At 46.3% G+C, this 57,671-nt stretch carries 55 protein-coding genes and 1 riboswitch (1 of these 56 running past the window's edge); of the genes, 29 read left to right on the top strand and 26 right to left on the bottom strand.

What is annotated here, in order from left to right; all coding sequences use genetic code 11:
- The 4 genes from leuB to BIW15_RS12280 form a co-directional block, all read left to right on the top strand.
- Positions 1 to 1,039, top strand: the 3' portion of a protein-coding gene (gene leuB, locus BIW15_RS12295) for a 3-isopropylmalate dehydrogenase (RefSeq protein ID WP_015296196.1). 53 nt of this gene lie to the left of the window's left edge; 1,039 of the gene's 1,092 nt are visible here — the last part of the coding sequence; its start codon lies beyond the left edge, outside the window; it ends in the stop codon at positions 1,037 to 1,039.
- A gap of 90 nt (positions 1,040 to 1,129) precedes the next feature.
- Complete coding sequence (gene leuC, locus BIW15_RS12290) at positions 1,130 to 2,545, top strand: 3-isopropylmalate dehydratase large subunit (RefSeq protein ID WP_005459505.1); 1,416 nt, start codon at positions 1,130 to 1,132, stop codon at positions 2,543 to 2,545.
- An 11-nt stretch (positions 2,546 to 2,556) separates the two neighbouring features.
- The gene (gene leuD / locus BIW15_RS12285) at positions 2,557 to 3,159 is read left to right on the top strand and encodes a 3-isopropylmalate dehydratase small subunit (RefSeq protein ID WP_005480538.1); all 603 of its coding nucleotides are present in this window, start codon (positions 2,557 to 2,559) and stop codon (positions 3,157 to 3,159) included.
- A gap of 132 nt (positions 3,160 to 3,291) precedes the next feature.
- A complete protein-coding gene (locus tag BIW15_RS12280) occupies positions 3,292 to 4,074 on the top strand; it encodes a DUF547 domain-containing protein (RefSeq protein WP_077281116.1) in 783 nt (260 codons plus the stop codon).
- A 110-nt stretch (positions 4,075 to 4,184) separates the two neighbouring features.
- Here BIW15_RS12280 and djlA read toward each other — a convergent pair whose 3' ends face one another.
- The gene (gene djlA / locus BIW15_RS12275) at positions 4,185 to 5,039 is read right to left on the bottom strand and encodes a co-chaperone DjlA (protein WP_077281115.1); all 855 of its coding nucleotides are present in this window, start codon (positions 5,037 to 5,039) and stop codon (positions 4,185 to 4,187) included.
- Positions 5,040 to 5,306: 267 nt separating this feature from the next.
- Between djlA and lptD the strand changes: the two genes are divergently transcribed.
- From lptD to apaH, 6 genes are all read left to right on the top strand, one after another.
- Positions 5,307 to 7,652 carry an LPS assembly protein LptD gene (lptD, locus tag BIW15_RS12270; protein ID WP_005459627.1) on the top strand — a complete coding sequence of 782 codons (2,346 nt, stop codon included), beginning with the start codon at positions 5,307 to 5,309 and terminating at the stop codon, positions 7,650 to 7,652.
- Between the two features lie 61 nt (positions 7,653 to 7,713).
- Positions 7,714 to 8,997 (top strand): peptidylprolyl isomerase SurA, encoded by a 1,284-nt coding sequence (gene surA, locus BIW15_RS12265; protein ID WP_005459625.1) that lies wholly within the window; start codon positions 7,714 to 7,716, stop codon positions 8,995 to 8,997.
- Positions 8,987 to 9,985: a 4-hydroxythreonine-4-phosphate dehydrogenase PdxA gene (gene pdxA / locus BIW15_RS12260; protein ID WP_005488414.1), complete on the top strand. Its 999-nt coding sequence runs from the start codon at positions 8,987 to 8,989 to the stop codon at positions 9,983 to 9,985. The genes surA and pdxA overlap by 11 nt, the downstream gene beginning before the upstream one ends.
- Positions 9,982 to 10,791 (top strand): 16S rRNA (adenine(1518)-N(6)/adenine(1519)-N(6))-dimethyltransferase RsmA, encoded by an 810-nt coding sequence (gene rsmA, locus BIW15_RS12255; protein ID WP_005459622.1) that lies wholly within the window; start codon positions 9,982 to 9,984, stop codon positions 10,789 to 10,791. Before pdxA ends, rsmA begins: the two co-directional genes overlap by 4 nt.
- A 65-nt stretch (positions 10,792 to 10,856) precedes the next feature.
- A complete protein-coding gene (gene apaG, locus BIW15_RS12250) occupies positions 10,857 to 11,237 on the top strand; it encodes a Co2+/Mg2+ efflux protein ApaG (protein WP_005459620.1) in 381 nt (126 codons plus the stop codon).
- 16 nt (positions 11,238 to 11,253) lie between these two features.
- On the top strand, positions 11,254 to 12,060 hold the full coding sequence (gene apaH / locus BIW15_RS12245) for a bis(5'-nucleosyl)-tetraphosphatase (symmetrical) ApaH (protein ID WP_017449023.1): 807 nt from the start codon (positions 11,254 to 11,256) through the stop codon (positions 12,058 to 12,060).
- An 80-nt stretch (positions 12,061 to 12,140) separates the two neighbouring features.
- Here the strand turns inward: apaH and folA are convergent, their stop codons facing one another.
- The 6 genes from folA to rplU all read right to left on the bottom strand — a co-directional run bounded on the left by folA (position 12,141) and on the right by rplU (position 16,071).
- Positions 12,141 to 12,623, bottom strand: coding sequence for a type 3 dihydrofolate reductase (gene folA / locus BIW15_RS12240; RefSeq protein WP_005459612.1), 483 nt, complete (start codon positions 12,621 to 12,623; stop codon positions 12,141 to 12,143).
- A 9-nt stretch (positions 12,624 to 12,632) separates the two neighbouring features.
- Positions 12,633 to 13,106: a threonine/serine exporter family protein gene (locus BIW15_RS12235; RefSeq protein WP_005459611.1), complete on the bottom strand. Its 474-nt coding sequence runs from the start codon at positions 13,104 to 13,106 to the stop codon at positions 12,633 to 12,635.
- Positions 13,106 to 13,906 (bottom strand): threonine/serine exporter family protein, encoded by an 801-nt coding sequence (locus tag BIW15_RS12230; RefSeq protein WP_005459610.1) that lies wholly within the window; start codon positions 13,904 to 13,906, stop codon positions 13,106 to 13,108. The genes BIW15_RS12235 and BIW15_RS12230 overlap by 1 nt, the downstream gene beginning before the upstream one ends.
- Positions 13,907 to 14,098: 192 nt before the next feature.
- Positions 14,099 to 15,271, bottom strand: coding sequence for an Obg family GTPase CgtA (gene cgtA / locus BIW15_RS12225; RefSeq protein ID WP_005489537.1), 1,173 nt, complete (start codon positions 15,269 to 15,271; stop codon positions 14,099 to 14,101).
- A gap of 210 nt (positions 15,272 to 15,481) precedes the next feature.
- Positions 15,482 to 15,739 carry a 50S ribosomal protein L27 gene (rpmA, locus tag BIW15_RS12220; RefSeq protein ID WP_005383095.1) on the bottom strand — a complete coding sequence of 86 codons (258 nt, stop codon included), beginning with the start codon at positions 15,737 to 15,739 and terminating at the stop codon, positions 15,482 to 15,484.
- A 20-nt stretch (positions 15,740 to 15,759) separates the two neighbouring features.
- Complete coding sequence (gene rplU, locus BIW15_RS12215; protein WP_005383096.1) at positions 15,760 to 16,071, bottom strand: 50S ribosomal protein L21; 312 nt, start codon at positions 16,069 to 16,071, stop codon at positions 15,760 to 15,762.
- Between the two features lie 257 nt (positions 16,072 to 16,328).
- On the opposite strand from rplU, the gene ispB reads away from it, so the two are divergent.
- Entirely contained in the window at positions 16,329 to 17,300 is a 972-nt protein-coding gene (gene ispB / locus BIW15_RS12210; RefSeq protein ID WP_025627606.1) for an octaprenyl diphosphate synthase, read from the top strand.
- Between the two features lie 121 nt (positions 17,301 to 17,421).
- Here the strand turns inward: ispB and BIW15_RS12205 are convergent, their stop codons facing one another.
- Both BIW15_RS12205 and mdh read right to left on the bottom strand, forming a co-directional pair.
- Entirely contained in the window at positions 17,422 to 17,613 is a 192-nt protein-coding gene (locus tag BIW15_RS12205) for a hypothetical protein (protein WP_005479653.1), read from the bottom strand.
- A 113-nt stretch (positions 17,614 to 17,726) separates the two neighbouring features.
- Complete coding sequence (mdh, locus tag BIW15_RS12200; protein WP_005454639.1) at positions 17,727 to 18,662, bottom strand: malate dehydrogenase; 936 nt, start codon at positions 18,660 to 18,662, stop codon at positions 17,727 to 17,729.
- 358 nt (positions 18,663 to 19,020) lie between these two features.
- On the opposite strand from mdh, the gene argR reads away from it, so the two are divergent.
- From argR to BIW15_RS12170, 4 genes are all read left to right on the top strand, one after another.
- Positions 19,021 to 19,491, top strand: coding sequence for a transcriptional regulator ArgR (argR, locus tag BIW15_RS12195; RefSeq protein WP_005430583.1), 471 nt, complete (start codon positions 19,021 to 19,023; stop codon positions 19,489 to 19,491).
- 405 nt (positions 19,492 to 19,896) lie between these two features.
- Positions 19,897 to 20,865 (top strand): TAXI family TRAP transporter solute-binding subunit, encoded by a 969-nt coding sequence (locus tag BIW15_RS12185; RefSeq protein WP_005489477.1) that lies wholly within the window; start codon positions 19,897 to 19,899, stop codon positions 20,863 to 20,865.
- 297 nt (positions 20,866 to 21,162) lie between these two features.
- On the top strand, positions 21,163 to 23,742 hold the full coding sequence (locus BIW15_RS12175; protein WP_005496973.1) for a TRAP transporter permease: 2,580 nt from the start codon (positions 21,163 to 21,165) through the stop codon (positions 23,740 to 23,742).
- A 44-nt stretch (positions 23,743 to 23,786) separates the two neighbouring features.
- On the top strand, positions 23,787 to 24,224 hold the full coding sequence (locus BIW15_RS12170) for a universal stress protein (protein ID WP_005454686.1): 438 nt from the start codon (positions 23,787 to 23,789) through the stop codon (positions 24,222 to 24,224).
- A gap of 63 nt (positions 24,225 to 24,287) precedes the next feature.
- Here BIW15_RS12170 and thiQ read toward each other — a convergent pair whose 3' ends face one another.
- The 5 genes from thiQ to mpl all read right to left on the bottom strand — a co-directional run bounded on the left by thiQ (position 24,288) and on the right by mpl (position 29,861).
- Positions 24,288 to 24,992, bottom strand: a complete 705-nt coding sequence (gene thiQ, locus BIW15_RS12165; RefSeq protein WP_023584999.1) for a thiamine ABC transporter ATP-binding protein — start codon at positions 24,990 to 24,992, stop codon at positions 24,288 to 24,290.
- Positions 24,992 to 26,578, bottom strand: a complete 1,587-nt coding sequence (gene thiP, locus BIW15_RS12160; RefSeq protein ID WP_077281114.1) for a thiamine/thiamine pyrophosphate ABC transporter permease ThiP — start codon at positions 26,576 to 26,578, stop codon at positions 24,992 to 24,994. Before thiP ends, thiQ begins: the two co-directional genes overlap by 1 nt.
- 41 nt (positions 26,579 to 26,619) lie before the next feature.
- Positions 26,620 to 27,612, bottom strand: a complete 993-nt coding sequence (thiB, locus tag BIW15_RS12155) for a thiamine ABC transporter substrate binding subunit (protein ID WP_017449020.1) — start codon at positions 27,610 to 27,612, stop codon at positions 26,620 to 26,622.
- A gap of 72 nt (positions 27,613 to 27,684) precedes the next feature.
- Positions 27,685 to 27,821, bottom strand: a riboswitch (TPP riboswitch).
- Positions 27,822 to 27,858: 37 nt separating this feature from the next.
- Positions 27,859 to 28,497 (bottom strand): flavin prenyltransferase UbiX, encoded by a 639-nt coding sequence (locus BIW15_RS12150; RefSeq protein WP_005489583.1) that lies wholly within the window; start codon positions 28,495 to 28,497, stop codon positions 27,859 to 27,861.
- A 5-nt stretch (positions 28,498 to 28,502) separates the two neighbouring features.
- Positions 28,503 to 29,861 (bottom strand): UDP-N-acetylmuramate:L-alanyl-gamma-D-glutamyl-meso-diaminopimelate ligase, encoded by a 1,359-nt coding sequence (mpl, locus tag BIW15_RS12145; RefSeq protein WP_077281113.1) that lies wholly within the window; start codon positions 29,859 to 29,861, stop codon positions 28,503 to 28,505.
- 312 nt (positions 29,862 to 30,173) lie between these two features.
- Here mpl and fbp point away from each other — a divergent pair, with 312 nt between their 5' ends.
- Positions 30,174 to 31,190, top strand: coding sequence for a class 1 fructose-bisphosphatase (gene fbp, locus BIW15_RS12140; RefSeq protein ID WP_005454699.1), 1,017 nt, complete (start codon positions 30,174 to 30,176; stop codon positions 31,188 to 31,190).
- A gap of 127 nt (positions 31,191 to 31,317) precedes the next feature.
- Positions 31,318 to 31,848 carry an inorganic diphosphatase gene (gene ppa / locus BIW15_RS12135; RefSeq protein WP_005454643.1) on the top strand — a complete coding sequence of 177 codons (531 nt, stop codon included), beginning with the start codon at positions 31,318 to 31,320 and terminating at the stop codon, positions 31,846 to 31,848.
- Between the two features lie 74 nt (positions 31,849 to 31,922).
- On the opposite strand, the gene BIW15_RS12130 is transcribed toward ppa, so the two are convergent.
- The 4 genes from BIW15_RS12130 to BIW15_RS12115 all read right to left on the bottom strand — a co-directional run bounded on the left by BIW15_RS12130 (position 31,923) and on the right by BIW15_RS12115 (position 38,250).
- Entirely contained in the window at positions 31,923 to 32,285 is a 363-nt protein-coding gene (locus tag BIW15_RS12130) for a DUF2799 domain-containing protein (protein ID WP_015296185.1), read from the bottom strand.
- A gap of 96 nt (positions 32,286 to 32,381) precedes the next feature.
- A complete protein-coding gene (locus tag BIW15_RS12125; RefSeq protein ID WP_005454676.1) occupies positions 32,382 to 32,729 on the bottom strand; it encodes a gamma-glutamylcyclotransferase in 348 nt (115 codons plus the stop codon).
- Positions 32,730 to 32,773: 44 nt separating this feature from the next.
- A complete protein-coding gene (locus BIW15_RS12120; protein WP_077281112.1) occupies positions 32,774 to 36,541 on the bottom strand; it encodes a translocation/assembly module TamB domain-containing protein in 3,768 nt (1,255 codons plus the stop codon).
- On the bottom strand, positions 36,538 to 38,250 hold the full coding sequence (locus BIW15_RS12115) for an autotransporter assembly complex family protein (protein WP_077281111.1): 1,713 nt from the start codon (positions 38,248 to 38,250) through the stop codon (positions 36,538 to 36,540). The genes BIW15_RS12120 and BIW15_RS12115 overlap by 4 nt, the downstream gene beginning before the upstream one ends.
- 167 nt (positions 38,251 to 38,417) lie before the next feature.
- On the opposite strand from BIW15_RS12115, the gene msrA reads away from it, so the two are divergent.
- Positions 38,418 to 39,056: a peptide-methionine (S)-S-oxide reductase MsrA gene (gene msrA, locus BIW15_RS12110; RefSeq protein ID WP_005454656.1), complete on the top strand. Its 639-nt coding sequence runs from the start codon at positions 38,418 to 38,420 to the stop codon at positions 39,054 to 39,056.
- Positions 39,057 to 39,139: 83 nt separating this feature from the next.
- On the opposite strand, the gene BIW15_RS12105 is transcribed toward msrA, so the two are convergent.
- Positions 39,140 to 39,340, bottom strand: a complete 201-nt coding sequence (locus BIW15_RS12105; RefSeq protein WP_005454667.1) for a DUF1107 domain-containing protein — start codon at positions 39,338 to 39,340, stop codon at positions 39,140 to 39,142.
- Between the two features lie 212 nt (positions 39,341 to 39,552).
- Between BIW15_RS12105 and BIW15_RS12100 the strand changes: the two genes are divergently transcribed.
- From BIW15_RS12100 to BIW15_RS12070, 7 genes are all read left to right on the top strand, one after another.
- Positions 39,553 to 40,104, top strand: a complete 552-nt coding sequence (locus BIW15_RS12100; RefSeq protein ID WP_005454650.1) for a YtfJ family protein — start codon at positions 39,553 to 39,555, stop codon at positions 40,102 to 40,104.
- 159 nt (positions 40,105 to 40,263) lie between these two features.
- The gene (locus tag BIW15_RS12095) at positions 40,264 to 40,563 is read left to right on the top strand and encodes a DUF2607 domain-containing protein (RefSeq protein ID WP_005454649.1); all 300 of its coding nucleotides are present in this window, start codon (positions 40,264 to 40,266) and stop codon (positions 40,561 to 40,563) included.
- A 128-nt stretch (positions 40,564 to 40,691) separates the two neighbouring features.
- Positions 40,692 to 41,315, top strand: a complete 624-nt coding sequence (locus BIW15_RS12090) for a DUF2796 domain-containing protein (protein WP_025517587.1) — start codon at positions 40,692 to 40,694, stop codon at positions 41,313 to 41,315.
- 64 nt (positions 41,316 to 41,379) lie between these two features.
- On the top strand, positions 41,380 to 42,108 hold the full coding sequence (locus tag BIW15_RS12085) for an ABC transporter ATP-binding protein (RefSeq protein WP_025554261.1): 729 nt from the start codon (positions 41,380 to 41,382) through the stop codon (positions 42,106 to 42,108).
- A complete protein-coding gene (locus tag BIW15_RS12080) occupies positions 42,105 to 43,364 on the top strand; it encodes an ABC transporter permease (RefSeq protein WP_077281110.1) in 1,260 nt (419 codons plus the stop codon). Before BIW15_RS12085 ends, BIW15_RS12080 begins: the two co-directional genes overlap by 4 nt.
- A 2-nt stretch (positions 43,365 to 43,366) precedes the next feature.
- On the top strand, positions 43,367 to 43,861 hold the full coding sequence (locus BIW15_RS12075) for a DUF3299 domain-containing protein (protein ID WP_005479671.1): 495 nt from the start codon (positions 43,367 to 43,369) through the stop codon (positions 43,859 to 43,861).
- A 317-nt stretch (positions 43,862 to 44,178) separates the two neighbouring features.
- Positions 44,179 to 45,084, top strand: coding sequence for a TIGR03899 family protein (locus BIW15_RS12070; RefSeq protein WP_005454670.1), 906 nt, complete (start codon positions 44,179 to 44,181; stop codon positions 45,082 to 45,084).
- A gap of 90 nt (positions 45,085 to 45,174) precedes the next feature.
- Here the strand turns inward: BIW15_RS12070 and cysC are convergent, their stop codons facing one another.
- The 5 genes from cysC to cobA form a co-directional block, all read right to left on the bottom strand.
- Complete coding sequence (gene cysC / locus BIW15_RS12065) at positions 45,175 to 45,792, bottom strand: adenylyl-sulfate kinase (protein ID WP_005454655.1); 618 nt, start codon at positions 45,790 to 45,792, stop codon at positions 45,175 to 45,177.
- A 24-nt stretch (positions 45,793 to 45,816) separates the two neighbouring features.
- A complete protein-coding gene (locus tag BIW15_RS12060; protein WP_005454668.1) occupies positions 45,817 to 47,541 on the bottom strand; it encodes an SLC13 family permease in 1,725 nt (574 codons plus the stop codon).
- Positions 47,542 to 47,772: 231 nt separating this feature from the next.
- Positions 47,773 to 49,203, bottom strand: a complete 1,431-nt coding sequence (cysN, locus tag BIW15_RS12055; RefSeq protein WP_077281109.1) for a sulfate adenylyltransferase subunit CysN — start codon at positions 49,201 to 49,203, stop codon at positions 47,773 to 47,775.
- Positions 49,204 to 49,221: 18 nt separating this feature from the next.
- Complete coding sequence (cysD, locus tag BIW15_RS12050) at positions 49,222 to 50,130, bottom strand: sulfate adenylyltransferase subunit CysD (RefSeq protein ID WP_005454659.1); 909 nt, start codon at positions 50,128 to 50,130, stop codon at positions 49,222 to 49,224.
- 59 nt (positions 50,131 to 50,189) lie between these two features.
- Positions 50,190 to 51,065: a uroporphyrinogen-III C-methyltransferase gene (cobA, locus tag BIW15_RS12045; protein WP_031858198.1), complete on the bottom strand. Its 876-nt coding sequence runs from the start codon at positions 51,063 to 51,065 to the stop codon at positions 50,190 to 50,192.
- 266 nt (positions 51,066 to 51,331) lie between these two features.
- Between cobA and cpdB the strand changes: the two genes are divergently transcribed.
- Positions 51,332 to 53,293 (top strand): 2',3'-cyclic-nucleotide 2'-phosphodiesterase, encoded by a 1,962-nt coding sequence (gene cpdB / locus BIW15_RS12040; protein ID WP_179115281.1) that lies wholly within the window; start codon positions 51,332 to 51,334, stop codon positions 53,291 to 53,293.
- A gap of 108 nt (positions 53,294 to 53,401) precedes the next feature.
- Positions 53,402 to 53,974 (top strand): Crp/Fnr family transcriptional regulator, encoded by a 573-nt coding sequence (locus BIW15_RS12035; RefSeq protein WP_077281107.1) that lies wholly within the window; start codon positions 53,402 to 53,404, stop codon positions 53,972 to 53,974.
- A 57-nt stretch (positions 53,975 to 54,031) separates the two neighbouring features.
- Here BIW15_RS12035 and dbpA read toward each other — a convergent pair whose 3' ends face one another.
- Positions 54,032 to 55,411, bottom strand: coding sequence for an ATP-dependent RNA helicase DbpA (gene dbpA, locus BIW15_RS12030; RefSeq protein WP_077281106.1), 1,380 nt, complete (start codon positions 55,409 to 55,411; stop codon positions 54,032 to 54,034).
- 146 nt (positions 55,412 to 55,557) lie between these two features.
- On the opposite strand from dbpA, the gene BIW15_RS12025 reads away from it, so the two are divergent.
- Positions 55,558 to 56,019 (top strand): GNAT family N-acetyltransferase, encoded by a 462-nt coding sequence (locus BIW15_RS12025; RefSeq protein ID WP_017449007.1) that lies wholly within the window; start codon positions 55,558 to 55,560, stop codon positions 56,017 to 56,019.
- Positions 56,020 to 56,085: 66 nt separating this feature from the next.
- Here the strand turns inward: BIW15_RS12025 and BIW15_RS12020 are convergent, their stop codons facing one another.
- On the bottom strand, positions 56,086 to 56,685 hold the full coding sequence (locus BIW15_RS12020; protein WP_005496937.1) for a LysM-like peptidoglycan-binding domain-containing protein: 600 nt from the start codon (positions 56,683 to 56,685) through the stop codon (positions 56,086 to 56,088).
- 232 nt (positions 56,686 to 56,917) lie between these two features.
- On the opposite strand from BIW15_RS12020, the gene BIW15_RS12015 reads away from it, so the two are divergent.
- Positions 56,918 to 57,538: an FKBP-type peptidyl-prolyl cis-trans isomerase gene (locus tag BIW15_RS12015; RefSeq protein WP_005496936.1), complete on the top strand. Its 621-nt coding sequence runs from the start codon at positions 56,918 to 56,920 to the stop codon at positions 57,536 to 57,538.
- Positions 57,539 to 57,671: the final 133 nt, after the last annotated feature.

The raw sequence follows: 57,671 nt of genomic DNA, 5'->3' as shown, positions 1-57,671 counted from the left end.
AGAAGTGATGGCTCAAGCGCATAAAGTTCTGAATGCTATCGAGCAAAAACATGGCATCTCATTTGAGCGCGAAGAACATGATGTTGGTGGTATTGCTATCGATAATCATGGTTGCCCACTTCCAGAAAGTACGGTAACAGCGTGTGAAGAGTCTGACGCAGTTCTATTTGGTTCGGTTGGTGGCCCTAAGTGGGAACATTTGCCACCAAACGACCAGCCAGAGCGCGGTGCATTGCTGCCACTACGTAAGCACTTCCAACTGTTTTGTAACCTTCGTCCAGCGCAAATCCACGCTGGTCTAGAAGCTTTCTCACCGCTACGTGCAGACATCTCAGGTCGCGGCTTTGATATTGTCGTCGTACGCGAATTAACTGGTGGCATCTACTTCGGCCAGCCGAAAGGCCGTGAGGGTGAAGGCGCTAACGAAAAAGCGTTTGATACCGAGGTGTACCACCGCTACGAAATCGAACGTATTGCAAAAATCGCGTTTGAATCGGCTCGTCTACGTCGCAAGAAAGTGTGCTCAATTGACAAAGCAAACGTTCTGCAGAGTTCTATCTTATGGCGTGAAGTTGTGGAAGAGATTGCCAAAGACTACCCAGATGTCGAGTTGTCTCACATGTACATCGACAACGCGACCATGCAGTTAATCAAAGACCCAGCCCAGTTTGACGTCATGTTATGTTCAAACATCTTTGGCGACATCATCTCTGATGAGTGTGCAATGATCACGGGCTCTATGGGCATGTTGCCTTCAGCAAGTCTTAACGAAAGCAAGTTCGGCCTATACGAGCCTGCCGGTGGCAGCGCACCAGATATCGCAGGCAAAAACATTGCTAACCCAGTTGCGCAGATCCTTTCTGCAGCACTGATGCTGCGTTACAGCCTTGGCGAAGAAGCCGCGGCGCAAGATATCGAATCCGCAGTATCTAAAGCACTTTCGGCAGGTGAGCTTACCGCAGACCTAGCAAGCGACAAGCCTGCACTGACGACATCAGAAATGGGTGACAAGATCGCTGAGTACATTTTGAACTCATAAACAGACTGACATTATAAATATAACTGTCGTTTGCCATCACCGCAGCGGATCATCCCGTTGCGGTGACAAGGACGACGAGGAAAGGAAGCAATGGGCAAAACACTATACGAAAAAGTCTACGACGCACACGTTGCCGTCGCGGCAGAAGGGGAAACCCCTATTCTTTATATTGATCGTCACTTGGTACACGAAGTGACCTCTCCACAAGCCTTTGATGGCTTGCGTGAAAAAGGTCGTAAAGTTCGTCAGGTTAGCAAAACGTTCGCCACGATGGATCACAACGTTTCGACCACAACCAAAGACATCAACGCCTCTGGCGAGATGGCGCGTATCCAAATGGAAACGCTATCGAAAAACTGCGAAGAGTTCGGTGTTACCCTTTACGACCTAAACCACAAATATCAGGGCATCGTCCATGTTATGGGCCCAGAGCTAGGCATTACTCTACCGGGTATGACCATCGTTTGTGGTGACTCTCATACCGCAACACACGGGGCATTTGGCTCACTGGCTTTCGGTATCGGTACCTCTGAAGTTGAACACGTACTAGCGACTCAAACGCTAAAACAAGCACGTGCGAAAACAATGAAAATCGAAGTGAAAGGTAAAGTCGCACCGGGTATTACCGCGAAAGATATCGTTCTAGCGATCATCGGCAAAACAACGGCTGCGGGCGGTACTGGTTATGTGGTTGAATTCTGCGGTGAAGCGATTACTGACCTTTCTATGGAAGGCCGCATGACGGTATGTAACATGGCCATTGAATTGGGCGCAAAAGCAGGCCTAATTGCACCAGATGAAACCACGTTTGAATACATCAAAGGTCGTAAGTTCTCACCGCAAGGCGCAGATTTTGATGCTGCAGTAGAGTACTGGAAGACGTTAAAAACTGACGCAGATGCCGAATTTGATGCCGTAGTAACGCTAAATGCTGCTGACATCAAACCACAAGTAACTTGGGGCACAAACCCAGGTCAGGTCATTGCCGTTGACCAACCGATTCCAGCACCAGAAAGCTTCACTGATCCAATCGAAAAAGCGTCTGCTGAAAAAGCATTGGCTTACATGGGCCTAGAAGCAGGTAAATCATTGTCTGACTACCAAGTAGATAAAGTGTTTGTTGGCTCTTGTACGAACTCTCGCATCGAAGACATGCGCGCTGCCGCCGTCGTGGCGAAAGGCCGTAAGGTCGCATCGCACGTTCAAGCATTGATTGTCCCGGGCTCAGAACAGGTGAAAGCACAAGCAGAAGCCGAAGGCTTGGATGTCATATTTAAAGAAGCGGGCTTTGAATGGCGTCTACCAGGTTGTTCAATGTGTTTAGCAATGAACAATGACCGTTTGGGACCTCACGAGCGTTGTGCATCCACATCAAACCGTAACTTTGAAGGCCGTCAGGGCCGTGATGGTCGCACTCACTTGGTTAGCCCTGCAATGGCAGCCGCGGCAGCTATCGCGGGTCACTTTGTTGACATTCGTGAATTAACTTTTGATAAACAGGATTAGGGAGAACAATCATGTCAGGTTTTAAACAACATACTGGTTTGGTTGTGCCTCTAGATGCCGCCAACGTTGACACGGATGCCATTATTCCAAAGCAGTTTTTACAAAAAGTTTCTCGCCTAGGTTTCGGTAAGCATCTTTTCCATGACTGGCGCTTCCTTGATGATGCAGGCGAGCGACCAAACCCTGAGTTTGTAATGAATGCGCCACGTTACCAAGGCGCTTCTATCCTACTTGCGCGTGAAAACTTCGGCTGTGGCTCATCTCGTGAACACGCACCTTGGGCTTTGGCTGATTACGGCATTAAAGCGATGATCGCACCTAGTTTTGCGGACATTTTCTACGGCAACTCCATCAACAACCAAATGGTTCCGGTTCGTCTGACTGAGCAAGAAGTGGATGAACTGTTCCAATTCGTTGAAGCCAATGAAGGTGCGCAAATTGAAGTAGATCTGGAAGCCCTAAAAGTGCGCGCAAACGGCAAGGAGTATGACTTTGAAATCGACGAGTTCCGTCGTCACTGCCTGCTTAATGGCTTAGATAACATCGGTTTGACGCTTCAGCACGAAGACAAAATCGCTGAGTATGAAGCCAATATCCCAAGCTTCCTGCGTTAAAACGCTTCTTTGAATAGACAAATAACAGGCTGACCATTGTCAGCCTGTTTTGTTTTTATGCATAGATTAAAGAAAGAAAACAACAACTAGACGGGTCTACACTAACAATTAAGTCTCACTAAAGGTCTCTCTATGAAGCGTTTCTTATTGCTACTGTGTGCCCTACTCTCCTTTTCCGCTCTGGCCGCACCAAAAGCCGACTTATGGCCTTATTGGCAGCAGTCCAACGGGGTCAACCAAACCTCAATCTCTCATCTGGAGTGGCAACAGTTACTCGACAGCTATCTAGTTACCCGAGGTGACAACACTCTATTTCGTTACAACCAAGTCTCGGTCGCCGATAAAACAAAGTTAAAGCAGTACATTCAACGTCTTGCTAGTTTAAATCCATTGCAACACCGCCAAGCCGAGCAATACGCATATTGGGTGAACCTGTACAACGCGTTGACGGTTGACCTAATTTTGGATAACTACCCGATAACGTCGATCACCAAGTTAGGCGGGCTGTTTAGCTTTGGCCCATGGGATCAAGATGTCATCATCATTAACGGAAAAAGCCTGACCTTGAATGATATTGAGCACCGAATTTTACGACCAATCTGGCAAGATCCAAGAACGCACTACGCTGTCAATTGTGCAAGCCTAGGCTGCCCGAATCTTCAAACTCAAGCTTTTACCGCTGAGAATACTCAAACCTTGTTAGAGAGTGCCGCAAAGACCTTTATCAACAGCAAAAAAGGCGTCTCTATTGAAGGTGACACGGCGAAAATATCTTCAATTTATGAGTGGTTTGCCGTTGATTTTGGTGATGAGAAAGAGGTGTTTAACCACATCAGAAAGTACGCGCCACAATACAACCATTTTTCAGGTCGGGTGAAGTACGACTACGATTGGAGCTTGAACCAAGCCGACTGATTTATCCATCCTTGTTCAGCTTGAGATGCTTTTAGCCACCGATAACCCAAAAGCTAAAAAAGGGCACCAAGTGCCCTTTTTACTTTCTAGTTTGCTTGTTAGATTTTGGCTTACTTAAAGCCTTTTACCTTTTTAATTAAATCGTATGCGTTTTGAATTTCTTGCGATTTTTCTTTTGCGACGTTCATCATTTCTGGCGGTAAACCTTTGGCCATCAATTTATCAGGGTGATGCTCATTCATTAACTTACGGTAAGCTCGTTTAACGGTTTTACCGTCCGCCTCTGGTGACACATCCAAAATTTTGTACGCATCGGCCAATTGATCCGCCTGTGAGGCTTGCTGCCAACCTGACGACTGGTATTGGCCTTGTTGCTGACCATGGAAACCACCTTGATGTTGGAAACGGAACGCCGCTTCTTGCATTTGCAGGCGACGCTCTAGTTGCTCAGATGAGAAACCTAAACCACGAGCAATTTTGTGCAACACATTACGTTCACTTGGATGGATAGCTCCATCAGCAAAAGCAGCGGAAATTTGCAGTTCAAGGAAGAATTGCAGCAAATCAAAACGGCCAGCGGTCGAGATTTTTACACGCACCAGCACATCTTCTAATGGGAAATCACTCTCTTTCCCTTCGCGGAACGCATCTTGCGCCGCACGGCGTTGTTCGCCATGCAAATTCATACGAGCCATCATGGCAGTCGCAAGTTGGATCTCTTCTTTAGTGACCTGCCCTTTGGCTTTTGCCACGTGTCCCATTACTGCAAACGCCGCTTTAAAGAATTCTTCCTGACGCTGAGCCTGACTCGGTCCTTTTCCAAAGCCACCTGTAGAGAACCCAGCTTGACTTAAACGTCGGGCTTTATCGAATTGGTGACCAATAAATAAACCAAACAGCAAACCGAATGGACCACCCAGTAACAAGCCAAAAAAGGCACCCAGAATTTTGCCAAAAATATGCATTATGTGTTCTCTATCAATGAATTTTTATCGACGACGACGGTCTTATAGTGCCGGATGGAACGATTTCCTTTATGATAATGGAATTAGTTTTATTTCGGCTAGGCCATTTCGCCTGCTTATCTTTGCAGCTATTTTTGTCGTCATTATGCCATAGCAAATCAATACGCTGGGACAATTGCGACTATAGTTGATTCATTTGGCTATGACGCTAGGGTACAACAAGCCCTATAGCCATCGAGTAGTAGTGACACAGGAAAGTTCAATTCAATGCAACATTTCTCCCGCACATTTATAGCGGCCTCTATCAGCACCGCCTTGTTTGTACCCACCACTCAAGCTGAAGCGAATATAAATGATAGTGTGCAGGAAATGCCCGCCACAGATCAATGTTTGGTCGAAACAAGTGGCGAGGAGGACGCTCTTAATACCCCAGTAGTGGTAGAAGCGGACAACCTGCAAGCCATTAATGGTGACAAAGCACAATACTCTGGAAACGTCCAAGTAACGCAAGGTCCGAAGAAAATCACCGCAGATAGCGTAACCCTGCACCAACAAGACAACGTGGTGGTGGCAGAAGGCAACGTGACCTTCAATGACGGACAAGTTAAAGCCCGCTCAGATCGTGTTACCAACGACATCAACCAAGATACCTTCTCGCTTGAAAACACCGAATACCAATTTCTTTGCCAACAAGGTCGTGGTACTGCTGCTTACATTGCGCGTACAGGTCAGTCTGTCTATGAACTAGAAGATGGCTCAATCACATCATGTCCTGAAGGCGATAATTCATGGCGTTTGGTTGCGTCTGGTATTGACGTAGACCAAGACGAAGAGACCGCCACGCTGCACCACCCTCGTTTTGAGATCATGGATGTGCCCGTGTTTTACGTGCCATACATGACTATGCCTATTGGTAATACGCGTAAAACCGGTTTCCTATTCCCTTCTCTTTCTTACGGTTCTAGTGACGGTATGGAAGTGGAAGTGCCATTTTACTGGAACATCGCACCTCAATACGACATGACACTCACTGCACTCTACATGCAGCAACGTGGCACCAAACTCGACACCGATTTCCGTTACCTAACCGATGGCTGGGGTGAAGGTAAACTGAAAGGCGAATACCTCAACAGCGATAAAAAATATCAAGATGATTCTCGCTGGGGTTACCAAGTTAAGCACGATGGTATTATCAATAAACAGTGGATTGTGAAAGTTGATTACTCACAAGTCAGTGACATTGATTACTTCCTAGATTTGGACTCTGACATCGGTAACCGTGAAGACGGTCAGTTAGTCCAAGAAGGACATGTGCAGTACCGTTCAGATTTCTGGGATGCGTCTTTAACCGTTCGAGATTTCCAAATCCTCTTGAAAGAAGAAAACCGTCCATATCGTTTACTTCCTCAATTAGATTTGAACTACTACACGCCGTTGTGGGGTGATCACCTTAACTTCGACGTAAAAAGCCAAGTCAGCCGTTTTGACACTAGTGATACCGCTCGACCAAATGCGACTCGCGTTCACATAGAGCCGGGACTAACCATGCCGCTGTCAAACTCTTGGGCCACTTGGACAACGGAAGCGCGCGTACTTTCCACTTACTACTCTCAAGACCTTACTGGCTTGACAGACGTGGACTTGAAAAACCAGCTTGATGAACAAGTTTCTCGTGTTATTCCTGAGTTTCGTACCCATGCTCAGATTTACTTAGAGCGTGACACCAGTTGGATCAAAGGCTACACACAAACGCTAGAACCACAGCTTCAGTACCTTTACGTACCAGAAGAAGATCAAACCAACATCTACAACTACGATACAACGCTGCTGCAAACTGACTACTACGGTCTATTCCGCAGTCGTAAGTACAGTGGTATTGATAAGATCGCATCGGCTAACCAGCTGAGCTACGGTGCAAGTACGCGCTTCTTTGATGATGACTACAAAGAACGTTTGAACGTGTCGTTTGGTCAGATCTACTACTTCGATAAGAAGACGAAAATCAGCAATAGCCCGAACATTCCAGACGAGACAACCAACTACTCTTCATGGGCAGTTGAAGCTGATTTCAACTACAACGACTACCTGTTCTATCACGGTGGCGTTCAGTACGACATCGACTTAAGCTCAATGCAGCTTGCCAACAGTACGTTGGAATATCAGTTTAACGGCGGCTTTATTCAAGGTAACTACCGCTATGTCACTCGCGAATACATCGAAGATACGATCATTCTCGAAAACCTCGACACTATTACTCGTAAAGGTATTTCACAAGCAGGTATCGTAGCGGCATACGAGTTCAACCGTAACTGGTCTGCAAGCGGTCAGTACTACTATGACCTAAATGAAAATACCGATATGGAATGGCTAGCAAGCCTGCGTTACCAATCTGATTGTTGGTACATTGGTTTGACATACTCTAACCAATTACTCGGTTGGGAAAATCAAGCCATCGGCAGTACGGGCTCCTCTCCTGAATACGAAAACAACTTTAGTGTTAACTTCGGTATTCAAGGCTTTGCGACAAATCAAAGCACCGGTACAGCAGTCAAAGAACTGGATGGTTCCGACAACGCGATTAAATACGGTCGCCCATTCTATTTGAACAATTAATCGAATTAAGCGTCTTACTCTAAATAAGACGCTTCTTCAAAAAATACTGACGGAATTTTAAATGAAAATTTGGAAATCAATCTTATTCACGACCCTACTCTCTTGTGGAGCAGTAGCAGCACCGGTAGAGCTTGATAAGGTTGCTGTCATCGTTAACGACGGTGTCATTCTACAAAGCGACATCAATACTGCGATGAAAACCCTACAAGCCAATGCTCGTCAAAGCGGAAAAAGTCTACCTTCGGCAAGCGTGCTCAAAGAGCAAGTGGTAGAAAAACTGATCATCGATACGCTGCAAGGCCAAGAAGCTGACCGTATTGGTGTACGCATCGACGATAACCGTCTAAACCAAGCCATCGCAGAAATCGCACGCAACAATAACCAAAGCGTGGAAGAACTGGCAGCATCAGTGCAAGCAGAAGGCCTAAGCTACCCAGAGTTCCGCGAGCAAATCCGTAAAGAAATTGCAGCGTCAGAAGCTCGTAATGCGCTAGTTCGTCGCCGAATCAATATCCTTCCAGCAGAAGTTGATAGCCTTGCAGACCAGCTAGCGAAAGAAACCAACGCAACCGTGCAATACAAAATCGGTCATATCCAACTGCGTTTCACCGACGGTCAAGATAAATCAGAAGTAGAAGCACAAGCGAAAGCCCTGGTTAAAAAACTGAACGACGGCGCAGACTTCACCGAAATGGCTTACACCTACTCTAAAGGTCCGAAAGCTCTCCAAGGTGGTGATTGGGGTTGGATGCGTAAAGAAGAAATGCCAACCATCTTTGCTGATCAAATCAAGATGCAGAACAAAGGCAGCATCATTGGTCCATTCCGTAGTGGTGTTGGTTTCCACATCCTAAAAATTGAAGATGTGAAGGGTCTAGAAACCGTTGCGGTGACGGAAGTTAACGCTCGCCATATTCTGATCAAACCAACCGTGATTCTTAGTGATGAAGGCGCTAAAAAGCAGTTGAATGAATTCGTTCGTCGCATCAAAGCTGGCGAAGCGACCTTTGCTCAATTGGCCTCACAATACAGCCAAGACCCAGGCTCTGCGGCTCAAGATGGTGAACTTGGTTACCAAACACCGGATCTTTATGTTCCTGAATTTAAACACCAAGTTGAAACGCTACCAGTTGGCTCAATCAGTGAACCATTCAAAACGGTTCATGGCTGGCACATTGTTGAAGTGTTAGACCGACGCCAAGTCGACCGCACAGATTCAGCAATGAAGAATAAAGCTTACCGCATTCTATTCAATCGTAAGTTTAATGAAGAAGCAGGCGCATGGATGCAAGAGCTGCGTGCAAGTGCGTTTGTTGAAATCGTGGATGACAACAATGACAACTAATTCAATTCGCAGAATTGTCGTAACCGCAGGGGAACCTGCGGGCATCGGCCCTGACTTAGTGCTGGCTCTATCAAAAGAAGATTGGGCACACCAGATTGTCGTCTGCGCAGATAAAAACATGTTGCTGGAACGTGCCAAAATGCTTGGCATTGATGTCCAACTCTTTGATTACAATCCTGAAGAAGCACCTAAGGCGCAAAAAGCGGGCACACTTATCGTTGACCACGTTGAAATTTCGGAAAACGCGATTGCTGGTCAACTTAATGAAGCCAACGGCCACTACGTATTAAAAACGCTAGAAAGAGCCGCTTTGGGCTGTATGAATGATGAATTTGATGCTATTGTCACCGGCCCTGTTCACAAGGGGGTGATCAATCGCGCAGGTGTTGCATTCAGTGGTCATACTGAATTCTTTGCCGAGAAATCAAATACACCGTTAGTGGTGATGATGTTGGCAACAGAAGGACTGCGTGTCGCATTGGTTACCACACATATTCCATTGGCGTATGTGTCAAAAGCGGTCACCGAAGAGCGACTAGAGAAGATCATCGATATTCTTCATAAAGACCTCGTAGAAAAATTTGCCATCGCAGAGCCAAACATCTATGTTTGCGGGCTTAATCCTCATGCAGGTGAAGATGGCTGTTTAGGTCGTGAAGAGATCGAAACCATCACTCCGACACTGGAAAAGATTCAAAAAGAAAAAGGTATCAAGCTGATCGGCCCACTGCCGGCAGATACCATTTTCAATGAAAAATATTTAAACGATGCAGATGCTGTTTTAGGCATGTACCACGACCAAGTATTGCCAGTATTAAAATACAAAGGCTTTGGGCGTTCAGTAAACATTACTCTTGGTCTACCTTTTATTAGAACCTCGGTAGATCACGGTACTGCATTAGAACTGGCAGGGACAGGTCAAGCGGATACAGGGAGCTTCCGAACAGCGCTCACGCATGCGATAGAATTGGTAGAGAAGAAACAATGAGAAATGATGTCCATTTAGGACACAAAGCGCGTAAACGTTTTGGTCAAAACTTCCTGAACGATCCATACATTATTGATGGCATCGTATCAGCAATTAACCCAAAGCCAGGTCAAAATCTGGTTGAGATCGGCCCGGGTCTTGGTGCAATCACAGAACCCGTTGGCCGTGAAGTAGATAAGTTCACCGTTATTGAACTGGACCGTGACCTTGCCGAGCGTTTACGTAACCACCCTGATTTGGCAGACAAGCTAACGATTCATGAAGGCGACGCAATGCGCTTTGACTTCACTCAGTTAGTGAAGCCAAACAACAAGCTGCGTATCTTCGGTAACTTGCCGTACAACATCTCTACACCTTTGATGTTCCACCTGTTTGAATTCCATAAAGACATTCAAGACATGCACTTTATGCTTCAAAAAGAAGTGGTGAATCGCTTGGCAGCAGGCCCGGGTAGTAAAGCTTACGGTCGTCTAACGGTAATGGCGCAGTACTACTGTAAAGTTGTACCTGTACTAGAAGTGCCACCAACCGCATTTGTTCCGCCACCGAAAGTAGACTCCGCTGTTGTTCGCCTAGTACCTTATGAAGAGCTACCATGCCCAGCGAAAGATCTACGTTTACTCGATCGCGTTTGTCGTGAAGGCTTTAACCAACGCCGTAAAACCGTGCGTAACTGCTACAAATCTCTGTTGAGCGCAGAAGTTCTGGAAGAGCTAGGTGTAAACCCAAGCATGCGTCCAGAAAACCTAACGCTACAACAATTCGTCGCGATGGCGAACTGGCTAGCGGACAACCCGCAGCACTAATAACTCAAACAATAAGCCAAACCCTTGCCGGTTTGGCTTATTATTAAGTTTATCAAGGAGTGCACATGGACGTCATTCAACCCTGCATCAAGATTCAAGTTCACACCAAATACATCGAAGAACAATCCAATCCAGAGCTACAACGCTTTGTTTTCGCCTACGTCATTACCATTAAAAACCTCAGCCAGCAGACAGTGCAGCTCATAAGTCGCCGATGGTTGATTACCGATTCCAACGGTAAACAAATGACGGTAGAGGGAGAAGGTGTTGTTGGGCAGCAGCCGTTTATTCCAAGCAACGATGAATACACTTACAGCAGTGGTACCGCGTTAGAAACGCCTGTTGGTGTCATGCAAGGACACTACAAAATGCTGGATGAAAAAGGCCAGGAATTCATCACTGAAATTGAGCCATTTCGTTTAGCGATTCCGAACGTTTTAAATTAATAAGATTGGAGATTCAGTGGCTACCTATATCGTTGGTGACATCCAAGGCTGTTTTGACGAACTACAGCAGCTACTCAAGCGCGTCAACTTTTCCACTCAACATGACCAACTTTGGCTCGCAGGAGATTTGGTGGCTCGCGGCCCGAAATCACTCGAAACACTGCGCTTCGTAAAGTCACTCGGTGACAGCGCAAAAGTCGTACTCGGCAATCATGACTTGCATTTACTGGCAGTATCCTACGGCCTGAAAAAGCGAAAAGACAAAGATAAAACGACCCCTATTTTCCTCGCTAAAGACCGCGAAGAACTGCTCTCTTGGCTAGCTAAACAACCTCTTCTGGCAGAGCACGACGAGTTTGTGATGTGTCATGCGGGTATCTCACCGCAATGGGATTTAGAAACAGCCAGACAATGCGCTCGCGAAGTAGAACATATTATCCAAGGCGAAGAGTTGCCGTGGTTGCTAAAAAACATGTACAGCAACTTACCAGATCTTTGGGATGACTCACTGGAAGGGCTGGATCGCTATCGCTATATCATCAATGCCTTTACAAGAATGCGTTTCTGCTTTTCTGATGGTCGTTTAGATATGGACTGCAAACTGCCTCCGCAAGAAGTCACAGGTGACCAATTGGTACCTTGGTTTGAACTGCCGCACCGCATACCGTTAGAAAAAACAGTGTTATTCGGCCACTGGGCAGCATTGCAGGGCTATATCGATGAAAAAGTCATTGGACTCGATACAGGTTGTGTCTGGGGTGGTTCGCTGACGATGATCCGTTGGGAAGACAAACAACTCTTTACCCAAGACGCTCTCGATTAATCACTAGATCGTTACTCCAAAAACAAAAAGCACCGTGGTTACGGTGCTTTTTTCTATTCTGCTTCGAGAGACTTTTCTAACTATTGCTTTTCTAAAATCGTAAAACGCATGTTGTAAGCGTTTTTCTCATCCGCTTGGTAGGTTTCAGAATATGTCTCTTTGAACTCATTACCCCAGTCTGGGAACTGGGTGTCACCTTCAACTACAGCATCAATATGTGTGACGTACAGTTTATTTGCCATCGCTAAACAAGAAGCATAGATAGCACCGCCACCAATGATCATTACTTCTTCAACATCACCTGCAGCCTCTAACGCTTTTTCAACTGAAGTCACCGTCGTAACGCCTTCAATACTCAATGATTCATCTCGGCTAATGACAATATTCAAACGTCCTGGCAAAGGGCGACCAATTGAATCGTAAGTCTTTCTTCCCATTACGACGGGCTTCCCCATCGTACAACGTTTAAACCAAGCAAAATCCGCAGGAAGATGCCAAGGCATTTGATTATCTTTGCCAATAACGCGGTTGTCTGCCATCGCGGCAATCATACTAATGATCATGTCGGGTCCTTATACTATCGGTCTGCGGCGGTAGAATAACAGCCCAGGAACTGCGAGGCCAACTGCTAGACCAGCAATAATAAACATGGCTTTAAGAAAGTTCTCCATGCAGGTCGCAATTAACTCTGGCGAGTAACCCAAATGGTTAATCTCCACCATCGCAATCATCGCTTTGTAAGCAAAAACGCCCGGCACCATAGGTATCAATGCAGCGACAGTAAACACTTTTGGATGAGCCAAAAAGCGGTGAGACCAATGAACCCCTATCATGCCAACCAAGGTGGCAGCGAAGAAGGTCGCCCACTCAATCGGTACTCCAAACTGCATCATCAAGTAACGGCTTCCGTGACCAATCGCACCACCTACCGCGCAATAGATCAAAGCTCGCTGTGGCACATTAAACACCAACGCAAAGCCGACTGCAGGGATGGCTGCAAAAAACATGTCATTGAGCAAACCGAGCGTTAAATCAAAAATATTCATTAAATTGCCCACCCCCAAATACCAGTTACACTCATTGCCGCCACAATGCCCAAACACGTTGCTAACGTCAGCAAACTGGCCATTACAAACCGAGCAATACCCATATTAATGTGACCTTTTAGCATGTCTGCTACCGAATTAATCAGTGGAAAACCAGGCACCAACATCAATACCGACGATGCCATCGCTACGGTTGGTAAATTACCAATTTGGTAAATTTCAGCTTGAGCAGAAATCAACGTAGTTACAAATGCGGTAGCAGCAAAGTTAAGTAATGGATTGAAGTGACGATGGCCAATCTCTTGGCGCACGATCATGCCACCAGCCGAGGCCAAGAAGGTCATAATAAATACGCCCCAATCGCCACCTGCTAAATGGCTGAATGCCGCGCATGATAAGCCAATCATAAGCACCACTAGCCAGCGATTGTACCGTTCTGGGCTGATGGTATTCAGTTTTTTCTGCGCCATGGCTGCATCGAGTAACCCGCGCTCCATCATGATACAGATGCGTTGAATTTGCGTAATAACGCGCATGTTGATGCCACGATCGGCACAGCTTCGAGTAGTGGTGATGCAGTGTCCATCCATTACGGTCGTGACAACCAAGGCATTGGCTGAGAGGGCTACAGCCACTTCATGCACGCCACAAGCTAAGCCAATACGACGCATGATATCGCACACAAGCGTACTTTCTGCGCCATGGGCCAACAGCATTTGTCCGGCTTGAGCGACAAGTCGAGAAATGGAGCGTTGGTTAGATACCGTCAACTCTCCAGACGGTATGGTTTCTAGATTCATAGATAGGTCTAAGTCCTTTTAGGGTGTTGCTTACTCTCACGTGAAGGAACCCAAACAGTCCCGAATTATCACGCGAAGCCACTATTGTGCCGCAAATCACATCATCTAAATATGATTTAGATACAAAAAAAGCCGCAATAGATTTTGCGGCTTTATTAAATTTTCTAGCAAGACATCGCTTGGAGAGAACAATTAGTCACGAACGTAGACAACGTGACCGTCATCTTCTTCGTCATCCCAATCATCCCAGTCATCGTCATCTTCAGTAACAACGTCTTTTCCTGCCATTGCATCTTTATGGTAATCATCCCACATGAAGTTAACTTTATCTTCTTCAGCCACTTCTTCCTCTTCGCGAGGTAGGTTTTCCATAAAGTCAGCCAGCTTGTAACAAAGCTCTTTGGTGCCAGAACGGTTGATCGCAGAGATCTTGAAGTACTCGTCTTCCCAACCTAGCGCATCCAAGATCTCTTGGATCTTCTCATTCGCTTCTTCTTCAGGCATCAAATCAACTTTGTTGAACACCAACCAGCGAGGTTTGCTTGCCAGTTTTTCACTGTATTGCTCTAGCTCATCAATGATGGTTAGTGCATTTTGTACAGGATCAGACTGATCAATCGGCATGATATCAATCATGTGCAGCAACACTCGGCAACGTTCTAGGTGTTTCAAGAAACGAATACCTAAACCCGCACCATCAGCAGCCCCTTCGATAAGCCCCGGGATGTCAGCAACCACAAAGCTCTTTTCAGGAACAACACTCACCACACCCAAGCTTGGGATTAACGTGGTAAACGGGTAGTCTGCTACTTTTGGTTTTGCCGCTGATACCGCGCGAATAAACGTCGATTTACCTGCGTTTGGCAAGCCAAGCATACCAACGTCCGCCAACAGCAGTAGCTCAAGACGGATTTCACGAATTTCACCTTTCGTACCTAGCGTTCTTTGACGAGGCGCTCGGTTTACTGAAGATTTGAAACGCGTGTTACCAAGACCGTGCCAACCGCCTTTCGCGACCATCACTTTCTTACCGTGCTCAGCAACTTCTGCAACAATTTCGTTAGTGTGGATATCCACTGCGCGAGTACCCACTGGTACACGAAGAACAATGTCTTTACCACGTTTACCAGTACAGTTACCACCGCGACCGTTTTCACCACGCTCCGCTTCGTAGAAGCGCTGGAAACGGTAATCAATTAGGGTATTTAGGTTTTCATCAGCTTGGATGTAAACATCACCGCCGTCACCACCATCACCGCCGTCAGGGCCACCTTTAGTGATGAATTTTTCACGCCAGAAACTGACAACGCCGCTACCGCCATCACCAGCCTGAACTTTTACTACCGCTTCATCTACGAACTTCATCTTTTACTCCGACTACTTCGTGCGTGGATTAAATCTACTGTGTCATCCGACAATTTTAGCAGATGACAGATCTAAGCTCCCAGATTCAAATCGCCTCGGATTCTAACGAGAAACTTCGATATATCGACTGCCATAAATAAAAAACCCCGCCGATTCGGCAGGGCTTTTGAATTCAGCTTAAAGCTATTAAGTAACTTGGTAAAAACCTAATTACTCAGCTTCGATGCTTACAAACTTACGGTTCTTAGGACCTTTCACTTCGAACTTCACTTTACCTTCAGTAAGAGCGAATAGAGTGTGGTCTTTACCGATACCTACGTTGTTACCAGCGTGGAACTTAGTACCACGTTGACGAACGATGATGTTACCTGCAAGTACAGATTCACCACCGAAACGCTTAACACCTAGACGTTTGCTTTCTGAATCGCGGCCGTTACGAGTAGAACCACCAGCTTTTTTGTGTGCCATTGTTAAACTCTCCTAATAGATTAAGCGTTGATACCAGTGATCTTCACTTCAGTGAACCACTGACGGTGACCCTGTTGCTTACGAGAGTGCTTACGACGACGGAACTTAACGATTTTAACTTTATCGCCACGACCGTGTTGTACAACTTCAGCAACAATTTTGCCGCCCTCTACAAGAGGAGCACCAACTTTGATGTCTTCGCCGTTAGCAACAAGAAGAACTTTATCAAATTCTACAGTTGCACCAGTTTCAACGTCTAATTTCTCTAAACGAAGAGTTTGACCTTCGCTTACACGGTGTTGTTTACCACCAGATTGGAAAACAGCGTACATATTTTACTCCGCTTTTTCCGCACAGCCTTTTCATGAGGGTGTGCGCTAAACTAATCATCAATAGGGCGCAGATTCTACAGAAGAGATGCCCCTATGACAAGCCATATTTTGAAAAAATTGGCGAAAAGCTAATCGCCAAAGAAAAGTGCGGCAATCATGCCCTTTAGTAATGTATTAATCAACGTTTTTTAGTGTATTATTCGACAATTATATAAATCGAATAAGCCTTGCAGGGTCTAACTTCAGCCGGATATACGATGGATTTTAAAACTATCCAAGCGCTTACTGCCGATGACATGGCAAAAGTGAATGAAACAATTCAAGCCCAACTAAATTCTGATGTCTCTTTAATCAACCAGCTCGGTTTCTATATCGTGAGTGGTGGAGGCAAACGTCTACGACCGTTACTGGCAATATTGTCAGCACGTGCATTGGGGTACCAAGGCACTGGCCATACGATGGCAGCGGCGTTTATCGAGTTCATCCATACAGCAACTTTGCTGCACGATGATGTCGTGGACGAATCAGATATGCGCCGTGGAAAAGCGACAGCGAATGCTGCGTTTGGTAATGCCGCGAGCGTACTTGTTGGGGACTTTATTTACACTCGCTCATTTCAGATGATGACTGAGCTAGGATCCATGAAGATCCTTCAACTAATGAGTAATGCAGTAAATGTGATCGCCGAAGGTGAAGTTCAACAGTTGATGAACTGTAACGATCCTGACACGACCGAAGAAAGCTACATGCAAGTCATCTACTCAAAGACTGCACGCTTGTTCGAGTCTGCAACGCAAATTGGCGCGATCTTAAATGATGCTCCAGAGCACGTTGAATTGGCTCTGCAGAATTATGGTAAATACCTAGGCACTGCATTCCAGCTTATTGATGATGTGATGGACTACACATCCGATGGCGAAGACATGGGCAAAAACGTTGGTGATGATTTGGCTGAAGGAAAACCGACTCTGCCTCTGTTGCATGCAATGCGTAATACGACGCCAGAAAATGCGCTGATGATTCGCGAAGCGATTGAAAAAGCCAATGGCATGGAACGCTTAGATGAAATCCTAACCGTTATGAAAGAGGCTGGTTCGTTAGAATACACTACGCAGAAAGCGTTAGAAGAAGCAGATAAGGCGATCGCTGAACTGGAAGTACTACCAGAATCAGAATACAAAGAAGCGCTTATCACGCTGGCTCATGTTGCGGTAAAACGCACCCGCTAGCACCCGCTAGCACCCGCTAGCACCCGCTAGCACCATCAGACCCTTTAGCAAGAAACACAAAAGGAAGAGCATTTCGCTCTTCCTTTTTCGTCTCAGCTCTAGACAATTTCAACGACTCTGACTAATAGTATCGTTCGCTTCCACCGTGCAGCTGTGGATCGTCCTCTATCTCATCAAAACTCACTGCTATCTGTTGATCTGAGCCTTGCTTGGATAACAAAACGGTCTCTGCTTCACGGTCGACAACCAAAATCGTACCGACGCCTTCTTGGCACTCAACAACCATGCCTTTTCGGATTCGACTTGCTTCCATCATCTTCTCCTTAACAATGTTGTTTTGGTTCGCTTGTGATACGTAATTCAGAGCAAAAAGATCAAAAAAGCCGATCCTAAGATCGGCTTTCTTCTTAATTCGCGTTATAGAGATTATTTAGCGAATTCAACACCAATGTTGATGTCGCCATTTAGCGTTTCTAGCATTCCATCTAGCGCCGCTTTTTCGAAGTCGCTCAATTCGCCGTAGCTTAGTACTTCTTCTACGCCTTCTTTGCCCAACTTCACTGGTTGTGCAAAGTAAGGTGCGTGCTCGCTATCACCTTCAACGTAAGCACACTCAACAACGCCTTCTTCACCTTGAAGAGCTCGCACAAGTGCTAGACCGAAACGACAAGCCGCTTGGCCCATAGAAAGTGTCGCACTACCGCCACCCGCTTTTGCTTCAACAACTTCTGTGCCCGCGTTTTGAATACGCTTAGTCAGAGCTTCTACTTCTTCAGCAGTAAACTCTACACCTTCTACTTGAGAAAGAAGAGGAAGAATTGTCACGCCAGAGTGACCACCGATAACTGGTACACGGATATCGCTAGGATCTTTGCCTTTTAGCTCAGCAACAAACGTTTCTGAACGGATCACGTCTAGAGTGGTAATACCGAATAGGCGACGCTTGTCGTAAACGCCCGCTTTCTTCAGAACTTCAGCAGCGATTGGCACTGTTGTGTTCACTGGGTTAGTGATGATACCTACACATGCTTTAGGACAAACAACCGCAATCTTTTCAGCGAGTGATTTCACAATACCAGCGTTTACATTGAACAGATCCGCACGATCCATGCCCGGCTTACGAGCAACACCCGCAGAGATAAGAACTACATCTGCACCTTCTAGCGCAGGAGTTGGATCTTCACCAGCGTAACCTTTGATCGATACTGGTGTTGGAATGTGGCTAAGATCTGCTGCTACGCCAGGCGTAACTGGAGCAATATCGTATAGGGCTAAATCAGAACCAGCAGGAAGACGGTTCTTAAGCAGAAGGGCAAGGGCTTGACCGATGCCACCAGCGGCACCAATAACGGCTACTTTCATGTAGTTCTCCTTGAGAGTATTTCTCTTATAAACGTATTCGTAGGGTAGTTTGTAACCAACTGAAATAAGCTATCGGAATCACAACTTGATTACAATCAATTAACGCCAGCTTTGCGACCTCGCGCAACTCGCTGTTGTCGTGCTACAAATGAAGGTTGGATTATTCTTTTATTCTGTTGAAATGACAAGAAATTCAACAGGACAAAACGAGACTGGTTGAATTACCTTAAAGAATCCTGTTCTGTTTATGGTTTACAGTGATGAAACTAACAGAATGCCGGGACTTTTTGGCACTGCATGAATATATATGCGAGAATATGCAAAATTGCTGACACGTACTAAGAGAATCATAATGACTATGCGCAATTCAGAGAAACAAGATAACCTAGTCCGCGCCTTTAAAGCCCTGCTAAAAGAAGAGAGCTTTGGCTCACAGGGTGAAATTGTTGACGCACTCAAGCAGCAAGGCTTTGAAAGCATTAACCAATCTAAAGTTTCACGTATGCTGACCAAGTTTGGTGCTGTTCGTACTCGTAACGCAAAAATGGAAATGGTGTACTGCCTACCGGCTGAGCTGGGCGTACCAACAGTAAGCAGCTCTCTACGTGAACTGGTTTTAGACATCGATCACAATGCGGCATTGGTTGTCATTCACACAGGTCCTGGCGCAGCACAGCTTATTGCTCGCCTACTCGACTCGTTAGGTAAATCCGAGGGTATTCTTGGCGTAGTAGCGGGTGACGATACCATTTTTATTACCCCTACAATGCCAGTATCAACTGAACAATTGTTCAAGTCTGTATGTGAGCTATTCGAGTACACAGGCTGAGACCGACGAACATTGGTTTAAGTAACTCTTTGTGGGCTATGAAAGAAGTACTATTTTGTAGCCCATTATTTATGTAAACAAATTGCTTCATGCGACTACTTTTTACTCACCACTTTTGTGATTAATATCACGCAATTGATCTTTTTCACCATCTTGCCTTATTCACACCTAACTAACTGTTATAAAAAGAATTAAATCAAAGATCAATCACCATACCCTGTCGCAAGCTTTAGACTTATTCGCTATAACATTTAACATTCGGATAATTTTCTGCCAATTTTTTGTTATGATTTGCTCGCTTTTTCAAACAATTGGATTGGAAAAGATGCCGTTTCCAAATAGGAAACTCCAGAAGTGATTTATGGTTATTTCCGGGTAAATAATGAATATAAGGAAGGGAAATTCATGGCATTTAACAAACTTCTCAAAGTAGGCGCTATCGCTGCAGCTGTAATGGGCGCAGGCGCAGTTAACGCTCAAGAGTTTATTACTATCGGTACTGGCTCTGTAACTGGTGTTTACTACCCTACTGGTGGTGCTATCTGTAAGTTGGTAAATAAAGGTCGTAAAGACCACAACATCCGTTGTTCAGTAGAATCAACTGGTGGCTCAATTTACAACGTTAACACTATCCGTGCAGGCGAATTAGATTTTGGTATCGTGCAATCGGATTGGCAGTACCACGGCTACAACGGTACGAGCAAGTTTGCGGAACAAGGCCCGTACAAAAAACTGCGTGCAATGTTCTCTCTTCATACTGAACCTTTCAACATCATCGCACGTGCTGACTCTGGCATCGAAAACGTTCAAGACCTAGCAGGTAAGCGTGTCAACATCGGTAACCCAGGTTCTGGTGACCGCGCGACAATGGGCGTAGTAATGGAAGCAATGGGCTGGACAAATGACAGCTTCAAACTTGCTTCAGAGCTAAAAGGCTCAGAGCGTTCTCAAGCACTTTGTGACAACAAAATTGATGCGTTCATCTACATGGTTGGCCATCCAAACGGTTCAATCAAAGAAGCAACAACATCATGTGATGCGAAGCTAGTGCCTGCAACTGGTCCTAAGATCGACAAGATCGTCGCAGACAACCCGTACTACGCATTCAGCACAGTGCCGGCTGGTATGTACCGTGGTACAGATAAAGACGTGAAGAGCTTTGGTGTTGCAGCAACAATGGTAACAACAGCTGATGTTTCTGATGAAGTTGCATACAACGTTGCTAAAGCCGTGTTCGAGAACTTCGACACCTTCAAACGTCTGCATCCAGCTTTTGCTAACCTGAAAAAAGAAGACATGGTGAAAGCAGGTATTTCTATCCCTCTTCACCCAGGTGCAGAAAAATACTACAAAGAAGTGGGTCTAATTAAGTAAGCACTCACTTATTTCAATCTCAGGCAGAAAAAGATGGTTTTCTGCCTGATTGAGTATGCTGGTTGTAGCACGTTGAACCAGCATGCTTTGTTCATTTGCCAGTTTTTCTTAGAACTGCGCACTCAATACCCAAGAAAACACTTTAACGCCGCCAACAAAGCACTCGGTACTCTTGCTTTGTGATTCGGCAGCGGAATACTCGAAAGCAAACTTCGCTCCATTCACTACACTGATAAAGGCGAAGTGTGGTTCTCGATAGAAGAACGGACAGGACCATCAATAATAAGGAAAAAGTACATGGCGACGAATAAGACTCCGTCTCAAGATGTGCAAGAAATGGTGGCTCAAGCAGACACGGGCGCACGTAACCCTTCGGGAGTGCAAGGACGAATCCTTTGGTTAGTCCCTCTGTGTTGGTCACTATTTCAATTATGGTACGCCTCCCCGCTACCATTTATTTTCAATTTTGGCGTACTGAATGACACTGAAGCGCGAGCGATTCACCTCACTTTCGCGATATTTTTGGCCTTCACTGCTTATCCAGCAATGAAGAACTCTCCGCGTGATCACATTCCTCTTGTGGATTGGATTCTCGCGTTATCGGGTAGTTTTTCAGCTGCCTATATCTACCTTTTCTACACCGAACTCGCAGGACGTTCCGGCGCTCCCACCACTGCCGATATTGTGGTTGCGGTCGTTGGCATGATATTGCTACTTGAAGCGACTCGTCGTGCATTAGGGCCTCCGCTAATGGTTGTGGCCGCCGTGTTCCTGACTTACACGTTTGCTGGCCCATACATGCCAGATGTCATAGCCCACAAAGGCGCAAGCTTAGGTAAAGCGATGTCGCATCTGTGGCTAACCACCGAAGGGGTATTTGGTGTTGCTTTAGGTGTATCCACTTCTTTCGTATTCTTGTTTGTACTGTTTGGCGCGATGCTAGAACGTGCGGGTGCAGGTGCTTACTTCATTAAAGTCGCGTTTTCTCTACTTGGTCACATGAAAGGTGGCCCAGCTAAAGCCGCCGTTGTCGCATCTGGTCTATCGGGTCTGGTTTCAGGCTCATCGATCGCAAACGTCGTAACCACGGGTACTTTTACCATTCCATTGATGAAACGAGTCGGCTTCCCGGGCACAAAAGCGGGTGCCGTTGAAGTGGCAGCGTCAACCAATGGTCAGCTCACCCCGCCAATCATGGGCGCGGCAGCGTTTTTGATGGTGGAATACGTTGGGATTTCTTACGTAGAGGTTATCAAAGCGGCATTACTTCCAGCGCTGATTTCCTACATCGCGTTGATTTACATCGTTCACCTTGAAGCATGTAAAGCGGGCATGACTGGCTTACCTCGTCGTCATAATCCAACGTTACTGCAAAGCCTACTTTCATTCACGGCTACCATTTTAGGTCTGTGTGTAATCAGCGCTTTGGTGTACTACGGTGTAGGTTGGACGAAAGATGTCTTTGGCGACGCAGCGACTACGATAGTAACGATCGCGCTACTCATCGCCTACGTCGGCCTCGTAAAAATTTCTGCGAACCACATGAAAGATGGCGCAATTGAGATTGATGCGGAGCTGACTGAAGTGCCAGATCCGGGTCCTACAGTGAAGTCTGGCTTACACTACCTGCTACCTATCGTGGTACTGGTTTGGTGTTTAACAGTAGAGCGCTTCTCACCTGGCTTATCAGCATTTTGGGCGACCGTCTTTATGGTCTTCATTTTGCTAACACAACGCCCTCTGATGGCGTTACTTGCGAAAGAAGGCGACCTAGTACAACAAACCAAAGAGGGTTTTGTCGATCTCGCTGAAAGCTTGGTGGCTGGTGCTCGCAACATGATCGGTATCGGTGTCGCAACTGCGGCGGCAGGTACGGTTGTTGGCGTTGTGACGCTAACTGGTATCGGCTTGGTGATGACGGACTTTGTTGAGTTTATCTCTGGCGGTAGTGTCATCCTAATGCTGCTGTTTACTGCGGTTATCAGTCTGATTCTCGGTATGGGTCTGCCTACCACAGCAAACTACATTGTAGTATCAACGCTAATGGCACCAGTCATCGTAACGCTCGGCGCAGCGCACGGTCTTATCATTCCACTGATTGCGGTGCACTTGTTCGTGTTCTATTTCGGTATTCTCGCCGATGATACACCACCGGTCGGTCTGGCTGCCTTTGCCGCTGCAGCAATCGCGAAGTCCGATCCAATTCGCACCGGTATCCAAGGCTTTACCTACGATATTAGAACCGCCATTCTGCCATTCATGTTTGTTTTCAATACCCAATTATTGTTGATGGGTATCGATTCTTGGTGGCATTTAGCACTCACGGTAATCTCTTCCATCATTGCGATGCTGATCTTCTCTGCCGCTACGCAGGGATGGTGGCTGACTCGTAACAAGTGGTGGGAAACCGTCCTATTATTAGTATTAACTTTCTCATTCTTCCGACCTGGTTTTTGGTGGGACATGTTATACCCAGCGAAAGTTCTTTCTCCTGGGGTTGAGATAGCTCAAATCACGGAAAACCTAAATGTAGGAGAATCCATTGAGTTACGTGTTGCCGGACAAAACCTCGAAGGCGAATACGTCGAGAAAACGGTACGTCTGCCATTCGAAGACAGAGCAACGACGGCTGAAGAGCGTATCTCTTCAATGGGTCTGATGCTGACTGAGAACGACGGCAAAATGGTCGTCGACATGGTTGAATTTGGTAGCCCTGCGGAGTCATCTGGTATCGACTTTGATTGGGAAATCAAATGGGTCGTTCAAGACGCGGATCGTCCAATGAAAGAATGGGTATTTGTACCTTGCTTGATTCTTCTGCTGGTACTTGCCATGAACCAAAAACGTCGTGCTCGCAAGGAACAACTGAGCGCATAACCGATTTGGCCCCGCGGATCTGGGGCCTTAGTGAGAGACATTGAATGTATAAACAAATTCTTGTTCCGGTTGATCTAAATGACCAAGGCTTCTCAGACCGAGCGGTTGAACTGGCGGTGTGGCAAGCAAAACAAGCAAACGCAGAAATCCACCTGCTCACTGTTTTGCCAGGTATTCACATGTCGATGGTCGCCACTTACTTCCCAAAAGACGCAGCGGCGAAAATGAAGCAAGATGTGAAGCAGCAGCTAAAAGCATTTGCCAGCGAGCACATTGATGATGAAGTGATTTACAAAGTGCACGTTGCCGAAGGCAAAGCTTACGCAACAATTCTTGATTACGCCGAGCGTTTGGGCGCAGACCTTATTATCATGCCAAGTCACAAGCGTTCGAAAATTAACAAAGTGATGCTTGGTTCTGTTGCAAGTAAAGTTGTGGAATATTCTCCAATCAACGTGATGGTAGTGAAGCCGCAAGGTTAAGCTTACGGCCACGCAAGAAAAAAAGGTTGATGCTCGCATCAACCTTTTTTGTATCTCTCATCATTATCCAGCAGCACGAACGAAGGCCTGTAGGGTCTTGCTGGGATGCTCGGCAGTCAGGGCATCAATCTCACCCACCGCTTCTACTTTTCCGTTAGCAACAAAGGCAAAGTGACTCGCAATCGCTTTGGCATCACTAAGATGATGCGTAACCATCAACACGGTAATTCCGCGCTCCGCAGCCAGTTTTTTTACCAAGCTCAGCATCTCTTCACGCAACACTGGATCAAGTGCCGAGAAAGGCTCATCCAACAGCCACATGGAATGAGGCTGAACAAAACAACGCGCTAAGGCAACACGTTGACGCTGCCCTCCAGAAAGGTGCTCAGGCAAACGGTCGAGGTACTCTGCAACGCCAACTTGCTGCGCAGCTTGTTCAACCTGACGCTTTTGGTCTACCGTGAGCTTTAGTCCCGGGTGTAAACCTAAGCCAATGTTGTCACGCACCGACAAGTGAGAAAACAAGTTATGCTCTTGGAACAGCATGGAGAAAGGACGCTGATAAGGCTCTTTGCGCACAATCGACTCACCATCAACCCGAATGTCACCTTGGTCAGGATGGATAAATCCTGCAACCAGAGCCAGCAAGGTTGATTTCCCTGCCCCACTCGGCCCCATCAACGATACAATCTGACCACGTTCAATGCTCAACTCAAAACGAAACAGTTCACGTTGGTAGGTGTACTGCACATCATCCAACACTAGCATTATGCTTTCTCCTTCGCTTTCAATACTTTCTCTATCAAGGCAAAACAGCCCACACTCAACAACAATAACGTCACGGACACCACTGCAGCGGCGTCCATCTGATAACTGCCAAGCAACTGGAACAAATACAGAGGTAAGGTACGAAATTCTTGTCCACCAAACAGCGCTATCGCGCTTAAATCCCCTATTGCAAACATAAAGCTGATCGCAAACGCATGTGCAAACGGCTTGCGCAGCGCCTGCCACTCCACCACTTTAAATCGTTGCCAGCCACGCATGCCTAAGCTGGCACATACATACTGATACTGTTGCTCAATGTGCAGCATCGGTTGCGCTAGCGTTTTGATCACGTAAGGCAAAGCCATCAAACCATTCACCAAAATCACGACAAAAAACGCCAAGCTAAAAACATCGGTAAATGATCGCAGTAGTAAGAATAGGCCAGTGCTAATCACCAGCCCCGGCGTCACTAGAATAATGGTACCGACTAACTCTATCTGATCGGCTCGCGTGTTTTTATACTGCAAACGCCAACGGCGACTGGTCAACAATATAGACACTCCCGCAGCGACCGCAAGCGCACTGGCTAACCCTGCAACTTTGAGCGAGTTAGATAACGCAGACCAAAAACGTTCATCGGTTAACACCGTCCAAACTTGTTGGTTGATACCACTCAGTAACACCATCAGTAACGGCGGTATCACCAGTAAAAAGGCACCTATGATCCAAAAGCTATCCCAAGCTTTTGACCACCCATGATCCTTCGTTAAAAATTGCTGTACCGATGTGCTGCCAGCACTGATAGCAACAGGCTTTGTTAACTTCTGTACTCCAATCGCAAGTAGTCCACACAACAGCATCTGCCACAACGCTAATAACGCACCAGCTTGCAAATCAAAATCAAACTTAATCGCTTGATAGATGGCTAGCTCAATAGTGGTGGATTTTGGCCCGCCACCCAGCGCCATCACAGTGGCAAAACTGGTGAAGCACAACATAAATACCAAGCCACAAGCGTGAGGAAGTTGCTGCCTTAAACGCGGCCATTCCACCCAGCGAAACTTATCCCAATGGCTCATACCAAGATGCGCACACAGCTTGTGTTGCTCAGCAGGGATAGACTCCAAGGCTTGCAGCAGCAAGCGTGCCGCGTAAGGTAAATTAAAGAACACATGGGCAAGTAAGATGCCATTCAAACCATAAATAGAAAATGGAAGTTTGGTGTCGAAACCTTGCAGCCATTGCGCTAACAAACCGCTATTGCCATAAATCGCTAATAGCCCAAAAACACCAACCAAAACCGGCAAAACCAGTGTCGATACAAATAGCTTAAGCAGTAATGATTTACCCCAAAATTGGCGACGCGAAAGCGCGTGCGCAACTGGAATGGCAAAACCAACACTGAGCAATGTGGAAAGAAAAGCTTGGTAAAAGCTGAACTTGGTGACATGTTGATAATACGGGTCGTCCCATACCGCAGACACATCAAGTGAAGGGGCTTGAACAATCAAAGCACCTAGGGCAGAAATAACAAAGGTCGCGATGATCATCGCGACCCCTAAACCTATTTTTGGAACAGAATTCAAAGGTAAAACCTATCTCATTCAGATGAGGGTGGAAACGTCAGCTAAAACGTCAGTGCACTTTGCCATTCGCGAATCCAAGACTTACGCATTTTTGCCACTTCATCAGCACTAAAGCTCAACGACTTGCTTGGAACGCTCAAGGTTTCAAAACCTTTAGGTAACTCAACGTCAGTAACTGGGTACATCCAATTGCCCGTTGGCATCGCTGATTGGAACTCATCACTTAAAATGAAATTCATAAACTGATCAGCAAGTTCTGAATTTTTTGACCCTTTCACTTTGGCGGCTACTTCAACTTGCATGTAGTGGCCTTCAGCAAAATTCGCCGTCGCAAACTTTGAATCGTTTTCCGCAATTAAGTGGTACGCTGGTGATGTGGTGTAAGAAAGCACTAAGTCCGACTCGCCGTTAAGGAACATAGAATACGCCTCAGACCAACCTTTCGTGACCGTTACGGTTTTGCTTGCTAGCTTCTGCCACGCTTGCGTCACATCGTCGCCATAAATGGATTTCATCCACAGCATCAAGCCTTGGCCCGGCGTTGACGTACGCGGATCTTGATAAATCACTTTCAAATCGTCGCGCGTTTCCACCAGCTCTTTCATGCTTTTCGGTGGATTAGCCAGTTTCTCTTTGTTGTACACAAACGCGAAGTAGCCGTAATCGTACGGTACAAACGTCGTATCGCTCCAACCGTTTGGTAACACTGTGTTGGCCGTATCCACATTGTGCTCGGTAAGCAGACCGGTTTTCTTCGCTTCTGCCATCAGGTTGTTATCCAAACCTAACACGATGTCGGCTTTGCTATTACCGCCTTCAAGACGAAGACGATTCAGGATCGACACACCATCGTCCAACGCTACGAAGTTAACGTCACAGCCACATTTTGCTTCAAAAGCTTGCTCGATTTTAGGACCCGGCCCCCAATCTGCGGCAAAAGAGTCGTAGGTATAGATGGTTAATGTGTTTTCAGCGGCAAACGCTGAAGTAGAGGTGATTGCAGCTAAGGCAATCAGATTTAGAGTGGTTTTCACTGCTCGCTCTCCATGAGTATTTCAGAGAAATAAGTTGAGCGGCACAGGGTTTGAGGCGGCTATTAAGGATTTCCAATATCCAGACTCAATTCCTACGCCAGCATTATCTGGTTCAGGTAATACGGGTCCCTAGTAAAACACTTAGGTCTCAGCGCCCAAATGCATTGATTGACTCAATGCAAAATGGGTTTGCTCCCCGATGAGTTGGATGGATTGTAAAGGTATTTGAGTGGTTACACAATCAGCTCACGAGCGCTGGTCATAGCCCCAACGAGGCACTAAACCTTGCTCAATACCCAAGTGGTCGAGAATTCTCGCCACCATAAAATCCACTAAGTCTTCAATGCTCTTTGGCTGATGGTAGAAGCCCGGAGCCGCTGGCATGATGGTGACGCCCATTTGCGATAGCTTGTGCATGTTCTCCAGATGTAGCGTTGAAAATGGCGTTTCACGAACCACGAGCAACAGTTGCCCGCGTTCTTTCATTACCACATCAGCCGCCCGTTCGATCAAGTTGTCCGACATACCATGCGCGATCGCCGCAACACTTCCTGCTGAACATGGGCAAACCACCATTTGCTTTGGTGCCGCTGAGCCAGACGCTACCGGTGAGAACCAGTCATCTTTACCACAAACAGTGATGTTATTTGGATCACAGTTGAGATGTTCCACCAGCGCTTGCTTTGCGGCGTCTGGCCCACTTGGCAGCTTAAGGTTGTGTTCGGTTGCCATCACAACGCGAGCCGCCGAAGAAATCAGAACGTAGACATGATAATCCGCCGCGACCAAACATTCTAAAAGACGAAGGCCATAAGGAGCACCTGAGGCACCCGTTAATGCCAACGTGATGGCTTTTTTCTGAGAGGGTTGTATTTTGTTGTGCATATCAATCAGGCTTTTAGTTTTAACTGCTCAAGAAGTTTTCCGTGAATACCACCAAAGCCACCGTTACTCATTACCAGAATTTGGTCTCCATGCTGAGCACGTTCGACAATTTTAGCCACAAAGTTATCTATATCGGCATCGACAAACGCTGGCTGCTTGCATTGTTCAGCAATGTCTTGCACCGACCATTCGATGTTGTCTGGCTGGAATAAGAACACTTCATCTGCGCTGTGTAGCGAAACCGCGAGAGTATTCTTATGAACACCACGCTTCATGGTGGCAGAGCGAGGTTCCAATACAGCAAGGATACGTTTTTCACCCACTTTGTTACGCAAACCGCCCAGTGTCAGTTCAATTGCCGTAGGGTGATGCGCGAAATCATCGTAAACCGTGATGCCTTGTTCTTCACCTTTGAGCTCTAAACGACGCTTAGTGTTGATAAAACGCCCCAACGCCTGACAAGCAAGTTCTGGCGTTACGCCAACGTGTCGTGCGGCAGCGATCGCCATCAGTGCATTATCCACATTGTGGTCACCCACTAAATCCCATTCGACGGTACCGACCTTCTCGCCTTGCAAAGCAACGTCAAATTTTGAGCCATCAAGCACTAATTTGTGCGCTTGCCAGTCACCATCCTCACCAGAGAACTGTTTTTCCGTCCAGCAGCCACGCTCTAATACATCCGTCAAAGCTTGATCCTGCTTCGGCGCTAAGATCAAACCATTGCCCGGTACCGTTCGTACTAAATGATGGAATTGACGCTTGATCGCTTCTAGATCATCGAAGATGTCAGCATGATCGAACTCAAGGTTGTTCATGATTAAAGTGCGAGGATGGTAATGCACAAACTTAGAACGCTTATCGAAAAAAGCACTGTCATATTCGTCCGCTTCAACGACAAAAAACATGCTTTCGCCCAAACGAGCCGACACACCGAAGTTACCCAACACGCCACCAACGAGGAAACCAGGTTGGTAACCACAGTCTTCGAGTATCCACGCCAGCATGCTCGAAGTGGTCGTTTTGCCGTGTGTGCCGGAGACAGCCAGCACCCAACGGTCATACAGTAAAAATTCGTTCAGCCATTGTGGTCCTGAGGTGTAACGCATGTTGCTATTAAGTACATGCTCAACACACGGATTGCCACGGCTCATCGCGTTACCAATCACCACAAGGTCAGGTTGAGGATCGAGTTGAGACGGGTCGAAGCCTTCAATAATTTCAATACCTTGAGACTCTAGCAATGTGCTCATCGGTGGGTAAACATTGGCATCAGAACCCGTCACTTTATGCCCTAATTGACGCGCTAAAATTGCTGCGCCGCCCATAAACGTGCCACAGATACCCAAGATATGAATGTGCATAAACTAAACCTTGTAATGCGTTCTTTGATGCCTTCATTATCGCGATAACGACCAGAAAAGCGAGTGACTTTAGCCTTCTTCTTGCAGTCCCTTTCACAAATATGACAAGGTTGAACAGAGACTGTACAGCGCTCTGACCTGCGAATGAATCCCTGATTTGAGCAGACAAATAAATTGAGATCTCAGACAGTTACTTCATTACCATTAAAAAGATCCACGACTTAAAATTACATCTAGCGCAAACGTTTAACATCCATAAAGAGATGCCCGTTGCGCAACACCCCCAATGAAATGTAAATGTAAGGATTAACCATGTCAGGAATGCGCACCCTAGGCGAATTCATTGTTGAAAAACAAGCGGATTTCCCCCACGCTAGCGGTGATCTCTCATCTCTTTTAGCATCCATTCGTTTAGCTGCAAAAATCGTTAACCGTGAAATCAACGCAGCAGGTCTTGGTGATATCACTGGCGCTGTCGGCACGGAAAATGTCCAAGGCGAAGCGCAGCAAAAGCTAGACGTGTACGCGAACGACAAATTTAAAGCGGCGCTTGAAGCTCGTGACCAAGTTTGTGGCGTTGCCAGTGAAGAAGAAGATGAAGCGGTTGCGTTCAACAAAGAACTCAACCAAAACGCAAAGTATGTTGTATTGATGGACCCACTTGATGGTTCTTCAAATATCGACGTAAACGTGTCTGTCGGTACCATCTTCTCTATTTATCGCCGTGTTTCGCCTATTGGCACACCCGCGACAGAAGAAGATTTCCTTCAGCCAGGTCATAAGCAAGTTGCAGCAGGTTACGTAATTTACGGTTCATCAACTATGTTGGTGTACACCACAGGTAACGGCGTAAACGGCTTTACTTACGACCCATCCATCGGCAGCTTCTGCCTATCTCATGAAAACATGATGATTCCTGAAGATGGTAAGATCTACTCCATCAACGAAGGTAACTACATTCGTTTCCCACAAGGTGTGAAAAAGTACATCAAATACTGCCAAGAGAATGTGCCTGAAGACGGTCGTCCATACACCTCTCGCTACATTGGTTCTTTGGTGGCGGATTTCCATCGCAACCTGCTTAAAGGTGGCATCTACCTTTACCCAAGTACGCAAAGTCACCCACAAGGCAAACTTCGCCTGCTTTACGAATGCAACCCAATGGCATTTCTCATCGAACAAGCGGGCGGCATTGCATCAGATGGCGTGAATCGCATCATGGACATCAAACCGACTGAGCTACACCAGCGTGTACCTTTCTTTGTGGGTTCGAAGAACATGGTTCGCAAAGTTGAAGAGTTCCTTGAACTGCACCGCGACGAAGAATAATCTCAGACCTTTGTCCAACGCGGCAGGTGTTTACCTGCCGCGTTTTTGTCGCTAAAGTGAAATGCGAATTAATCATAGATGAGGGCGATCTTCTGGCTACTCATCCTCAATGAAAAGGAATATTCAAATGAGCCTAAACCATGTACCAGCAGGTAAATCGCTACCTGAAGATATTTACGTCGTTATCGAAATCCCTGCCAATGCAGACCCTATCAAATACGAAGTAGATAAAGACTCTGGTGCTGTATTTGTCGACCGTTTCATGTCTGCGCCAATGTTTTACCCATGTAACTACGGTTACGTGAACAACACACTTTCGCTTGATGGTGACCCAGTAGATGTCCTTGTCCCAACGCCATACCCACTCATGCCTGGCTCTGTTATTCGCTGCCGACCTGTTGGCGTTTTGAAGATGACGGATGAATCGGGCGAAGATGCCAAAGTCGTTGCCGTACCGCACTCTAAAATCTCTAAAGAGTATGAACACATTCAAGATGTGGGCGACATTCCTGAGTTGCTAAAAGCGCAAATCACGCATTTCTTTGAGCGCTACAAAGAGTTGGAATCAGGAAAGTGGGTGAAAGTTGATGGCTGGGCAGATGTAGAAGCGGCAAAAGCAGAGATTCTACAATCTTACGAACGTGCGCAAAACAAATAAGCGTAAACGTCAACCCCGAATACAAAAAGAGCTGCAAAGTGCAGCTCTTTTGCTTTCTAACCTAAACGCTTGCCTTAAATAGGAGCTCCTGCGGAGGACATACGACCAGCGTCATAATCGTGTTGGAAGAACGGGTCAACGTCATCGCAGATTCCGAAATACGGTCGTCCAACCACACCCAGCATATAGGCACTTTGCTCACAATACTCTTGCTTACCTTCTTGATAACCGTTTTGGTAGGCCATGATCAGTTCTGGCGTTGCATGGTTAGTGCCATCCAACTTGGCTATCCGCTCTTTTGACAACTCTCGTAATCCATCTAAGGCAGACTGTTTCCCGAACGCCTGCCAATCTGTCACACTGGTTGAAGCTGGTAAGGTGGTTTGCGCACAAGCAGACAGAAGCATCATCATCGCGCCAATTATTAACACTCTCATCATCACTCCTTACTTTTCTGACTTGTCGTTTTCTAACGTGTTTAGAAACGTTTTTAAATCTCGACAACGTTCTTACGATGGTTACTTAAGTATAGTTCACACCCTTTGACACCAATCGCCAGACGCTATTTCTTCCGTAAGCTGCTCCGTGTCTTGATACAAGTAAATCCACGCTTGGCCAAATGGCGTTGCAATGCTCTCTCTACGATATTCGACAGGTACGTCTTCAAGCTTATCGAGCGCCACCAAAGTATCATCATCAATCAGATAAACTTCGCCTTGGATTGAGCGCTGCCCTTCTGACAGCGCTGGGTACGAGCCTACATCGTAGAGCGAAAATTGGGCGTCCGTTTCATGTAAACCAAGAAATTGAGCCGAGCTCAAATAATGATGGTTGTACTCTCCCTTACGTAACGTCCCGTAGACAAAAATCAAATGCTGCATAACCACTCCTTAGCTATGAGTTCTGTGTGGTTAGGACGTGCGCCCTAATCAAATTCAAATTGATAGAGTAGGTCAACTGCGCTATCTACACCAGATACCGCCTCTAAATACAGGTCTTGCATCAATCGGTAACGCACCGTGAACTCACCCAGCGAGTTGAAGATGCCAACACCATATTTAACCTGTAGACCTGGCAAAATGTAACCACTCACCGTCACTTGAGAGTCATCACCCGAGCCAGCCGTATCAAGCTGTAAATCTTGTACGCCAAAGGCTTCACCGATTTCTCCAACAACACGACCGCTTTTCGCCAAACTCAGACCAATTAATGTGGTCGTCATCGCGTTACCACCCGACTCACCATCAATATCTTGACCACGAAGCAGGTAAGACAACGCGTTGGCTTGTGGCATCGCAGGCTCCGAGAAAATTTCCACACTCGGATCGGAAGCAGGGCCAGTCACACGCACACCTGCGATCACATCGTCTTGAGTATTGTCAGGGTTACGAATCGCTTTGATCGATACATACGGTTGATCCGCTGGACCGTTCATTAAGATCTTACCTTCTTCGATCACCAAATCTTGACCAAATGAACGGTAAGAACCGTCAACGATGTTTACCTCACCAACGATGAATGGTCCTTTGTCTTTTTGTGTCACGTTAAGGCTACCTTTCAAGCCGCCCTTCAAGCCAAACGCCGCAAGTTGGAAGTCGTCACCAATCTTGATGTTGATGTCCGTTTCGACGTTGAATGGCATAGCCGTCACTTCATCAACTGGCTGTAAATCCTTGTTCAAAATAACGGTATCACTCGAAACACCAACCGCACTTGGTGGCAGTTCCTCAATGACGATACGCCCCCATGGCAGATTGATGTTACCTTCCACCTTCGCCAACTGCGGTGTGACATCAATGGTCATGTCCGGCTCAACTTTGATTTTGACCATCGGCGGCATATCAACTTTCAGCTCTTTTGCAAACACGCGGGCACGAGTTCGCCAGTCTTGCAAGTCACGCCAGTCAGCATCACCGGTGATTTCTAGCTTACCGTCAGGCGTAATGATCCCAGCATCCAGATCCGCTTGGTGACCTTTGAAGTTGATCACGACTTGTCCGGAGTTGATGTCGATTGGCGTCACTTCGCCTTGCAGCTTCATTTGATCGATAAGGAACTGACCATTCACTTTTGGATGCATTACATCACCAGACAAGGCCAAATCAGTATTCATATTCGCCTTGAACAAGCTGTATTCCCCGATCAACGGAGCCAAGAAGTCCAAGTGGAACGTAGAAAGCGCAACCTTACCGTCAATAGTTGGCTTCTCAGATGAGACATTCAGTAAAGACACCTTACCAGACAAGTCACCGTTATCTTTCACATCAAATAACCACTCAGCATCAAGCTTGTCTTTCGCTAATGCCGCTTTAAAGCTGAAGCTGTCCCAGCCCACTTTAATTGGCTGCTCTAGTGCTTGTTCAACTTGGCCTTTTGGCATGTTGACACTCAAGGTAACTTCAGGCTTTTTCTCTGGAGCCCATTTAGCAAAAGCCTGTGCATTAACTGAGCCTTGCAGCTTGGTTTCTGGCGGCAGGAATTGTTTGATTTGGTCGAAATTAAAATCATTGATCGCTAACTTCGCTTGGCCACTCTTACCGACACTAATATCTTCGGTTAGACACACACTCGACTTCGCTTGCAACCAACAATGGGCTTGAACATTCGCGATCTGTTTGTCGATATTGACCTTCACCGCAGTCGATTTTTGCAGTGACCAAGGACCTTGTTGCGAGCTCAGCGTCAAGCGGCGCAGCGCCCCATCCCAAATCATTTCTGGCTTCTGCTTAAACGTCCCTTCGATTTCCAAACTGGTCGAAACCAGATCAGACACCACATCAAGCGTCAGTTGATGCAGTTTTTCATCTCCAGAGACTTCAAGATCCGCGCTATCAACTTTAATGTCGTCGTAGGTAATATTATTCGCAATAAGGCTTAAGTTCGCTTTTGGTGCTGGCAGAGGCGTCACATCGCCCTTTAAGGTGATCGTTTCTACATTCGCCTGTTGCTGCCAGTTGATCTGATTTAAAGCGAGATCAAGATTGATATCAGGCTCTTTCAAACTACCACGTAGCGCTACTTTACCTTGCATCTTACCCGCAAGATCAGGAACACTTTTCGCAAAATCAGGGAAGTTAACCTCAACATCCATCAAAATTTGTTTGTCGATCTTGCCCTTCGCACTCAGTTGGTTCGGGCCATGAGAAAGCACTAAACCTTGAGTGGTTAGTTGGATGTCTTCACCTTTGCCATTCTTATCAGACGCTTCAAGTTGCCCTTCGACATTCAATGGATAACCTCGCAAAATGCCGTCGATGTCTAACTTAGGCAAACTGACTTGCCAACCACCTTGTTCCGTTAACGATCCCGAAGTCGAGAGGCTACCGCTGATATCCCCTTCTGCTTCTTTCCACTGCAATCCTGGTTGAATATTCTTCAGGTTCAGGTCGGCTTGCCAGTTGATTGGCGCCGCCCAATTCGCCATAACTTTCCCGGAAAGTTCGCCCCCCAAAGTTTTCACTACAAGGCTTTCGAGATCGATTTGCTCCAGCGTACCTTTGCCGTTCAGCGCAACATCAACGGCAGGAATGTCTTTGCCTGACGCTTTGGTTTCTAATGCGACTTCGTAACCATCAAGTGAACCTTTTGCCGCCAAACTTGGTACAGAAACCTGATAATCACTTTGCCCAAATAGCGGCCATTGCGCTTGAACATTTTTGATCGATACATCAAACGGCAACTGCGTTTTAAGCGGTTGGATGTCACCTTTGATCTCCGCTTGTACAAGCTCGGAAAGCGTAGCATTTAACGATAAATCCCCAACCGAACCAGAGGCCGAAAGCGACAGTTTTTGTCCCTTCGCATCCGCTTGCTTCACTAACGCGTCCAATTGCGCTTTGATTGGGTAATCAGCAGAAAGGGTCACTTGTGTGCTTAACTTGCCTTCCACTTCTGGCATGTCGAGCTCTAACGTTTTGACATCAACACGCTCACCACCCGCTCTTGCAACCAAACCAAGATGATTGACGATCACTGGCGTTTCACCCGCCAGTTTAAAATTATGAATATCCAGACGGCGCGCTTCCACCGTCAGTGGAATCCATACTTCAGGTAACACAATATCTTGCGGCGTAGCGTCAGTTTCTTTCGGCTCCTCGGCAGCCGCTTCAGGTTCAGCTTCACTTGGTGCGAGCGCAACATTGATGTCTTTCAATGCGGTTGGTGCGATCACCAAACGATCGCCCTGCATCGACAAAGCGGTCGAGAACGTTTGCCAATCAATCTGATTGCCTAACACATTGACGTTGATGTCATTAAAGCTGACTTTATTGACAAAAATTGGCACTGGCGTGCTGATAGAACGCAGCGGTGGTGTTTCTTCTTCAGGCTCTTCACTGGCAGGTGGCAATTCTGGCATTTGGAAGTTAACACCTTGCAGCGCCAGTTCATCAACACACACTTTTGGGTCAAAGAAACAGCGGAAGTTAATCGCCAACGCAAGGTGCTCGACTTTCGCATCAATATGTAAAGACTCATCAACAAAGCTGACATTTTTCAGTGCAAAACGAGGGAATAGCGAACCTTGAATGCTCTCGACTTTGAGCTGAGGTAAGGCTTTCTCTGCGCCCCAAATCGCCAACTTCAACCCTGGATGGGTAAACAGTACCGTTGCGACAAAAATAGTGATTAACAACAGCAGACCAATCAAACTTAGTGATAACCACTTGGTCCACTTAAACATCTTTTTGATCATAGCTCAGGCCCCAAAGAGAAGTGGATGCGGAATTCGTTGTTTGGCTTTTCATCCAGCCCCCACGCAAAGTCGAAGCTTACCGGTCCCACAGGTGAAGCCCATCGAATACCAACCCCGGCACCAGATTTCCATTCAGGTGTGTCATTAAACGCATCACCAATATCGTAGAACGTTGCGGCCCACCAGTTGCCGTAAACACGATATTGATACTCTAAGGTGCTGCTTAAGATGTATTTCGCACCCGTTAATGCGCCACTTTCATCGACAGGTGAGATGGATTCATAGCCATAACCACGGATGTTGTTGTCACCACCAGCAAAGAAACGCAACGATGGCGAAAGCTTTTCAAATTCCTCCGTGATGTTAGCCCCCCCTTCGAGACGGAACAAACCACGATGGTTTTCGCCGAAGCCACGAATCCACGAAGATCGCCCAAGCAAACGCAATACTCGCGTTTCAGATAGTAGCGCCGGATCGCCGTATTCAACCGTTACGCTTTGCTTATCGCCCCACATTGGCATACTGCCACCACGGACACGAGTACGCGAAAAGGTTGCGCCAGGAAGCACAAACTGCACGCCATCATCTTGCAAACCTTGCGAGAAGTTTTCGTACAAGTGACGAACGTACACGGTTTTGTGCCAACCACCGTCCGTTAACCAGTGTCTTTCTACCGCAAGGTTTGATTCCAAACTCTCAGTATCACGGTTGTCCAAATGCTTCAGACCAAATTGCAATTGATAGTATTCACGTAAGACGTCGTCTAATGGAATTTTGTAGCCGGCGGTGATGGTTTGTTCTGGTTTGGAGAGAGAAAGCGCCGTATTAAAGCTATGGCCGCGTGCACTTACCCATGGTTTTTTCCATTTTAAAGTGCCGCGCACACCCGTATCGGTGGAGTAACCAATACCGGTTTCAATTTGGTTTTTCGCAGCAGGCGCTAACGAGACTTTAATCGGCAACTCGCGCCCATCTTCAAGCTTGCTTAAGTCGGGCTCAACAAACACGGAGGAGAACCAATCGGTGTTAGATAGGTTTTGGTTGTATTCACCCACATCAGAGACAAGATAAGGTTCGCCAATTTCAAAAGGTCGCATCGACTCAACACGGTTTTCCCAGATCTGGCTTCCCGTAATTTCTACCGGACCAAAGTGATAGCGAATACCGCTGTCGTAGTGCAAACGCACATTGGCTTCATTCAATTCAGGGATCACTTCCAGCTTGTTAAGCTTAAAGTCACCATTGAAGTAACCACGTTGCAAAGCCAGGTTGCGAATCCCTGATTTAAGGCTGTCATACTCACCCTGATTTAAAATCCGCCCAACTTTTAAAGGCGATTTGGCGATGAGATTCGCAAATTCTTCATCCTCTTTCGCTTCACCGCTGATCACGACATCCATTACTTTGATCTTAACTGGTAAGCCTTTGTGGATGTTAACGATCAGCTCGTCATTCCCTTCGGAAATAGAGTATGAAATTTTTGCATGATAATAGCCAAGCGCATTCAGCGCTTCAGTGATACTTTGATCCAATCGCGCCTGAAAGCGCAGCGAAGTGGAGTAATCCTTCTCTGGAATCGAAGACAGGTACGCTTTCACGTTATCTTCCAGTGCGCCATCGATGCCTTTAAGCTTTAAAGAAACATCGGCATACGCGCTCTGAGAAACAACCAACAAGCCAACAATGATGGGGAGAGCTTTTTTTATCATGCTTTTTTAGCTGAATGAGGTTAAATAAACGTAAATAATGATAACGCCAATTAAAGGCTAAGTCTGTAATATTAATAGGTTTACCGCGGTCTATGTCATAACAACATCAGATACAGACGAAATGAAAAAGTTCGCAAATTTAAGACACGTATTAAAGGACAAATACCATGCTCAACAAACAGACATTAATCAGTATAGAAGATGCCCTGCCTGGTAGAGAACAACCAATGCAGATTGAAGATTGTCATTTTGTAAATCAATCGAGTCTAACGGCACCATTAGCCCATCATCAGCAACAGATTTTGTTAGGCATGGGGTGCTTTTGGGGCGCTGAGCGTCTCTTTTGGCAATTGGATGGCGTGGTTTCAACATCTGTGGGTTATGCGGGTGGGTTTACACCAAATCCAACCTACGAAGAAGTGTGTACGGGTAAAACCGGTCATACTGAGGTTGTGAGAGTCGTGTTTGATGAGCGTGTTATCTCACTAGCACAACTCCTTGCGGTATTTTGGGAAAAACACGACCCAACTCAAGGCATGCGCCAAGGTAACGATCTCGGCACACAATATCGATCTGCGATTTACACGTACTCTCAAGAGCAGCAAGAAATTGCTGAAAAATCAAAGCTTCAGTATCAACAAGCATTAGAAGCTGAGCTTCGCTCAACGATTACTACTGAGATCGTCCCAGCAGGGCCTTACTATTTTGCAGAAACCTACCATCAACAGTATCTTGCAAAGAATCCGGATGGCTACTGTGGCATAGGCGGCACAGGTGTTTGCTTCCCACCAAGCTTGCAAGGCTAATCAAACTGCACTGAAACGAGAAAGAGCGACCAAGGTCGCTCTTTTTAATCTTTCGCTTTTTGGGTTAACACGCCATAAATGATTTAGGCGGATAATGATGAAATTGCTTGGTTTACTTCTTTAAAGACAGCCAGTCGCTTTTGATCTTTCACATCAGGAAGCAGCACTTTGCCATTATCAAAGCAGAAACTTCCCACTCCAACAATGAAGAATTGCCCTTTAAACAACGTCTTTACGAAACGGGCCACTTGTAGTGGTCGATATACAGCAAACTCACGTAGCATAATTCACCTCAATTCCTTTGAGAAAACCCCGATTGCTTATTCTCTGCAACCTTAATGCGCATTTTGCGACGGACTTCAGTGTAGCAAATTCTAACTACAACGCAACATTACACCACTGCATACGTTAAATAAATGTTATCAACAATTCTACAAATTTGCCGGGACTGGATATATACTGGCTTAACTCCCAAACCCAAACGGAATATAACAATATGAAAACTAAGACTCTCCTACCTCTACTGCTTGCTCTTTCTCCAAGTTTGGCTTTCGCACATAACTTGTCGGTTGGTGAAACCGTTCCACCTGCACAAGTCGGCGCATACGGTGAAATTGTTTTACAAGGTGAAGGTGTGGCTTACCAGCCTTGGGCAACACAGCATATGTTAGGTAAAGTCCGCGTAATTCAAGCGATTGCTGGTCGCAGCAGTTCAAAAGAAATGAACGCACCGCTGATGACTGCAATTACCGCCGCTAAATTCCCAGAAGATAGCTACCAGACCACCACCATCATCAACCAAGATGATGCGATTTGGGGCACTGGCTCATTTGTGAAATCTTCTGCACAAGACAGTAAAAAAGAGTTTCCTTGGTCATCAATGGTATTGGATGAAAATGGCTTGGTGGCGAACACTTGGGGGCTAAAAGAAGAAAGCTCTGCGATCATCGTACAAGACAAACAAGGCAAAGTACTGTTTGTAAAAGAAGGCGCATTGACGCAAGACGAGATTACACAGGTGATTGGCCTTATCAAGCAAAGCATTTAGTTCGAGATGACGGCTCCTGACTCGGCATCAATCAGGAGCCTCAATCACACGGTATCCCACTAATATGCTGTGTTAAATTTTCCTCACCAGACAAAAGAGTGAACTTTTGCCAATAATGAGTGTTATATTATAACACCCGTTAGGATTTCAGGCGTTCAGATGTACTTTTCTTGGCAAACCATTTTCAGATCTTGGCATCGCACTGTTGTACTTTTCAGTGTTGCTTTGCTGATCATCTGGAATTTTGCTTCGATCTTTCATCAAGTCGACCTCACACCAGAGCATCATACCCATCATCACTGCCAACTCTTTGCTGGCGCGCAACATGGTCTCGCTAAAGCACAACCGGCAATCCCTGTGCCGTCATACACTCGGGCCCATTATGATGATGTCTCAGAGCGCTCGCATCATGTAGAAGAAGTATTCAGCGCTGCGCGTGCACCGCCTTATTTTGCGTAAACACTCAAACACAACCCAATTACGTTATTTCCAACGTGTATAGACGCGTTTCAATAACAGAACGTCAAATGAGTACTAATCTGAAATCAACCAGATCTCGGATTTATCAGCAAAATTAGGAAAGTAAAATGCCATCTAAACAGGTTTTAGCGATCGTTATCGGTTTGTCTCTATCGACAGTCGCAACAGCAGAAGAATACCGCCAACACAGTGCGCACGTTCATGGTCATGTTGAATTTAATATTGCCCAAGACGGCAGTGACTTGCTGCTCGAAATCACAGCTCCTGGTGCAGATGTAGTCGGCTTTGAACACGCACCAGAAAATGCAGAGCAAGAGAAAACACTGCAACACGCAGTCGCAACGCTAGAAGATAGCAACGCACTGTTTGCGATTAACCCACAAGCACAATGCGAAATTGAAGAAGTTCATGTTGAACACTCGCTTGGGGGGCAACATGAAGAACATGAGCACCATGATCATGAAGGCCATGATCATGATGAACACGCCCATCACGATCACGACGGTCATGAAGGTCATGAAGGTCACGACCATTCAGAGCACAGCGACCACGGTGAATTTACCGTGCAATATCGCTTTCATTGTGCCCAAGTCGGCGAACTCAGCCATATTCAAACTGATTGGTTTAACCAATTCCCAAGTACTGAATCGGTAAATGTAAACCTATTCACAGATACGACTCAATCAGCCACTAGCTTAACCAAAAGCAACACTCAAATCGCAATCAAATAACCCAAATAGCGTGTAAGTACCCACTTACACGCTGTGTTTTTTTAATTCGCTTTGGTGATTTATTATGACTGATTCAGCATCAAACGTGGTTGAGCTCAAACAGGCTCAGTTTGTCTGGCCCGGTTCAGAGACCGCGGTGATCAATATTCCTGATTTGCAGATAGCGACGGGTGAGCATGTCTTTATCAAAGGGCCAAGTGGCTGTGGAAAATCCACACTTTTAGCTTTGCTCACCGGAATCAATACGTTAAGTTCGGGCTCGTTATCAGTACTCAATACGAACTTAGCGACGCTGAGTTCAAGCCGCAGAGATAGATTCCGCGCCGACCACATTGGTTATATCTTCCAGCAATTCAACTTGCTGCCGTATTTGAATGTCATCGACAACGTATTACTTCCTTGCCAATTCAGTAAAGTGAGACGAGATCGCGTGACACCAAACGCCTCCAAAGCCGAGCTTTTAGCACAAGCGACAACCTTGTTGGAGCGGCTTCATTTACCGACAAATTTACACTCTCGCCCAGTGTCAGAGCTGAGTATTGGACAACAACAGCGAGTGGCGGCAGCTCGTGCGCTAATAGGGCATCCTGCGTTAGTCATTGCTGACGAGCCGACATCTGCACTCGATCATGATAATCGCATGGCGTTCATCGAACTGCTGATGGAACAGGCTAATCAAGCCAACGCGACATTAATCTTTGTCAGCCATGATCCAACTTTAGAAAGCTTGTTCGATCGCACCATTAATCTGCCAGAAATAAACCAAAGCAGTGACATGGAGGTGCTAGCGTGAGTGCTGTAATCAAACTCGCTTGGAAAAGCTTGATGAACCGCAAAGCGACAGCGGTGTTGACGATCATGACGGTAGCAATATCGGTAATCTTGCTGCTTGGCGTAGAACGTATCCGCACTCAAGCAAAAGACAGCTTTGCGAACACCATTTCCGGAACGGACCTAATTGTCGGCGGACGCTCAGGCCAAGTGAACTTACTGCTGTATTCAGTCTTTCGTATTGGTAACGCAACCAATAATATCGATTGGAAAAGCTATCAAGAATTCAGCCAGCATCGCGCGGTTGATTGGGCAATTCCCATTTCGCTCGGAGACTCTCACAAAGGCTTTCGAGTGATGGGAACCAATCATAGTTACTTTGAGCATTATAAGTACGGAAGTAAGCAACCACTTACTTTCTCGAAAGGGAAAGAGTTCAATGGATTATTTGAAACCGTACTCGGATCGGACGTCGCCAAACAATTGGGTTACCAGATAGGCAGTGAAATCATCATTGCACATGGTATCAGCGATGTTAGCTTCAGCCGTCACGATAAACTGCCATTCAAAGTTGTTGGTATTTTAGCTCCAACTGGCACACCAGTAGATAAGACGGTTCACGTCTCGTTAGAGGCGATCGAAGCCATTCATGTCGGTTGGGAAAGTGGTGCACGCTTGGGCCCAACACCGGATGCCAAGGTATTACAAGAAAGGGACTTTCAACCAAAACAGATCACTGCCATGTTTGTGGGCTTGAAATCGCGCATTCAAACTTTTGCGTTGCAAAGGCAGATCAACAACTACCCGAAAGAACCTCTCAGTGCCATTATGCCCGGTGTCGCGCTACACGAATTGTGGGGCATGATGTCTGTCGCAGAGCAGGCCTTGATGGCGGTTTCTGGTTTTGTGGTTATCGCGGGTTTACTCGGCATGTTAAGCAGCCTACTGACCAGCTTACAAGAACGACGTCGAGAAATGGCCATTTTACGCGCTATGGGAGCACGCCCGCGCCACGTTTTTTCTCTGCTCATTAGTGAAGCGAGTTTACTCACAGCAGCAGGTATCGTCACCGGCGTTTTGGGGCTGTATGCGATACTCGCCCTACTTCAGCCCCTAATTCAACAACACTACGGTATAAATCTCACGTTAAGCACGCTTTCTGCGTACGAATGGATGCTGCTTAGCTTTGTACAATGCGCCGGTATTGTGATTGGTTTTATTCCAGCCTTCCGCGCCTACAGACAGTCACTCAGTGACGGAATGACCATAAGGATCTAACGATGTGGAAAAAAGTTTTAGCCAGTTGCTTACTCGCGATTGCATTTACGACGCCGGTCATGGCGAGTGATGAGCCATTAACGCTCGACTGGATCGATCTGGTTCCTGAAGCGGAACGTAAGCTGTTCGACAGCGTGGGGATGCCCGCATCTGATCACAGTGGTGGCGCGGCGCAGCAATCAAAAATCGGTAACGTCAGACCAGAACTCAATGGCAGTCAGGTCAAAATCCCTGGCTTCGTGATTCCTCTTGAGGGAGATGCCAACACGGTGACGGAATTTTTGTTGGTGCCGTATTTTGGGGCGTGTATCCACGTACCACCACCACCACCAAACCAAATCATTTACGTGAAATTTCCGAAAGGCGCACCAGTACAGGAACTTTGGGATGTCATTTACGTGGTGGGAACGTTAAAAACCGAAACCATTAACCATGAACTGGCAGAAACAGCGTATGTGATTGAAGGTTCAAAAATCGAAGCCTACGACGATATGTAGTCGTCGATTTCGAGGTACACCAAAGGCGTCGCATCGGCGCCTTTGTCATCTTTAAATGTTAAACAATGTAGCGCGATAAGTACGCTAACACGCCCACATAAAGAATCAAAAGAAACGCTATCGACAGGTGCTTTTTCAGTTTACTTGCTTCCGAGAACTTCATCGCTCCTCCAAAATAACGATAACAATTTTAACAACTCATTATCATTTTGGATAGGCCTATTCCTTCAAAATCTGAGACGCTCTCTCTGGTCGCCTCGCGGATTAAGGTGTAAATTGAGGCAAGCGTCAAACGCAAGCTCTTGGTAGGAAAATACATGGCAGAACCAACGAAACAACCTGTAGTGATTGAACACCAGCCTAATACGCAGAAAAACGGTCACCACGACAAGAAAACGGGTTACATCAAAGACAGTGCGAGCAGAATTAAAAACATCGCTCAATCTCATGGCCTCGACGCTCTGTTGCAAACTGACCCTCCTGCCAAATCCGCATTAGAAAGAGCACAACTGCGAGACCAACGACGCCAAGAGCAAAGACAAAAAAACCTTGAGCAAATCCTAAAACTCGCGCACAGCGCTTGCCGCGATGAAACCGCAGGTGAGCCCGATCAAGATTGGTTGTATCGATTTTTTGATATGGCCCAAGACATCCACAACAGTTCAATGCAGAAGTTGTGGGCGCAAGTAATGAAGCGTGAAGTGACCAACCCAGGTTCCACGTCGATGAAAGCGCTGAAAGTCCTTAAGGATATGTCCCCAAAAGAAGCGCAAACACTACAAAGAGCAGCCTCTTTGGCGTGCAGTTTTGGCGGCGATAACAGTAAAAAGTTATTGATAGGCTATAAGGCACATGGCGGAATATTCAACTTTGGTAAACGAGATACCACCAGCAATCTGAATATGGGCAGCTTTCAATTGCCGTACTCAAGTCTATTAGTATTGATTGAATTGGGGTTACTGCATAGCACAGAACTGGAATCAGGAGAGATCGGCATTGAAACGCCATTGATACTGGCATATCAAGGCAAGAATTTGTCTCTGCAAGTGAATACGAAGGGCATCCGTCTGCTGTACTACCGTTTCACGCCGACGGGTAACGAACTGTGCAAACTGCTTGGCAACAAGCCAAATTCCCAGTACTACGATCAAATGCTCGCCTTGTTAAATCAAAAGTTTAGCGTAAGCACCGAAGCAAGCAGCAGCGTGAACTATACCGTTTAGTTTCGCTCTAGGAGCTTTAGGTCACCTATGATCTAAAAGCTCCTCAAGCATTACACGAGGCTTTTTTCCACCCATGATCCAAAAGCTGAGTTAGCTGATCACACGACGCTGTTTAAGCTCATTCAAACACAACTCAACCAACTCTTCGACGCTCTTCTCGCCTGCTGGCAAATCAATTTCTGGATTGATTGGCGCTTGATATTCTGAATCAATACCCGTGAAATTTGGGATCTCACCTGCTCGCGCTTTTTTGTATAAACCTTTTGGATCTCGGCCTTCGCACACTTCGAGAGATGCATTCACAAACACTTCAATGAACTCACCTTCGGGCAGTAAATCGCGAACGAGTTGACGCTCAGCACGGTGAGGAGAAATGAACGCGGACAACACAATCAAACCCGCATCTGCCATCAGTTTCGCCAACTCGCCAATACGACGAATATTTTCACGGCGATCTTGTTCAGAAAAGCCTAGATCGCTACACAGGCCATGACGAACATTGTCACCGTCCAACAAATAAGTGTGGTAGCCCAACTCAGCTAAACGATTCTCCAGCGCGCCCGCGACGGTTGACTTACCTGCACCAGATAAACCAGTAAACCAAAGCACTGCTGGTTTCTGTTTTTTCAGCTCAGCACGAAACTGTTTATCAACCGTGTGCTGATGCCAGACAATGTTTTCATCTTTTACCGGTGTTTCAGCGGTCATAACGAATCCTTGTATTTATCGGAATTAAAACGGAAAGAAGACCGGTATCAATGTCAGTACCAATACGGAATACACAATCGAAATCGGCACACCAATTCGCACATAGTCGGTCAATTTGTAATTACCTACACTGTAAACCAACAAGTTGGTTTGATACCCGTAGGGAGAAATAAAGCTCGCGCTTGCGCCAAACAATACCGCCATAATAAATGGCATCGGATCCACTCCGTACCCGACAGCCATGCTATAGCCAATCGGAAATGCTAACGCGGCAGCGGCATTGTTGGTCACCAATTCAGTCAGCACCAAGGTCATGATGTATGTGGCCACCAGCGCACCAAATACGCCCCAGCCGTTAAACGCTTCGATAAACATTTCGCCCATCCTGACAGACAAGCCCGATGAAATCATCAGCTGCGCAATAGAGAGCGCAGAGCCCACAATCACCACAATATCAATGGGAAAACGGCGGCGAAGCTCAGAGATTTGCACTATGCCAAACGCAATGAGTGCAATGATGTATACCGCGAGCCCTTTAATGATCGGCACAAGTTCAAGTAGTGCACAGGCGATAACCGCAGCAAAACCAATCAACACAATCGTCGATTTATTGGAGTCCAAACGTGCGCTGGAATCTAAGTCGTGCACTAACACAAATTCTTTACGGTGCGCTCGACGCTCAGATTCGAAACGCTTGCCCGGCACCAGCACTAAAGTATCGCCCGGAGCTAAGGTAATACTGCCCAATCCACCTTCCAAGCGCTCATGCCCACGACGAATGGCGACAACAACCGCATCAAAACGATCGCGGAAGCGGCTTTCTTTCAAGGTCTTATGGCAGAAGGTTGCAGATGAGCTGACCACCACTTCAATAAAGTTTTGACCATTCAAATGCTGTTGCCCAAATAGCGTCAGCCCCGGAATTTCTTGCAAGGTCGCCACACTTTCGACATCACCACAAAACAGCAGGCGATCTTTCGCTTTCAGCACGAAGTCGGGGCCTACTGACGATACCGTCACGCCATCACGAACCACCTCTGCAAGAAACAACTTACGCAGCGCACGCAGATTGTTTTCACTGATGGTACGGCCAACCAAAGGGGAACCTGGTTCAACACGAGATTCAAGGAAATACGGTAAGTCTTCTTGGTTTTGGTCATCGTAACTTGGCAGCAAATAGCTCAGCGGAATAAGAATTAAAAGACCACCAGCTAAGACAGCCAAGCCAATCATCGTCGGAGTAAAAAAGCTTAGACTCGGTAGCCCTGCATCTTCCACAAAGCTATTAATAATAAGGTTGGTCGAAGTACCAATAAGCGTTAATGTGCCGCCAAATATCGCCGCGTAAGAAAGTGGAATCAGTAGCTTAGAAGGCGCGTGCTGTTGATTGCGTTTAATCGCACCAATCAAAGACACAACAACGGCCGTATTGTTGGTAAAGGAAGACAGTAAGGCGGTCGATAACCCAAGCTTGGCGATCACACTGCCTAAATGACCTTCTGAAATACTACGGCTCACCCAACTGATCAGTAACGTTTTTTCTAATGCACAAGAAGCGAGAATCAGCAGGACCAAAGTTAACAATGATGAGTTGGTAAAGTTCGCAGCAATGGTCGTGGAATCCATCATTCCCGCCATGAAAGCAATAAAGGCTGCACCAGCAAAAACGTAGCTCGGCTTAATCTTAGTCACAAGCAAACAAGTGATAATGCCAAGCAAAATCGCTAATACAAATCCTTGTTCCCACATAGCCTTTCCTTACCAAACAGCTCGAAACGAGCGAAACAAACCGCAACACAACGACAGTGTGTAGAGCGATAAAACAAGTAACCAGAGCAAAGCAAAGCGAAAAAGAGTGCCAGAATGCTCAGTTTTCTTGGGCTTCACTGAACATTCCGGTGTTAGAGGCAGCCTAACCGCATTTCGCACTCGGTTAGGCTGTGAACCTAGACACTAATAACGTCCCTAGGTTTACTGCCATTACTTCTTGAGTAACTGGCTTAGGTCTTTAGCTTCCCAATGTGGGAAGTGTTTGCGAACAAGGGCGTTCAACTCAAGTTCAAAGGCAGATACATCAGCTAAACCGCGTTCAAGCTCTGTTAAGCTTTCTTTCACCATACCAGCACCAACGGTCACATTAGTTAGGCGATCGATGATGATGAAACCACCGGTATCTGCGCAGTCTTGGTAATTGTCCAAAGCTACTGATTCATTGAGCGACCACTCACACAAACCAATGCCATTTAGAGGCAGTTCCGCAGCACCATGTGTCGACAAGTTATTGATGTCGTATTGGTGACGAATCGACTCTACGTGACCAACGGTCTTCTTACCTGCAATCTTGATGTCGTAATCACGACTAGGTTGCAACGGCTGCTCAGTCATCCACACCACATCGGCAAGCAAATGGTTGGTGGTTTGCACTTGCGCGTTCTCAAGCACGATCAAATCACCACGGCTGATGTCAATTTCATCATTCAGAGTCAGCGTAACGGCTAGACCAGCTTGCGCTTCTTCAATGTCGCCATCAAAGGTCACAATGCGAGCGACAGTCGACGTTTTACCGGACGGCAATGCTTTAATAGCATCACCGACTTTCACAGAGCCAGACGACACCGTGCCCGCAAAGCCACGGAAATCAAGGTTAGGACGATTCACGTACTGAACAGGGAAACGGAATTCACCCGCACCTTTTTCGTAGTCCACATCCACCGTTTCTAGCAACTCAAGCAACGATGGACCTTCAAACCAGTTCAGGTTCTGTCCTTTATCCACTACGTTGTCGCCTTCCAGCGCTGAAATCGGGATAATTTGAATATCAATATCGCCAGTTAGATTTTCAGAAAACTTCAGGTATTCATCACGAATTTCTTCGAAGCGCGCTTGTGAGTAATCCACCAAATCCATCTTGTTGATTGCGACAACAAAATGTTTCAAGCCCAATAGGTTTGAAATGAAAGAGTGACGACGCGTTTGATCCAAAATGCCTTTACGGGCATCCACTAAGATCACCGCTAAATCACACGTCGATGCGCCTGTCGCCATATTACGCGTGTACTGCTCATGTCCTGGGGTATCAGCAATGATGAACTTCCGCTTCTGCGTCGAGAAGTAACGGTAAGCAACATCGATTGTGATGCCTTGTTCACGCTCAGCCTGCAGACCATCGACAAGCAACGCCAAATCTGGCTTTTCACCCGTCGTACCAACGCGTTGGCTATCTGAGTGAACCGCTGCTAGTTGGTCTTCATAAATTTGTTTTGAATCATGGAGTAAGCGACCAATCAGGGTGCTTTTCCCATCATCCACAGAACCACAAGTCAGAAATCTAAGCAGAGACTTGTACTGATGTTGTTTTAAATAGCCTTCGATACCAAGCTCGGCTAATTGAGCTTCAACTGCACTGTTCATTCTCTTTCCTTAGATCTTTTAGAAGTAACCTTGACGTTTCTTGAGTTCCATCGATCCTGACTGATCGTGGTCGATCGCGCGGCCTTGACGCTCACTTGAGGTCGCCACCAGCATCTCTTCAATGATGCCCGTCAGCGTATTCGCTTCAGATTCAATCGCACCTGTCAGTGGATAACAGCCCAACGTACGGAAACGCACGCTTTTCTCTTCAATTACTTCACCCGGTTGAAGCTCCATACGGTCATCATCCACCATGATCAGCATGCCATCGCGTTCGACAACCGGACGCTTATCGGCAAGATAAAGCGGGACAATTTCGATGTTCTCTAGGTAGATGTATTGCCAGATATCAAGCTCGGTCCAGTTAGAAAGTGGGAACACTCGAATGCTCTCGCCTTTATTCACTTGACCGTTGTAGGTTTTCCAAAGTTCTGGACGTTGGTTTTTCGGATCCCAGGTATGGTTCTTGTCACGGAACGAATACACTCGCTCTTTTGCGCGTGATTTTTCTTCATCACGACGAGCACCACCAAAAGCAGCATCGAAGCCATATTTGTTTAGCGCTTGCTTAAGACCTTGCGTTTTCATGATGTCCGTATGCTTTGACGAGCCATGAACAAACGGGCTGCATCCCATTGCGATGCCTTCTGGGTTCTTATGAACCAAAAGCTCAAAACCGTATTTTTCCGCAGTACGATCGCGGAATTCGATCATTTCGCGAAATTTCCAATCGGTATCCACATGCAGCAGCGGAAATGGGATCTTACCTGGGTAAAACGCCTTACGCGCCAAATGCAGCATCACTGATGAATCTTTACCAATCGAATACATCATGACTGGGTTATCAAACTCAGCAGCAACTTCGCGGATGATATGAATACTCTCCGCTTCGAGTTGTTTAAGGTGAGTTAAACGTTGTTGGTCCATGTTTTGTATTTCCTTTTTAAGCTTGAAGGCGCGTTACGTCTCTAATCTTTGGACTGAAATTATATGGAGTTGGCAATAGCACTTTTGTTGAAATCAGTACTAGACAAAAACCAATCTAACTTTTGAGACAATCGCACTACCTCTCCTACGACAATCAAAGATGGCGCCTGAGCTTCCTTCGATAAATCAGATAGTTGGGAAAGCTCTCCCGTAAAAACTTTTTGCTGAATTTGCGTACCGCGCTCGATAATAGCAATCGGAGTTGAAGCCGCTCTTCCGTGCTGAATGAGCTGATTCTGAATATAGTGTGATTTCATGAGTCCCATGTAGATCACTAAAGTCTGATTACCACGAGCCAGTGTTGACCAATCCATCTCATCACTTTCTTCTTTCAAGTGACCAGTAACAAAAATGGCCGATTGAGCATAATCACGGTGCGTCAACGGAATGCCAGCATATGCTGTTGCTCCTGCTGCGGCAGTAATACCAGGCACCACTTGAAAACGAATGCCAGCATCAGCCAACACTTCTAGCTCTTCTCCACCGCGACCAAATACGAAAGGATCACCGCCTTTTACTCGTACTACTCGGTATCCTTGCTTAGCAAAATCAACCAAAAGTTGATTTGTCTTTTCTTGCGGTACACTGTGGTGCCCTGCACGCTTGCCAACACAAACTAAAATCGTATCGCTTGGGATCAGCGCCATGATCTCTTCAGACACCAAATAGTCGTACAAGACCACATCCGCCTGTTGTAAACAGTTCAGTGCTTTAATGGTGAGAAGTTCAGGGTCGCCAGGGCCAGCACCAACCAATGCAACTTCGCCTGGTTTGAGTGACTGCTTTACAAAACGAGTGACGCCAGACACTTGGTTGTCAGAAACCAACCTCGGCTTTTGTACAGGTAAAGTAGTGACTGAATCGTTCGTTGCCATGTGCTTGCTCATCGTCCATTGATATTGTGATGCAGGCATTATGGCGGGGTGTTTTTATTACCTGAAATTCTAAAATTTCATTTTTTATTCAAAAATCTGCTAAGAAGTTTTTGTTTGGTCTCATTCAAAATCGTGAAAAAGTCGGCGTTTAATATGAAAAGGGTTCAGTAAAATGTCGTTGATTCACAGTTTTCTGCACCTTAATCATTAAGTTGCATTAAAATTCGTTACACTCGACTTCCTATCCCATTAAATTGGAGCACCTCATGAAAATGGCAGTTAATCCTATTTCCGTCGCAGTTTTGAGTAGCATGTTGACGCTTGCAGGGCCAGCAATGGCAGACACGATCAAGCTTCGCATTATTGAAACCACTGACATCCACACCAACGTGATGGATTACGATTACTACAAAGACCAACCATCACAACAAATTGGTTTGAGCCGCGCAGCCACATTAGTTAAGCAGGCAAAATCCGAAGTGGAAAACAGCGTGTTGGTCGACAACGGCGACTTAATTCAAGGTAGCCCGATGGGTGACTACATGGCAGCAAAAGGCATACAGGCTGGAGAAGTTCATCCTGTGTACAAAGCCATGAACCAATTGCACTATGATGTGGGGAATATTGGTAACCATGAATTCAACTATGGTTTGGATTTCCTACAAAAGACGCTGGCCGGCGCAAACTTCCCCTACATCAACGCCAATGTGTTTGATAAGAAAACTGGCGAGCATTACTTCCAACCCTACCTGATCAAAACACACAGTTTTAAAGATACCGATGGCGAAGTTCATCAAGTAAAAGTGGGTTACATCGGGTTTGTTCCACCGCAAATCATGGTTTGGGATAAGAAAAATCTTGAAAGTAACGTGGTTGCCAAAGACATCAAAGAAACTGCAGAGAAGCTGATTCCGCAGATGAAGAAGGAAGGTGCGGACATTATTGTCGCGATTCCGCATTCAGGGGTTTCAACCGATCCATATAAACTAGGTGCGGAGAACTCGGTGTACTATTTAACGCAAGTAAAAGGCATTGATGCCATTGCGTTTGGTCACTCTCACGCGGTCTTCCCAGGCAAAGGATTTGAGAATCTACAAGGCGTAGACAACAACAAAGGCACCATCAACGGTGTCACTGCCGTCATGCCTGGCCGTTGGGGTAGCCACGTGGGAGTCATGGATCTGGTCATCGAGCAAAAAGACGGCCAATGGCAAGTAGTGGAAGGACAATCTGAAGCTCGACCAATTTTCGACAAAGCAACTAAGAAATCGCTTGCAGAAGCAGACCAAGGCATCATTAAAGCACTCGAAGACGATCACAAAGGCACCCGAGAATTCGTTAACCAACCAATTGGTAAAGCGAATGACGTGATGTACAGCTTCTTGGCTTTGGTGCAAGACGACCCAACAATCCAAATCGTTAACCTTGCACAAAAAGACTACGTTGAACGTTTCATTCAAGGCGATCCAGACCTTGCTGACATTCCAGTTTTGAGCGCGGCAGCGCCGTTTAAAGTGGGCGGACGTAAAGATGATCCGAACGGCTTCACTGAGGTAGAATCTGGCCAACTGACTTTCCGCAACGCCGCCGACTTGTACCTATACCCAAATACGCTCGTCGCAATGAAGGTGAAAGGCAAAGAAGTACATGAATGGCTAGAGTGCAGCGCGGGCCAATTCAAGCATATTGATGTCAATACGACTCAGCCACAATCGTTAATTGATTGGGATAACTTCCGTACGTACAACTTTGACGTGATTGATGGTGTGGAATACCAAATCGACATCACTCAACCACCGAAGTACGACGCGAGTTGTAAAGTCATTAATCCGGACTCCCAGCGTATCGTGAATCTGACTTTCAATGGCAAACCAGTTGATCCGAAACAAGATTTCATCATCGCGACTAACAATTACCGCGCGTACAGCAATACCTTCCCTGGCACGGGTCCGAACTTCATTGCATTTGACTCTCCAGACGAAAACCGTTCTGTGGTTGCTGCGTACATTTCTCGCGTGAGTGAGGAAAAAGGCGAAGTCACGCCAAGCGCTGACAATAACTGGTCGTTCGCACCAATTAAGTCAGACAAAAAACTGGATATTCGCTTTGAAACCTCACCGAGCGAAAAAGCTTCGCAGTTTATCCAAGATAAAGGCCAATACCCGATGAAACGCGTTGCAACTGACGAAGTGGGCTTTGCGATTTATCAGATCGATTTAAACAAATAAGCGACTCCATGTTCAAACTAGCGGCTCCTCAGTGAGCCGCTTTTTGTTACTGCGCAAAGCAGTTAAGATAGTTCAAATGCGCTAACCCTTTCACTGCAGATAACCTTCATGCAAAACGACGTATTTTTCGATCTCACTCAACATGGCTTTTCAGAAGACGAAGCCTCACAACTCATGGTCTATGGACAAGAGTTAGAATTACCCACTAGGCACATTCTTAGCCATCAAGGTGAATTTAGTTCTCACATCTACTTCATTCTGGAAGGGTTATGCCACGCAAGCTATCTCACAGAGAAAGGCAAGGAATTCAGCAAAGAGTTTTATTGGGAAAAGGACTGGGTGATCGGCTTTGAAAGCGTGATAAAAAGTCAACCTTCACCGTACTTATTGGAAACGCTGACCGCATGTCATTTATTCTGTTTGCCTATCGAGGCATTGCATCAATGGCGCGCCGAAAAGCACTCAATTTACCTAAAATTGCTCGAAACGCAGTTGATGAACAAAGAGAATAAAGAACGTGTTATGCTGTTGTATTCGCCTGAGGAACGTTACCAGCTATTTTGCCACCACTACCCAGATTTAGAACAACGCATTACCGATAGCCAAATTGCGGCTTACCTCGGCATTACAGCTATCAGCTTAAGCCGTATTAAAGCGCGTTTAGCAAAAGACAACAAATAAGAGACGCACCAAACAAAAAAGCTCTTCCAACGAAGAGCCTTTGTTCAATCTAATGACTTATTTAAGAAGACGCGCTCGGAACTGACGCCCTTTCATCTTCCCCGTACTGATAATTTGCAGCGCTTTCTTCGCGGCAGACTTTTCTACAGCAACGTAAGAACGCACAGGGAACAAATGAATCTTGCCCACTTGCGCACCTGGGATGCCATTTTTGCCAGTCAAACAACCAAGAATATCGCCAGGACGAACTTTTTGCTTCTTGCCGCCATCAATGTTGATGGTCACCATCTTCGCTTGGTATGGCTGCTGATTTGATTTCGCTGGCAAGGTCGCGGGTACCACATCCATCTCTAAGTACTCTTCGATACGAGCAACACGTAGACCGTCTTTTTCGCCAAAAAAGCTGAGCGCCAAACCTTTACTGCCTGCTCGGCCAGTACGGCCAATACGGTGCACGTGTACCTCTGGGTCACGAGACAGCTCAAAGTTGAACACAGCATCAAGATTGTCCACATCCAAACCTCGTGCCGCCACGTCCGTTGCCACAAGAATAGAAACGCTCTTGTTCGCAAATTGCACCAGTGCTTGATCACGTTCACGCTGTTCAAGATCACCGTGAATATCGATCACGCTAAAGCCGCGATGGTGTAATTCATCCGCGACATTTTGCACTTCTTTCTTCGTATTACAGAACACCACCGCCGACTCTGGTTGGTAAGTCAGAAGAAGATTGGCTAGCGCCTCATCACGCGCTTCAGTTCCTTCTACTTTGTAGAAGTATTGAGCAATGCTGGAAGTATCGTGAGTCGATTCAACCTTGATCATCTCTGGCGATTTCATAATACGCTGAGCGATTTTCTCGATCTTCTCTGGGAATGTGGCGCTAAAAAGCAATGTCTGACGCTGTTTAGGCGCCGCATTAATAATTGCATCTAAAGCATCTTGGAAGCCCATTTCTAGCATACGATCGGCTTCATCCAGCACCAATGTATTCAACTCTTCCAAGTTAATACGGCCTTTCTCAAGGTGATCCAGAATACGCCCCGGAGTACCAACAAGGATATGTGCACCATGCTCTAACGAACCAATTTGCGGTCCCATCGGCATACCGCCGCACAACGTAAGTACTTTAATGTTATGGATACCACGCCCTAGCGTTCGAATTTCTTTAGCAACTTGATCCGCCAGTTCGCGAGTCGGACACAGCACCAAAGCCTGCACGCGAAATCGTTTTACGTTTAGATTTGATAGCACGCCAAGACCAAACGCCGCTGTTTTACCCGAGCCCGTTTTACCCTGACCAATTACGTCACGCTGATTCAAAATCGCCGGTAAGCTTAACGCTTGAATTGGCGTCATATGGGTGTAGTTCAATGAATCCAGCGTTTCTAGTAGCGCTGGGTTCAGGCCTACTTGGTCAAAAGTTTGTTTGCTCACAGGGAAATATCCTCAGGTGGGATGAAAAAGAGGGCACATTATCGCCAGATTTTCTGGGAAGACCAGTGAAAATTAACCATTGTTAATGAGTATTGAAACAAAAGCGAGTACATTCAGGCACTCTACTATCATTATGGACGACGGACATGACCACTTGGATCACTTTGCCTTTTGCTCAACTAACTACCTTACAACTGTATGAGATGCTGCGCTTACGCGTCGACGTGTTCGTCGTCGAGCAAACTTGCCCGTACCCGGAGCTAGATGGTAAGGATATTATTGACGGCGTTCATCACCTACTCGGCTACCACAATGATGAATTAGTTGCCTGCGCTCGGCTTCTGCCAGCTGGAACCACTTACGATAACGTCAGTATTGGCCGAGTCGTAACCAAACAAACAGCCCGAGGTGGTGGCTTAGGCCATCGGCTAATCACACAAGCCATCCAAGCATGTTCTACGTTATGGCCCGAAAAAACCATAGACATTGGTGCACAAGAACATCTTATCGATTTTTATGCTCACCATGGATTTGAAGTTATGTCTGACAGTTACTTAGAAGATGGAATTCCACACGTAGACATGCGCAGGAAGCATTCGACTCAATAAACCTCTACAAAACTGCAATAAAAAAGACGCGAGATGATCGCGTCTTTTTTAAATCTACAACGGAAACTATTTGTTTCTGCCGAAGCTGCCATCCGATAGACGGAAGAACATAACCGAATGATCGCTCTTTTCCAGTTGCAACATATCTAACTGGCCGTTTTCTGAGAGTTTAAAACGGATGAGTTGCCCCTGCTTGATATGGCTCAGTGGCTTATCGCTTCCTTCTATTTTTACTAAGGCGCTAAGGTCAGCCATAGAAAGCTGATTGTTGCGAAAAACTTGAGCTAACGTATCACCATTCTTCACATGGTACTCTTTCCAGTCTTCTGACTTAGGCCCCGAGTTTTGCGACGTACGTTGCTGACTTAGGCTTTGCGCATTTAACTGGATCGCAACACGCTGGCTATCCCCTTCACCCTGCGGTTCGACTAACGGTTCCGTTTTTTTCGGTAACGGTACAATCAGAAGTAGAAGTAATAATGGCATTAACACCATCAAAGCTCGTTGATGGAATTTAGGTAAGCGCTGCCAAAATGCCTTGATTGGTTCTACACGTTCCAACCACTTACTTTTGTTGAACGGCTGCTTCCAGTTGATAGCAGCGAACTTTTGTTTGACCAACTCGACGTAGTCGACTTGCTGCTTTTTCTTTCTGCGACGATTCATGTTGATGTGTCCCTTAATACTTCTACTACCAGTATAAAAATACCAGCGCGGAGAGTATATGGTTTTGACTAAAGTAAAATGGAATTTGGTTTAAATTAGCAGAAATTTCACTTGGAGTAAGAGATAAGTCACACGCTGACTGGTCAGATAACGCAATCACCAGCAATTATTTAAACCTAAGCTCGAAACTGATATCCTGTTGCCTTTATCACTCCTAATAAGAGCGACATTCATGTCTGAAATTAAATTTGAAACTGCAGAACAAAAAGCAAGCTACGGCATTGGTCTGCAAATGGGTCAGCAACTAGCAGGCTCTGGTCTGGAAGGCCTTAGCGTTGACGCTATCGCTGCGGGTATCGCAACAGCATTGACTGGCGAAATGCCATCAATCGAAATTGACGAAATCAACAATGCACTGCAAGAGCTACACACTCGCGCAGAAGCAGCTCGTCAAGAAGCAGCTAAAGCAGCAGCAGCTGATGGTGAAGCATTCCTAAAAGACAACGCTCTACGTCCAGAAGTTAATGTTCTTGAATCTGGCCTACAGTACGAAATCATCAATGAAGGTACTGGCGAAATCCCAACAGCTGATAAATCTGTACGTGTTCACTACCACGGTGAACTAACAGACGGCACAGTATTCGACAGCTCTGTATCTCGCGGCCAACCAGCTGAGTTCCCAGTAACTGGCGTAATTAAAGGTTGGGTTGAAGCTCTACAACTAATGCCTGTAGGTTCTAAGTGGAAACTATACATCCCACAAGACCTTGCGTACGGAGAACGTGGCGCAGGCGCTGCAATCCCTCCATTCGCAGCACTAGTATTCGAAGTTGAGCTACTAGACATTCTATAATTGAGACTTTTCTCAATGACCTACATAAAGCGGCGCATTAGCGCCGCTTTTTTTATAAAATAATAGAAGTTATCAGTCAGATGACCTAAAAAAAATAAATACAACAAATAAGTTAAAACGCTCAACCGTCGGA

The sequence above is a fragment of the Vibrio sp. SALL6 genome, assembly GCF_002002385.1.
GTDB classification, from domain to species: Bacteria; Pseudomonadota; Gammaproteobacteria; order Enterobacterales; family Vibrionaceae; genus Vibrio; species Vibrio parahaemolyticus.
This window is presented reverse-complemented; position numbering and strand designations above follow the sequence as displayed.

Coding starts and splice junctions, on each gene's coding strand:
- cysN (WP_077281109.1), bottom strand. CDS start 49,203: ATGAACAGTGCAGTTGAAGCTCAATTAGCCGAGCTTGGTATCGAAGGC.
- BIW15_RS12075 (WP_005479671.1), top strand. CDS start 43,367: ATGTGGAAAAAAGTTTTAGCCAGTTGCTTACTCGCGATTGCATTTACG.
- leuC (WP_005459505.1), top strand. CDS start 1,130: ATGGGCAAAACACTATACGAAAAAGTCTACGACGCACACGTTGCCGTC.
- BIW15_RS12095 (WP_005454649.1), top strand. CDS start 40,264: ATGTACTTTTCTTGGCAAACCATTTTCAGATCTTGGCATCGCACTGTT.
- cysC (WP_005454655.1), bottom strand. CDS start 45,792: ATGACCGCTGAAACACCGGTAAAAGATGAAAACATTGTCTGGCATCAG.
- rpmA (WP_005383095.1), bottom strand. CDS start 15,739: ATGGCACACAAAAAAGCTGGTGGTTCTACTCGTAACGGCCGCGATTCA.
- ispB (WP_025627606.1), top strand. CDS start 16,329: ATGGATTTTAAAACTATCCAAGCGCTTACTGCCGATGACATGGCAAAA.
- djlA (WP_077281115.1), bottom strand. CDS start 5,039: ATGCATATTTTTGGCAAAATTCTGGGTGCCTTTTTTGGCTTGTTACTG.
- cpdB (WP_179115281.1), top strand. CDS start 51,332: ATGAAAATGGCAGTTAATCCTATTTCCGTCGCAGTTTTGAGTAGCATG.
- cysD (WP_005454659.1), bottom strand. CDS start 50,130: ATGGACCAACAACGTTTAACTCACCTTAAACAACTCGAAGCGGAGAGT.
- BIW15_RS12205 (WP_005479653.1), bottom strand. CDS start 17,613: ATGGAAGCAAGTCGAATCCGAAAAGGCATGGTTGTTGAGTGCCAAGAA.
- fbp (WP_005454699.1), top strand. CDS start 30,174: ATGTCAGGAATGCGCACCCTAGGCGAATTCATTGTTGAAAAACAAGCG.
- BIW15_RS12015 (WP_005496936.1), top strand. CDS start 56,918: ATGTCTGAAATTAAATTTGAAACTGCAGAACAAAAAGCAAGCTACGGC.
- mdh (WP_005454639.1), bottom strand. CDS start 18,662: ATGAAAGTAGCCGTTATTGGTGCCGCTGGTGGCATCGGTCAAGCCCTT.
- BIW15_RS12280 (WP_077281116.1), top strand. CDS start 3,292: ATGAAGCGTTTCTTATTGCTACTGTGTGCCCTACTCTCCTTTTCCGCT.
- BIW15_RS12170 (WP_005454686.1), top strand. CDS start 23,787: ATGTATAAACAAATTCTTGTTCCGGTTGATCTAAATGACCAAGGCTTC.
- BIW15_RS12120 (WP_077281112.1), bottom strand. CDS start 36,541: ATGATCAAAAAGATGTTTAAGTGGACCAAGTGGTTATCACTAAGTTTG.
- BIW15_RS12035 (WP_077281107.1), top strand. CDS start 53,402: ATGCAAAACGACGTATTTTTCGATCTCACTCAACATGGCTTTTCAGAA.
- BIW15_RS12115 (WP_077281111.1), bottom strand. CDS start 38,250: ATGATAAAAAAAGCTCTCCCCATCATTGTTGGCTTGTTGGTTGTTTCT.
- BIW15_RS12100 (WP_005454650.1), top strand. CDS start 39,553: ATGAAAACTAAGACTCTCCTACCTCTACTGCTTGCTCTTTCTCCAAGT.
- BIW15_RS12090 (WP_025517587.1), top strand. CDS start 40,692: ATGCCATCTAAACAGGTTTTAGCGATCGTTATCGGTTTGTCTCTATCG.
- argR (WP_005430583.1), top strand. CDS start 19,021: ATGCGCAATTCAGAGAAACAAGATAACCTAGTCCGCGCCTTTAAAGCC.
- BIW15_RS12125 (WP_005454676.1), bottom strand. CDS start 32,729: ATGCAGCATTTGATTTTTGTCTACGGGACGTTACGTAAGGGAGAGTAC.
- thiQ (WP_023584999.1), bottom strand. CDS start 24,992: ATGCTAGTGTTGGATGATGTGCAGTACACCTACCAACGTGAACTGTTT.
- BIW15_RS12230 (WP_005459610.1), bottom strand. CDS start 13,906: ATGAATCTAGAAACCATACCGTCTGGAGAGTTGACGGTATCTAACCAA.
- BIW15_RS12070 (WP_005454670.1), top strand. CDS start 44,179: ATGGCAGAACCAACGAAACAACCTGTAGTGATTGAACACCAGCCTAAT.
- leuD (WP_005480538.1), top strand. CDS start 2,557: ATGTCAGGTTTTAAACAACATACTGGTTTGGTTGTGCCTCTAGATGCC.
- rsmA (WP_005459622.1), top strand. CDS start 9,982: ATGAGAAATGATGTCCATTTAGGACACAAAGCGCGTAAACGTTTTGGT.
- BIW15_RS12130 (WP_015296185.1), bottom strand. CDS start 32,285: ATGAGAGTGTTAATAATTGGCGCGATGATGATGCTTCTGTCTGCTTGT.
- lptD (WP_005459627.1), top strand. CDS start 5,307: ATGCAACATTTCTCCCGCACATTTATAGCGGCCTCTATCAGCACCGCC.
- BIW15_RS12235 (WP_005459611.1), bottom strand. CDS start 13,106: ATGAATATTTTTGATTTAACGCTCGGTTTGCTCAATGACATGTTTTTT.
- BIW15_RS12105 (WP_005454667.1), bottom strand. CDS start 39,340: ATGCTACGTGAGTTTGCTGTATATCGACCACTACAAGTGGCCCGTTTC.
- BIW15_RS12085 (WP_025554261.1), top strand. CDS start 41,380: ATGACTGATTCAGCATCAAACGTGGTTGAGCTCAAACAGGCTCAGTTT.
- msrA (WP_005454656.1), top strand. CDS start 38,418: ATGCTCAACAAACAGACATTAATCAGTATAGAAGATGCCCTGCCTGGT.
- apaG (WP_005459620.1), top strand. CDS start 10,857: ATGGACGTCATTCAACCCTGCATCAAGATTCAAGTTCACACCAAATAC.
- BIW15_RS12060 (WP_005454668.1), bottom strand. CDS start 47,541: ATGTGGGAACAAGGATTTGTATTAGCGATTTTGCTTGGCATTATCACT.
- rplU (WP_005383096.1), bottom strand. CDS start 16,071: ATGTACGCTGTTTTCCAATCTGGTGGTAAACAACACCGTGTAAGCGAA.
- ppa (WP_005454643.1), top strand. CDS start 31,318: ATGAGCCTAAACCATGTACCAGCAGGTAAATCGCTACCTGAAGATATT.
- cgtA (WP_005489537.1), bottom strand. CDS start 15,271: ATGAAGTTCGTAGATGAAGCGGTAGTAAAAGTTCAGGCTGGTGATGGC.
- mpl (WP_077281113.1), bottom strand. CDS start 29,861: ATGCACATTCATATCTTGGGTATCTGTGGCACGTTTATGGGCGGCGCA.
- cobA (WP_031858198.1), bottom strand. CDS start 51,065: ATGGCAACGAACGATTCAGTCACTACTTTACCTGTACAAAAGCCGAGG.
- BIW15_RS12185 (WP_005489477.1), top strand. CDS start 19,897: ATGGCATTTAACAAACTTCTCAAAGTAGGCGCTATCGCTGCAGCTGTA.
- BIW15_RS12025 (WP_017449007.1), top strand. CDS start 55,558: ATGACCACTTGGATCACTTTGCCTTTTGCTCAACTAACTACCTTACAA.
- surA (WP_005459625.1), top strand. CDS start 7,714: ATGAAAATTTGGAAATCAATCTTATTCACGACCCTACTCTCTTGTGGA.
- BIW15_RS12175 (WP_005496973.1), top strand. CDS start 21,163: ATGGCGACGAATAAGACTCCGTCTCAAGATGTGCAAGAAATGGTGGCT.
- BIW15_RS12150 (WP_005489583.1), bottom strand. CDS start 28,497: ATGCACAACAAAATACAACCCTCTCAGAAAAAAGCCATCACGTTGGCA.
- BIW15_RS12020 (WP_005496937.1), bottom strand. CDS start 56,685: ATGAATCGTCGCAGAAAGAAAAAGCAGCAAGTCGACTACGTCGAGTTG.
- pdxA (WP_005488414.1), top strand. CDS start 8,987: ATGACAACTAATTCAATTCGCAGAATTGTCGTAACCGCAGGGGAACCT.
- folA (WP_005459612.1), bottom strand. CDS start 12,623: ATGATCATTAGTATGATTGCCGCGATGGCAGACAACCGCGTTATTGGC.